This window comes from Streptomyces zhihengii (assembly GCF_016919245.1).
Classification (GTDB): Bacteria; Actinomycetota; Actinomycetes; order Streptomycetales; family Streptomycetaceae; genus Streptomyces; species Streptomyces zhihengii.
The window spans coordinates 1,806,494-1,863,636 of sequence record NZ_JAFEJA010000002.1 but is presented as its reverse complement, the minus strand read 5'-3'; the positions used below and the strand labels follow the sequence as shown (position 1 = coordinate 1,863,636).

At 69.0% G+C, this 57,143-nt stretch carries 53 protein-coding genes and 1 pseudogene (1 of these 54 cut by a window edge); 26 read left to right on the top strand and 28 right to left on the bottom strand.

The window, feature by feature from the left end:
• From JE024_RS35725 to JE024_RS35695, 7 genes are all read right to left on the bottom strand, one after another.
• On the bottom strand, positions 1-1,622 hold the 5' portion of the coding sequence (locus tag JE024_RS35725; protein WP_205378000.1) for a UvrD-helicase domain-containing protein. Its footprint begins 10,672 nt before the window's first position; 1,622 of the gene's 12,294 nt are visible here — the first part of the coding sequence; it begins with the start codon at positions 1,620-1,622; its stop codon lies off the left edge, out of view.
• A gap of 721 nt (positions 1,623-2,343) precedes the next feature.
• The gene (locus tag JE024_RS35720; protein WP_205377999.1) at positions 2,344-3,615 is read right to left on the bottom strand and encodes a helix-turn-helix domain-containing protein; all 1,272 of its coding nucleotides are present in this window, start codon (positions 3,613-3,615) and stop codon (positions 2,344-2,346) included.
• Positions 3,616-4,328: 713 nt separating this feature from the next.
• Positions 4,329-5,135 (bottom strand): helix-turn-helix domain-containing protein, encoded by an 807-nt coding sequence (locus tag JE024_RS35715; RefSeq protein ID WP_244883425.1) that lies wholly within the window; start codon positions 5,133-5,135, stop codon positions 4,329-4,331.
• Between the two features lie 625 nt (positions 5,136-5,760).
• A complete protein-coding gene (locus tag JE024_RS35710) occupies positions 5,761-6,555 on the bottom strand; it encodes a helix-turn-helix domain-containing protein (protein ID WP_205377998.1) in 795 nt (264 codons plus the stop codon).
• A 443-nt stretch (positions 6,556-6,998) separates the two neighbouring features.
• The gene (locus JE024_RS42420) at positions 6,999-7,295 is read right to left on the bottom strand and encodes a DUF4394 domain-containing protein (RefSeq protein ID WP_205378544.1); all 297 of its coding nucleotides are present in this window, start codon (positions 7,293-7,295) and stop codon (positions 6,999-7,001) included.
• A 47-nt stretch (positions 7,296-7,342) separates the two neighbouring features.
• Positions 7,343-8,203, bottom strand: coding sequence for an alpha/beta fold hydrolase (locus tag JE024_RS35700; protein ID WP_205377997.1), 861 nt, complete (start codon positions 8,201-8,203; stop codon positions 7,343-7,345).
• A gap of 1,300 nt (positions 8,204-9,503) precedes the next feature.
• On the bottom strand, positions 9,504-10,040 hold the full coding sequence (locus tag JE024_RS35695) for a cysteine hydrolase family protein (RefSeq protein WP_205377996.1): 537 nt from the start codon (positions 10,038-10,040) through the stop codon (positions 9,504-9,506).
• 544 nt (positions 10,041-10,584) lie between these two features.
• On the opposite strand from JE024_RS35695, the gene JE024_RS35690 reads away from it, so the two are divergent.
• From JE024_RS35690 to JE024_RS35680, 3 genes are all read left to right on the top strand, one after another.
• Positions 10,585-10,878 (top strand): hypothetical protein, encoded by a 294-nt coding sequence (locus tag JE024_RS35690; RefSeq protein ID WP_205377995.1) that lies wholly within the window; start codon positions 10,585-10,587, stop codon positions 10,876-10,878.
• A 183-nt stretch (positions 10,879-11,061) separates the two neighbouring features.
• A complete protein-coding gene (locus JE024_RS35685; RefSeq protein ID WP_205377994.1) occupies positions 11,062-11,289 on the top strand; it encodes a DUF5133 domain-containing protein in 228 nt (75 codons plus the stop codon).
• A gap of 184 nt (positions 11,290-11,473) precedes the next feature.
• On the top strand, positions 11,474-12,583 hold the full coding sequence (locus JE024_RS35680; RefSeq protein WP_205377993.1) for a glutamate--cysteine ligase: 1,110 nt from the start codon (positions 11,474-11,476) through the stop codon (positions 12,581-12,583).
• 295 nt (positions 12,584-12,878) lie between these two features.
• Here JE024_RS35680 and JE024_RS35675 read toward each other — a convergent pair whose 3' ends face one another.
• The gene (locus tag JE024_RS35675) at positions 12,879-15,254 is read right to left on the bottom strand and encodes a molybdopterin oxidoreductase family protein (RefSeq protein WP_205377992.1); all 2,376 of its coding nucleotides are present in this window, start codon (positions 15,252-15,254) and stop codon (positions 12,879-12,881) included.
• A gap of 45 nt (positions 15,255-15,299) precedes the next feature.
• Positions 15,300-16,688, bottom strand: a complete 1,389-nt coding sequence (locus tag JE024_RS35670) for a cytochrome P450 (RefSeq protein WP_307840742.1) — start codon at positions 16,686-16,688, stop codon at positions 15,300-15,302.
• 208 nt (positions 16,689-16,896) lie between these two features.
• Here JE024_RS35670 and JE024_RS35665 point away from each other — a divergent pair, with 208 nt between their 5' ends.
• Positions 16,897-17,778 carry an SDR family oxidoreductase gene (locus JE024_RS35665; protein WP_205377991.1) on the top strand — a complete coding sequence of 294 codons (882 nt, stop codon included), beginning with the start codon at positions 16,897-16,899 and terminating at the stop codon, positions 17,776-17,778.
• 200 nt (positions 17,779-17,978) lie between these two features.
• On the top strand, positions 17,979-19,163 hold the full coding sequence (locus JE024_RS35660; RefSeq protein ID WP_205377990.1) for a zinc-dependent alcohol dehydrogenase: 1,185 nt from the start codon (positions 17,979-17,981) through the stop codon (positions 19,161-19,163).
• Between the two features lie 32 nt (positions 19,164-19,195).
• On the opposite strand, the gene JE024_RS35655 is transcribed toward JE024_RS35660, so the two are convergent.
• Entirely contained in the window at positions 19,196-19,399 is a 204-nt protein-coding gene (locus JE024_RS35655; RefSeq protein WP_205377989.1) for a hypothetical protein, read from the bottom strand.
• Positions 19,400-19,464: 65 nt separating this feature from the next.
• On the bottom strand, positions 19,465-19,791 hold the full coding sequence (locus tag JE024_RS35650) for a plasmid stabilization protein (protein WP_205377988.1): 327 nt from the start codon (positions 19,789-19,791) through the stop codon (positions 19,465-19,467).
• A 657-nt stretch (positions 19,792-20,448) separates the two neighbouring features.
• On the opposite strand from JE024_RS35650, the gene JE024_RS35645 reads away from it, so the two are divergent.
• A complete protein-coding gene (locus JE024_RS35645) occupies positions 20,449-21,426 on the top strand; it encodes a threonine ammonia-lyase (RefSeq protein ID WP_205377987.1) in 978 nt (325 codons plus the stop codon).
• A gap of 351 nt (positions 21,427-21,777) precedes the next feature.
• Positions 21,778-22,382, top strand: a pseudogene (locus tag JE024_RS35640) (RNA-guided endonuclease InsQ/TnpB family protein); the annotation flags it as partial.
• Here the strand turns inward: JE024_RS35640 and JE024_RS35635 are convergent.
• The 5 genes from JE024_RS35635 to JE024_RS35615 all read right to left on the bottom strand — a co-directional run bounded on the left by JE024_RS35635 (position 22,359) and on the right by JE024_RS35615 (position 26,387).
• Positions 22,359-23,549: a PP2C family protein-serine/threonine phosphatase gene (locus JE024_RS35635; RefSeq protein ID WP_205377986.1), complete on the bottom strand. Its 1,191-nt coding sequence runs from the start codon at positions 23,547-23,549 to the stop codon at positions 22,359-22,361. The pseudogene JE024_RS35640 and the gene JE024_RS35635 overlap by 24 nt on opposite strands.
• A 638-nt stretch (positions 23,550-24,187) precedes the next feature.
• The gene (locus JE024_RS35630) at positions 24,188-24,424 is read right to left on the bottom strand and encodes a DUF6480 family protein (RefSeq protein WP_205377985.1); all 237 of its coding nucleotides are present in this window, start codon (positions 24,422-24,424) and stop codon (positions 24,188-24,190) included.
• Between the two features lie 202 nt (positions 24,425-24,626).
• Entirely contained in the window at positions 24,627-25,043 is a 417-nt protein-coding gene (locus tag JE024_RS35625; protein WP_205377984.1) for a hypothetical protein, read from the bottom strand.
• 94 nt (positions 25,044-25,137) lie between these two features.
• Entirely contained in the window at positions 25,138-25,362 is a 225-nt protein-coding gene (locus JE024_RS35620; protein WP_205377983.1) for a hypothetical protein, read from the bottom strand.
• Positions 25,359-26,387: a helix-turn-helix domain-containing protein gene (locus JE024_RS35615; RefSeq protein ID WP_205377982.1), complete on the bottom strand. Its 1,029-nt coding sequence runs from the start codon at positions 26,385-26,387 to the stop codon at positions 25,359-25,361. The genes JE024_RS35620 and JE024_RS35615 overlap by 4 nt, the downstream gene beginning before the upstream one ends.
• 302 nt (positions 26,388-26,689) lie before the next feature.
• On the opposite strand from JE024_RS35615, the gene JE024_RS35610 reads away from it, so the two are divergent.
• The gene (locus tag JE024_RS35610) at positions 26,690-26,917 is read left to right on the top strand and encodes a DUF5133 domain-containing protein (protein ID WP_205377981.1); all 228 of its coding nucleotides are present in this window, start codon (positions 26,690-26,692) and stop codon (positions 26,915-26,917) included.
• Between the two features lie 86 nt (positions 26,918-27,003).
• Entirely contained in the window at positions 27,004-27,276 is a 273-nt protein-coding gene (locus JE024_RS35605) for a hypothetical protein (RefSeq protein WP_205377980.1), read from the top strand.
• A 189-nt stretch (positions 27,277-27,465) separates the two neighbouring features.
• Here the strand turns inward: JE024_RS35605 and JE024_RS35600 are convergent, their stop codons facing one another.
• On the bottom strand, positions 27,466-27,861 hold the full coding sequence (locus JE024_RS35600; RefSeq protein WP_205377979.1) for a hypothetical protein: 396 nt from the start codon (positions 27,859-27,861) through the stop codon (positions 27,466-27,468).
• 282 nt (positions 27,862-28,143) lie between these two features.
• Positions 28,144-30,423, bottom strand: coding sequence for a catalase (locus JE024_RS35595; protein WP_205377978.1), 2,280 nt, complete (start codon positions 30,421-30,423; stop codon positions 28,144-28,146).
• A gap of 561 nt (positions 30,424-30,984) precedes the next feature.
• On the opposite strand from JE024_RS35595, the gene JE024_RS35590 reads away from it, so the two are divergent.
• From JE024_RS35590 to JE024_RS35565, 6 genes are all read left to right on the top strand, one after another.
• A complete protein-coding gene (locus JE024_RS35590; RefSeq protein ID WP_372449902.1) occupies positions 30,985-31,899 on the top strand; it encodes a glycosyltransferase family protein in 915 nt (304 codons plus the stop codon).
• 5 nt (positions 31,900-31,904) lie between these two features.
• Positions 31,905-32,963, top strand: coding sequence for a glycosyltransferase (locus JE024_RS35585; protein WP_244883641.1), 1,059 nt, complete (start codon positions 31,905-31,907; stop codon positions 32,961-32,963).
• The gene (locus JE024_RS35580) at positions 32,960-33,958 is read left to right on the top strand and encodes a glycosyltransferase (protein ID WP_205377975.1); all 999 of its coding nucleotides are present in this window, start codon (positions 32,960-32,962) and stop codon (positions 33,956-33,958) included. The genes JE024_RS35585 and JE024_RS35580 overlap by 4 nt, the downstream gene beginning before the upstream one ends.
• Positions 33,955-34,782, top strand: coding sequence for a glycosyltransferase family 2 protein (locus JE024_RS35575; protein ID WP_205377974.1), 828 nt, complete (start codon positions 33,955-33,957; stop codon positions 34,780-34,782). The genes JE024_RS35580 and JE024_RS35575 overlap by 4 nt, the downstream gene beginning before the upstream one ends.
• A gap of 612 nt (positions 34,783-35,394) precedes the next feature.
• Positions 35,395-36,939 (top strand): FAD-dependent oxidoreductase, encoded by a 1,545-nt coding sequence (locus tag JE024_RS35570; RefSeq protein WP_205377973.1) that lies wholly within the window; start codon positions 35,395-35,397, stop codon positions 36,937-36,939.
• Between the two features lie 564 nt (positions 36,940-37,503).
• Positions 37,504-38,700, top strand: a complete 1,197-nt coding sequence (locus JE024_RS35565) for a PP2C family protein-serine/threonine phosphatase (RefSeq protein ID WP_205377972.1) — start codon at positions 37,504-37,506, stop codon at positions 38,698-38,700.
• Positions 38,701-38,918: 218 nt separating this feature from the next.
• On the opposite strand, the gene JE024_RS35560 is transcribed toward JE024_RS35565, so the two are convergent.
• A complete protein-coding gene (locus tag JE024_RS35560) occupies positions 38,919-39,548 on the bottom strand; it encodes a type III effector protein (RefSeq protein ID WP_205378542.1) in 630 nt (209 codons plus the stop codon).
• A gap of 126 nt (positions 39,549-39,674) precedes the next feature.
• Here JE024_RS35560 and JE024_RS35555 point away from each other — a divergent pair, with 126 nt between their 5' ends.
• The 4 genes from JE024_RS35555 to JE024_RS35540 all read left to right on the top strand — a co-directional run bounded on the left by JE024_RS35555 (position 39,675) and on the right by JE024_RS35540 (position 41,817).
• A complete protein-coding gene (locus JE024_RS35555) occupies positions 39,675-40,106 on the top strand; it encodes an Hsp20/alpha crystallin family protein (RefSeq protein ID WP_205377971.1) in 432 nt (143 codons plus the stop codon).
• A 106-nt stretch (positions 40,107-40,212) separates the two neighbouring features.
• The gene (locus tag JE024_RS35550) at positions 40,213-40,608 is read left to right on the top strand and encodes a DUF2267 domain-containing protein (RefSeq protein WP_205377970.1); all 396 of its coding nucleotides are present in this window, start codon (positions 40,213-40,215) and stop codon (positions 40,606-40,608) included.
• A gap of 61 nt (positions 40,609-40,669) precedes the next feature.
• Positions 40,670-41,113 carry a DUF2267 domain-containing protein gene (locus tag JE024_RS35545; RefSeq protein ID WP_205377969.1) on the top strand — a complete coding sequence of 148 codons (444 nt, stop codon included), beginning with the start codon at positions 40,670-40,672 and terminating at the stop codon, positions 41,111-41,113.
• Positions 41,114-41,595: 482 nt separating this feature from the next.
• Positions 41,596-41,817, top strand: a complete 222-nt coding sequence (locus JE024_RS35540; RefSeq protein ID WP_205377968.1) for a hypothetical protein — start codon at positions 41,596-41,598, stop codon at positions 41,815-41,817.
• On the opposite strand, the gene JE024_RS35535 is transcribed toward JE024_RS35540, so the two are convergent.
• From JE024_RS35535 to JE024_RS35525, 3 genes are all read right to left on the bottom strand, one after another.
• A complete protein-coding gene (locus JE024_RS35535; protein ID WP_205377967.1) occupies positions 41,805-42,239 on the bottom strand; it encodes an STAS domain-containing protein in 435 nt (144 codons plus the stop codon). The two genes, JE024_RS35540 and JE024_RS35535, sit on opposite strands and share 13 nt — an antisense overlap.
• A 103-nt stretch (positions 42,240-42,342) precedes the next feature.
• A complete protein-coding gene (locus JE024_RS35530; RefSeq protein WP_205377966.1) occupies positions 42,343-42,495 on the bottom strand; it encodes a hypothetical protein in 153 nt (50 codons plus the stop codon).
• Between the two features lie 946 nt (positions 42,496-43,441).
• A complete protein-coding gene (locus JE024_RS35525; protein WP_205377965.1) occupies positions 43,442-44,764 on the bottom strand; it encodes an APC family permease in 1,323 nt (440 codons plus the stop codon).
• 433 nt (positions 44,765-45,197) lie between these two features.
• On the opposite strand from JE024_RS35525, the gene JE024_RS35520 reads away from it, so the two are divergent.
• Positions 45,198-45,563, top strand: coding sequence for a hypothetical protein (locus JE024_RS35520; RefSeq protein ID WP_205377964.1), 366 nt, complete (start codon positions 45,198-45,200; stop codon positions 45,561-45,563).
• A gap of 232 nt (positions 45,564-45,795) precedes the next feature.
• On the opposite strand, the gene JE024_RS35515 is transcribed toward JE024_RS35520, so the two are convergent.
• Positions 45,796-46,596: a bestrophin-like domain gene (locus JE024_RS35515; protein ID WP_205377963.1), complete on the bottom strand. Its 801-nt coding sequence runs from the start codon at positions 46,594-46,596 to the stop codon at positions 45,796-45,798.
• 376 nt (positions 46,597-46,972) lie between these two features.
• On the bottom strand, positions 46,973-47,794 hold the full coding sequence (locus tag JE024_RS35510) for an SDR family NAD(P)-dependent oxidoreductase (RefSeq protein ID WP_244883422.1): 822 nt from the start codon (positions 47,792-47,794) through the stop codon (positions 46,973-46,975).
• A 114-nt stretch (positions 47,795-47,908) separates the two neighbouring features.
• Here JE024_RS35510 and JE024_RS35505 point away from each other — a divergent pair, with 114 nt between their 5' ends.
• On the top strand, positions 47,909-48,520 hold the full coding sequence (locus JE024_RS35505; protein WP_205377961.1) for a TetR/AcrR family transcriptional regulator: 612 nt from the start codon (positions 47,909-47,911) through the stop codon (positions 48,518-48,520).
• A gap of 608 nt (positions 48,521-49,128) precedes the next feature.
• Here JE024_RS35505 and JE024_RS35500 read toward each other — a convergent pair.
• Entirely contained in the window at positions 49,129-49,398 is a 270-nt protein-coding gene (locus tag JE024_RS35500) for a hypothetical protein (RefSeq protein WP_205377960.1), read from the bottom strand.
• A gap of 696 nt (positions 49,399-50,094) precedes the next feature.
• Here JE024_RS35500 and JE024_RS35495 point away from each other — a divergent pair.
• From JE024_RS35495 to JE024_RS35485, 3 genes are all read left to right on the top strand, one after another.
• Positions 50,095-51,048 carry an IS481 family transposase gene (locus JE024_RS35495; RefSeq protein WP_205377959.1) on the top strand — a complete coding sequence of 318 codons (954 nt, stop codon included), beginning with the start codon at positions 50,095-50,097 and terminating at the stop codon, positions 51,046-51,048.
• A 629-nt stretch (positions 51,049-51,677) separates the two neighbouring features.
• Positions 51,678-52,577, top strand: coding sequence for an SDR family NAD(P)-dependent oxidoreductase (locus JE024_RS35490; RefSeq protein ID WP_205377958.1), 900 nt, complete (start codon positions 51,678-51,680; stop codon positions 52,575-52,577).
• Positions 52,578-52,681: 104 nt separating this feature from the next.
• Complete coding sequence (locus tag JE024_RS35485) at positions 52,682-53,260, top strand: TetR/AcrR family transcriptional regulator (protein ID WP_205377957.1); 579 nt, start codon at positions 52,682-52,684, stop codon at positions 53,258-53,260.
• A gap of 33 nt (positions 53,261-53,293) precedes the next feature.
• On the opposite strand, the gene JE024_RS35480 is transcribed toward JE024_RS35485, so the two are convergent.
• A complete protein-coding gene (locus JE024_RS35480; RefSeq protein ID WP_205377956.1) occupies positions 53,294-53,497 on the bottom strand; it encodes a hypothetical protein in 204 nt (67 codons plus the stop codon).
• 109 nt (positions 53,498-53,606) lie between these two features.
• On the opposite strand from JE024_RS35480, the gene JE024_RS35475 reads away from it, so the two are divergent.
• Complete coding sequence (locus tag JE024_RS35475; RefSeq protein ID WP_244883639.1) at positions 53,607-54,023, top strand: ATP-binding protein; 417 nt, start codon at positions 53,607-53,609, stop codon at positions 54,021-54,023.
• Positions 54,024-54,028: 5 nt separating this feature from the next.
• Here JE024_RS35475 and JE024_RS35470 read toward each other — a convergent pair whose 3' ends face one another.
• Positions 54,029-55,276: a sensor histidine kinase gene (locus JE024_RS35470; protein ID WP_205377954.1), complete on the bottom strand. Its 1,248-nt coding sequence runs from the start codon at positions 55,274-55,276 to the stop codon at positions 54,029-54,031.
• Positions 55,277-55,279: 3 nt separating this feature from the next.
• On the bottom strand, positions 55,280-55,933 hold the full coding sequence (locus JE024_RS35465; protein ID WP_244883420.1) for a response regulator transcription factor: 654 nt from the start codon (positions 55,931-55,933) through the stop codon (positions 55,280-55,282).
• Positions 55,934-56,172: 239 nt separating this feature from the next.
• Here JE024_RS35465 and JE024_RS35460 point away from each other — a divergent pair, with 239 nt between their 5' ends.
• Positions 56,173-57,120 carry a helix-turn-helix transcriptional regulator gene (locus JE024_RS35460; RefSeq protein WP_205377953.1) on the top strand — a complete coding sequence of 316 codons (948 nt, stop codon included), beginning with the start codon at positions 56,173-56,175 and terminating at the stop codon, positions 57,118-57,120.
• The last annotated feature ends 23 nt before the right edge of the window (positions 57,121-57,143 follow it).

Sequence of the window (57,143 nt, the reverse complement as noted above, 5' to 3'; positions counted from 1 at the left end):
CCGAGGGCGAGGGTGAGGCCGCCCCGTTCCCATTCAGGCACCGCAGTGCCGGGCCGGCTGGCCAGAGCGTAGATCTCCGGCGAGGTGTAGGTGGCTGCCGCATCCCATGCGTCTGCGCCGGTGCGGCGCAGCAGCTGTGAGGCGGGCATCTGCAGGTCGATGGACAGGGCGAGCTCGCGGGCCTGCTGCTGCTCGCCGGTTTCGGTGCCTGGCGGCCAGGTTCGGTCTGCCAGGGCCACGGTCGTGGCGTGCATGCGGGCGGCGTGGTCGTATGCCGCGTCGGCCAACCGGAAAACGCTCGTGTGGTTGCGGGAGTCCTCTTCCAGGTCCAGAAGGAGCTCACTGGCGAGGTCGGCTACTTGCCGGGTCAGGTGCGCCGCTTCGGCGTGGATGCCGATCTGACCGGTGAGGGCGTCGGCCCACAGGGCGGCGGCAGCTCCGTCGGCGATCTCCTTGATCGTCCTCTCCACCTGGTACTGAGCACCGCTCCAGGTCCGGGTCCACTCCCCCAGCGCCGTGATGACTGCCAGGGCTCCTTCGCGGGCGGCTGCCTGGTCGGGATACGGGTCTTCGCTCTCGCCCATGCCCCGCGGATCGGACAGGCGCCAAGCGGTCAGTTCCGCGCCGGGAGTGGCGGCCGCGATCTGCAGCTCGGCTGCCGTCGGTTCCATGGGCTGGGCTGCGGCGAGACGAGCGGTGAGCTCGCTGCGCAGGTACGCGTGCAGCATGTCGCTGGGGGCGGAGTTCTCGTCGAAGTACTGCGCGAGCATGGTGGCGGGCCCGGTGTCCTGGGCGTCGTGCTCGGTCCAGGTGGCGATGAGATCGTTCGGGTTCTCACCGTGGCCGGCCCCGAGCCGCAGCCTCAGGTCGGTGTCGCGGTTGGCGGCATCGGCCAGCGCAGCCAACTCGTCCGGCCACGGGGCCCATGCGTCCGGCACCAGTGTTCCCGTTTCGGGCAGAGGGTCAGGGGCGCTGCCGGTGGTCGGTGGGGCGTCGAGCTGAGTGCTCTCCTCGGTGATCAGGGTGCGGAAGGCATCTTCGTCTCCCCGCCTGATGGCCTCGATGATCGGCTGGTTGTTGGCCGCCCACTCCCGGATGAACATCTCCATCTCGGCCCGAGACCAGGCTTCGACCCGGTGGGCGATGTCGTTCTCGGCGTCCCTCAGGGACAGGGTGGCGCGGGTTCGGCCGAGGAACTCCCGGGTCAGTTCAGCGAAGGCGTGCAGCGGCTCCTGCAGGGGCGTGCGGTCACGGCCCTTGAGAGTGCGCAGCAGTAGCTCCGCTTCCTCCAGCGATCCGGTCAGGGCTGCTTCAGCGTCGGGGAAGTCGTGGTCCTTGTGTGCGGCAATCGCGGCATACAGCATGTGACGCAGGCCCTCGAGAGCTGCAGGGACGCTGAAGGGGGCCCAGATGTGGTGGGACGCCGCAGTCAGGGTGATCTCCGCGGCTTCGACCACGTGAAGCGCACGAGTCCATTCCCGCTGGCTGAGGAACGGGGCCGGCGGGTGGAGGGCGGGCATCGGGTCGGGTGTGGTGGTTGTCCGGGCGGCGATGAGCTCCGGCCCACTCTGAGGCCGGTGCTCCCGCCAGTACTGCTCCGCGATCCGCCGGTACTGATTCACTCCACCACTCCCCACGTCCCATGGGCAGCGCAGCGCGATCAGACGTCGTACGGAATCCTTCCTGCGCTACCAGAGCCGATGGTTGAAGGTGAAGACAGCCCAGAACGCGCCGGAGCAGCCACGTGCCGCTGCACGGGAGGAACTAGCCGATGAGCTTCGTCGCCTTCCCTCACGGCGACTCCTCCGCCTCGTAGCCGGGGGCGTTCGCTCTGCCGGCTTGGCGCAGCGACGGACCAGCCCGGCCCGTAGAACATTTCTTGCTCCGACCTCGTCGGAGCAGCCGTGCCGTCTCAGCAATCGCCACACCGTCGCCACCGAAAGGCTTCTCCAGACGACGGCCGATTAGCGGCTGGACTCGGACCAGCGTCCAGCGTTCGTCCTCGTTAGCGTGCCGAGGGGCCTTTGCGGGGTTCCTCCTCGAGGGCGGCGAACTGGGCGTCGGTGACGGGCGGGGCGTTCGCTGGGGCGCCCAGAGCAAGCCATGCAATCCGCCCTCGCGTCAGGCACGGCGCCAGCGTTCCACCGACCGCACACGCATGCGCTGTTCCTTCGCGATGCCTGCGGTTTTCTCACCCGATGTGGACGGCATCTCGGCCTGAAGCCGGGTTCCGTCACGAACGCCCGACGGTCAGCTGTCAGACCCGCGCCCTCCGGATACGGCACCCCACCGGCGCACCGCAGGGATCGTGATCCGTTACCACCCGACGACAGAGCGAAATGTTCAGTAGCTGACGAAGGCTTCGATGTCGTGCCAGACCCAGCGACTGTCACGGGCCACGTACAGGTCCTCATGCGCCTCGCCGGTCGAGGGGTTGAGGGGGACCCCGTCGGCGTTGAGGTACTCCGGCCGCGCCTCAGCAGGATGAAGGTGTCCGACGCTCGCCGTGGCACGCCGCTCGGCGAGGCGCTGCCGCTCGCGAACCCAGCTCGCCCTGTGCGCATCGTGCATGCGGCGACGGCGCTCGGCTGTGCCGGCCGTGCCCAGTCTGTCCGCGGCCGCTGCCCATCTGCTCACGTGCTCCGGGCAAACGGGCGTGGGGGTACCGATGCCTCCGACCGCGTCCGGGGAGAGTCCGTAGATCTCACCTTCTCTCAGGACGAGTCCCAGTTCCGTAAGCCTCCGCAGCTGCCGATACGCCGTCGGTCGTGAAATGGACGCTGTCCCTTGGAGCTCCTGAACGGTCTGCCCTCCCCTTTCCGCCAATGCGGCGATGATGGCTAAGCCGCTTCCTCCCAGCCCGAAGTGGGCGAAGGCATCGAGGTGCATGAGCTGCGCTGCGGCCAGTGAGCTGATATCTGCTTCAGACATAGCGCGTATCAACGTTGAACCACTCATGGCCCCCCCAGCCTTCGGCCCTTGGGGGGTGGTCCGGGGATGAGACGAGTTGTGCAAGGGAGATATCAACATCCAGCGTGCTCCCTCGGTCGCGGAGCCGCGATCGATCCGGCGCAGCAGCCGCGCGGTGAGAAGCCGCTGATTGCTGCTTCGTGCGGTTGTCCGGCTGCATCCCATCCGCTCTGCAAGCTCGCGTTCAGAGACGGTATGGTCCCAGCCACCGGAGCGGGTGCAGATATCCATTCGGGCGATCAGGTTGCGAAGGTCTGTCTTGCCGGCGAGGCCCCTCCAAGGAGTGCGCTCAACTCGGCTGCGAAAGCTGGCGAGAGCGGCATGGAAGCTCTGGCGCGAGGAAATGCGATCGGTGCCCCGAACGTACTCACGGGCGCCGTCCCAGGCCCTTCGGACCCACTCAGCGGCCCTGTCGTAGCCACGGCGGTGCTGGATAGTCCGTGCGTGGTGTCCGGCCTTGTACGGGCCATCGACGAGGACCTGGACGAAGGAGGCGCGGTCCCAACCGACTCGGACAGCGTCGGCTGCCAGTGCCCGAGTCATGGCCCAAGCGTGGTCGGAGGCCGCAGTGTTCTTGCCGCCGCGCTGGTTGGTGCTTGAGGAGTAGACCGAGTCCTGGTCGCCATGGACCAGGAGCTTGTGCATGCGTAGAGAGAGGGGCGGGAGCGCAGCAAGCATCCCGGTGCGTTCCTGGGTAGAGGCCAGGGCATGGCCGGGGCGGCACCCTGATTCTGTGGCCGCCCCGTCGCTGCGGGCATCCGTACGCTTCCTCACGTGTACCGGCGGTTGTGACCCGAACTCAGTCACGGGGCTCTGCGGCATCGTGCTGGTAGTTGAGCTCATGCCGACCTCCTCACGACTCCTGCGGCCGCGCGGACCACCCTGTACGGCCAGTGGTGACCTGCTCGGTTGAGAGCGCTCGGGCCGGGTCCCACGCGTGGGCAATTAGGCAGGGGTAAGTGACAAGCGGCAGCGCGCTGCTGCATCATGAACGTGATCCGTTCCCCGTGTTGATTGAACGACGAAGCCCCTTGGCAAGGGCTCGTGCTCCGAGGTTGGAGTGATGTCGCCCGACCTGTTGTGCTGAGGGCCGGGGCTCGTTCGACTGGAAGATCGAGCGATGACGGGGCCTGCTGGTGCGGAGGTGGCACACCGCACCAGACCCATGGCCGTGGCGGGTGCGCCTGGGGCCGAGCAGGGGGTGGGTTACGTCATGGGCCCCCTGCTCCCGAGGAGAGCCTTGCCAAAGCTTCGGGACAGTTGACCCGTGGGGCGCATGGCTTCCGAGGCTCGACGGCTGCACGTGTGAGCACCAGCAGGCCGTCTGTTGCCTCCTGAGTCGAGGTGACCAAGCATCCTCATGCGACGCAAGCGGGTGCGGCGGCGTGCCGCGAGATGACGACTGATGATTCGGTGGCTACGCGGACGAGGTTGTGCATGAGCCGGCCGTAGGCCACGACGTGAGCACCGTGCGAAGGTTCCGGGGCCAGGACGCTGACCGAGGCGACAACGCCAGGCTCGGCGCCGGGAGTGGCAGGAGCGCCTGGCAGCCGCTTCAAGGGAACCGAAAGCAGGGACCAACCGGGGATCGACGAGGGCGAGTGTGCCAGCTGCATCGCCTTGATTCGACGCAGGTCCTCCCGCACGGGCGCCTCGCTGGCTACCAGGTTGGCCAGCATGACCAGCCCTGGGGCGTCCAGATCAAGAGGTGCCTGGCGTAGTGCGTCCACCGCGCCGGATGCCATCGCGAGCTCGCGGCGGAGGGGAAGGCTCGTCTCGCCAGCGGCTCCGATGCACAAGCGTTCGCCTGTGAGGGGTGAGTGCGTGTGGAGCAGCACCACCTGGTCCGTGCGGTGGTGCAGGGCGTCCAACAGACGCTGGGCGTCCAGCAAGGGCGTCGCGTTGCGGTGGAACAGCCCCGAAGTTCTGGAGATGGAGGTCGTCGCCTCGCAAAGCTCGTAGTAGCCCCGCGTCGTCCGAGTGGCAAGGCCGGCATGGACCAGCTGGTCGAGACGACGATGGACCGTCGCATCGCCCAGTCCGGCGCGGGCAGCGATGGTCCGGAACTTGTGGATGCCGGGACCCAGGTTCAGTAGCGCGTTGAGTACCGCGAATGTGCGGTCCCGGTTCGCGCGGGTGCCGGCCATGTCGATGCGAGTGTCCACTGGTCCTCTCAAGTGAAGCCAAATCGGCTGTGCTGCCGCGGCAGCTGATGCCGGCGACGTTTCGCATGATCTCTACCTGGCACATCAGGCGTTGGCCAGGAAGATTCCCTTCCTGTAAGAGGCTCCTCCTGTCACGGTTCGGAGGCGCGGGTGGGTGGCCTGAGCTTGAACGCGCAAAACTCCATCAAATGTCACTGCGTTCCGCAGCAGCATGGACGTCCTCTCGTCGCGCTTCTGGCGATTGTCGACAGATCGTCGTGAACGGCGGCGCCTGGACTCCCGCGCAGTGCAGCCACGGGACGGTGTAGAACAGATAGTCCCGGCAAACGGGTTGCTGACGGGAGCCGGCCGCAGCCAGCGGATTGCCACGCCCTGACCGGGCCGTCGCCCGAGGTCCTGCAGCCAACCAGGCGCCGACGGCCGCTAGTCGCTCCCGCACGCGCAGCTGCCGCCCTGGGGCGGTGCGGTCGGGAGCCGTCGGCAGAACCGGGAGCCACCCGCACCTACACGCCGTCAGGAACAAGATGACCAGGCCCCCAACCCTCTGACGATCAAGATCGTTGAGCACAAGCCCCACTCTCATCTCATCCTGAACGAGCGGACATAGTGAGGACCCGACAGGCGGTCAAGCACTCATCCGCATGGCGCCGCTGGCCAGTTCGCAGCGGGCGCTCAAACGCGCGGCGCAAGCCAAGGCCGCGGCGGCGTACTCACGCCGGTTTCGCTCCATCTGCGGGCGCAGGCCCATCACAACCAGGGAGCCGTAGACCGTTGACCCACGCCACAGCGGTACGCCGATCATCTTCCAGTCCGGCAGAGAGGACTGAGTCATGACGTAGCCCTCAGACCGGATCTCCCGCATCAGATGGCTCTGTGGAGCCCCGTCCAGGTGAGAGAGAATCGCAAGACCCGCCGCGTCAGCCGTGAGCGGGGCATGCCGCAGGGCTACCTTGGCATCGATATCGGCATGGTTGAAAGCGGCCTGAAAGTCGCTGCGGCGCCCGTAAGTGTGCTCGACCATGAGCCGCCCAGGAGTGTCGTCAATCATCACAGCGCTGAAGGCCATCGCCACCTGGGCCGTCTGGCGCTGCAATGCCGTGGTCTCGCGGTCCAGGGCGCTGTCGTGTGCAAGATTGAGGTGCACGCTAGCGTCGGGACGGTGGTGAGCGACGTCAGTCGCGACCCCGTACCGGCCGGGCGACCTGTAAATCAGGTGTTTCGCAGCGACGCCGGCGCGCAGGATGCGGTGCACGGTGCTCTTCGTAACGCCCGACTCGTCGATGATCCGCCGCAGCGGGTGCAGCCCGGGCCCCATGCTGTTCAGCGTCTGCAGGACGTGGAAAACTCTTCCGTGAGCCGTCATTCCTTCGTCCGCGCTATCCGCGACGTCGGCTGCGTCGTGAGAGCCGGAGTCGATCACTGACGTTCCTCCCCGTAGACGTGGCCGGGACTTTCCCGCCTCACGGGCCCCGACAGGCACATCTCTACCGGGGAAGCGCAAGATTGTGGAGGAACTCCCCATTCCTGGAAGCACCTCTTCCGCCCTCCACCGAGCACCTCGCTCATGGCCGGAGTCGGGGCCGCGTCAACTCAAAAGCGCAGGTCACGACGATCCGGAGCCCTAGACCGCTCCTCAGAAACCCCAGTCAACCAACAGCCGCAGCAGGAAGCGGCAACGAGCCCGTCCTAGATGCCGACAGTTCGAATGGTCGCTGACCTGCAAAAACGACAAGGCTCCTCATGACCTGGACCGCATCCGCCAGTGCCCACGACCAATGCAAGTTCCGTCCCGCTCCGTGGCACGGATCTGACGAAGGTCATCACATCCAGGGACCCGGAGGCCATACCGTTGACGCTCCAGACTCACACCGTGAAAGTGATCAGCAATGGTCTCACCGCCGACGGCCGCACTCTTGCCAAGCACGCTGACTGCTCAGTCCGCCTCGGGACCGGCCGAGTCCGGCCGCTTTCGCACCGCGCTCGGCGACGCCGACGGGCGGCCGTGTCGTCGATGGTGGGGCGCAGATTCCGCCCGGTGTCGCTGATGGCGCGCAGCCGGTTAGCGGCGGGGCTAAGGTCGACGCCGAAGTGGCGGCCAGCGAGAGCAATCGCGAGCTGGCAGACCTTGGCAGCCCGGGCGCAGCTGTCGAGGGTGCAGATGCCGCCTTCGTCGGCCCCTCGCCGTCAGCCGCAGCGGGCCGAGTCGGTCAGTGGTCGAAGAAGTCGCCCAGCGCGGCGCCGAGCGGGCCGGGGGCTTCCTCGGCCACGTGGTGGCCGGCGTCGATGCCGTGACCGTTGACGTCATCGGCCCAGTCGCGCCAAATGGCGCGCGGGTCGCCGTACAGGTCCTCCAGGTCGTCCCGAAGCGACCACAGCACTAGGACGGGGCAGGCGATCCGTGCGCCGCGACCCCGGTCCGCCTCCTCGTGGCGGCGGTCCACGGTGAGCCCGGCACGGTAGTCCTCCAGCATGGCGCGGACGACGTCCGGGTTCCTGGTGGCGGCCCGCCACTCGTCGTAGTTCTCCTGCCCCATGGTCTCGGGATCCCCGCGGTACCAGGCGTCGGGGTCGGCGTTGATGACGCGCTCGGGGATGTCGGGCTGGGCGAAGAAAAACCAGTGCCACCACGCGGTAGCGAACCGGGCGTCGGCGCGGGCCAGGTGCTCGCTCACGGGCAGGCCGTCCAGGAAAGCCACCCGGGTCACCGCCGAGGGATGGTCCAGCACCAGTCGGAGCGCCACGGCGGCCCCGCGATCGTGGCCGGCGAGCCCGAAGCGCTCGTGGCCGAGCGCACGCATGACCTCGACCATCTCCCCGGCCACGGCACGCTTGGAGTGCGGGACATGCTCGGGAGCCGGCGCCGGGCCCCGGGAGCGCCCGTAGCCGCGCAGGTCGGGACAGACGACGGTGAAACCCCGCCGCACCAGGAGGGGCGCGACCCGGTGCCAGGTCGCCGAGGTCCGAGGATGGCCGTGCAGCAACAGAACAGGCGGGCCCTCGCCCCCGTACCGGACGAAGACGGACGCCTCACCGGTACGCACCGTGCTGGTCGTGAATCCCTCGAACACGTCTTGCCCCTTCCCGCTCCGCGGCCCTTTTCCGCCGTGCTCCCCCGTGTGCCCGGCATCGACCCCGGCAGCGCGTGCGGTGAGGCTTCGGTTCAGCGGGTGTCCGGGCCGGCCTGCGCAGGAAGAGGTCGAGGACGACGCCGGCCAGGTGGCCGGCGGCGGCAGGGGCGTGTTCGTCCTTGCACGGGATGACCAAATTGGCGCGACCACCGCACCCGTGGCGGGTGAGTAGTCACGGCGGACGCCCCCTACCGGCGCTCGGTGAAGCCGGTTACGAACCTTTCGTCCCCGTGACTGGTGTGGACGAGCAGGTGCAGAAGATCGCTCAGCAGCGCGAGGAAGTGCCCTGCATGATCGGAGTCGGCTGGTCCTGGCGACGGAACAGTGAGCTGGGGTCGACGAAGATCAGCAGAAGGAGCGGGCATCCTCAGCCGGAAATGTGTTCCAGACAGACACGTGTCCCTCGGCACAGTTGTCGCCGCGACACGTACTGACTCACGAGCCCTGACCGCGGAGCACGATAGACACCTGAACGACCGGCAACCTCATACCGCAGAAGACACGTCCGTCAGCCGTCTTGAGCCGCTGAGGCAGGTGGTCCGATCAGGCCGACCGGTGTCATACGTGGGCAGGGGAATCAGGGTCGTCTGCGGCAGTCGGGAGCTCGTTGTGCCCTTCTGACCAGTGATTCACCCAACCACACAGAGAGCAGGCATATCGGCCGTTGACCCCGCGGATCGAGGTGCCGCAACGTCGGCACTCAGTCCGCGTGATCTCCGACGTGACGGGACCCGCTCCGCTCGGCGTCTCCATGTTTCTCACCCCATACTCCTTCAGGAGTGGCCGAAGACCACCCGCACAGCCGACTGCACACCCAGCGCCCATTCTGCTGCAAGGCACCTGCTCCGCACCGCTGACAGTTCACCTTCTTCTCCTCCCGGAGGCTGCAGCGGCACCTACCCACCGCCGGTCTGGTTCACCCGCCCGCGCGGCCCCGGTTCCAGCACTGGGCCGGAAGAGGGGCGCTGCGGGCTTGCAGTGCAGGCGTCCACCGCGAAACGACGGCGCCAGCATGACCGTGTCGAGGCGGTGGTGCTACACAGACCATCGCGGAGCAGCGGCTGAAGGGTACGGGGTGCTTGCAAGACGCCTCAGTGGCGGCGGGGCTTGAAGGTGCCGATGGAGGCGGTGCCTCGTTCTACTCCTGCATGGGCAGAGCATCGGCCTTGGGTCTCGCCGGAGCTGCGAGGATGGCCGGACGGGCTGGGCGCCATCGCTCACGGTGACCGTTCGGAGCGTCTCAGCACAGGAGCTCGTCCGCCGAGCGAATCGCCGCCCCCATGTTCCGCTCCATCATCCGCAGCGCCGCATCCGCCAGGTCCTCGTGGATGTGCGCCACCCCGTCGTGCGCAACCGTCACCCCCAGATGACGGATGTGGGCGTCCAGCGCCGAGTACAGCACGCACTGCTCGGTGACCTGGCCGCACAGGATCACCTGCTCGATGCCCAATGTGCTCAGCAGATAGGTGAGCGGCGTCTCGTAGAAGATCGAATGCCGAGCCTTGACCACGAACAGCGAATCGTCCGTCGGCCGCAGCGGCTCCACGAGATGCGCGTGGGGCCCGGAAAGCGCCGTGTCCACGATCTCTCCGTGATGCGAACGCCACTCCCCGAAGTTGTCATTGACGTAGATGACCGGGACACCGCGTTCCCGCGCCCGCGCCAGCAGCCGCACGATCGCAGGCACGACCTTCTCTGCTGACGAGAGCAGCAGGCCGGCGTCCGGATGGTCGTAGGTGTTGATCATGTCGATTACGATGACTGCGCATTTCACCACGGGTCCATGCTGTCACCGTGAGGGTGCTGCCACAGGCAGCCGCGCGCCGGGGGCGAAACGTAGCCGGGCGAGGATGCCGTCCGTCGGCAGCCAGGAGGCCAGTGCGTAGTTCCGCTCAGGCTCCCTGCCCGCCACGCGACATCGCCTGACGCGCGCCGCCGCTGGTATCGAGGAGGCCTGCCAGGCCTTTGCCACTCACTAGCGCCACCAAACCAAGCCCGACGCCCCGGTCCCCTTTCCGTTGCTCCTGGAGCAACGGAAAGCACAGCCCCAGTCGCTCAGTGCCTGCGGTGTCCGTCGGCGGCTCGTGACCAAGAGTGCATCGTGTCCCGTCGAAGGTGATGCCGACCGTCTCGCGCACCGGTCAGGTCCGGCACCCCCGGGGGATGGGGCGCCGGACCTCTAGAGTGCCGCCTTCCCTCTCGTGGTCGACCCATACCTCACTCACTGCAGGCTGGTGGGGCCTGGCGGCCGAACTGCTTTTAGGCTGGCTGCCGACCGCCTATCCCTCCGCCTGGACTCTGCGCGCGCTCAGGAGCAGGTGATGTCGGCCACGGCCCCCGGACGGGGGCGGATGCTCACGTACGACAAAGTGGCGGCGGTTTGCGTGGTCGGCGCCCACAAGGTCAGCGCCGACCCGTTCCAGGCCCTCGACGATCTAGGCTTCTCCCTCGCTCCGAACGCCGTCAGCCACTTGGGCCGCGAGGCGATGCACGAGACCGACTACCAGGACTACGCCGCCACCCCCGAGGCGAGCGCGGTCGCCACCGCGACACTGGCCACCAACACCGTCCACCTCGTCCGCCACCTCAAGACGAACTCCTACTCGGCTTCGTGAATACCGAGTGAGGACAGGCCGGCATGAGGCGGTGTTCGCTGCACAGTCTGTTGCGGATCTGCGGCGTCCGCGGAACGAATACTTCCTCGTCGCAGATGGGTCCGCAGGAGTGTCTCGCAGCCGCGGGGCAGGGTGACAGCACGACGCAATGCACGAGACGACGGTGTGAGGGAGTGGTGTCCGATGCTCATGGCGCATCCGGCAGTATTGGAGAATCTGGTCGAGCAGTACGACACACTGCGCATCCTGCACGCCGAGAACGGCGGCGAAGCGGTACAGCAGCGTATGCAGGATCTCGCCTACACCCTGTGCGTGTCCACGGGCACGCGCGATGTCGACTCAGCCCTCGTCGCGGCTCGCCACCAGTTGCCCGGAGCCCGTCCCATGGACGACTCCGTGCTCACCGTCTGACCCGCTCCTTGCCTACAGGCTGCCTTCGTCCGCGGGCCGGGACTGGGGGCGAAGGCAGTGGGTGGGCAGAGACCGTAAGTGCAAGCCCGAAGAACCAGTTCTGGCGGATGGACTGTCGGGTCGTCGCCAGCCGCGCCCGGGCAGGCTGGGTACCGCGGACACCGCAAAGGGAGATGCCGACGAGATGCGCAGTGTGGGTGTGGAAGAGGAACTGTTGCTCGTGGACACGCACAGCGGAGTACCCAGAGCAGTCTCCACGTCGATCTTGGCCGCCGCCGACCGTCGGGCGGGACGGGCGGACGGGACACCACCGGACCATCCGTTCGAGGCGGAGCTGCAGAGGGAGCAGCTGGAGTTCGCGACGGATCCGGCGACGGAGATGGGGCAGCTCCTGGAGGAGATCCGCCACTGCCGCGGCGAGGCGGCCCGGCACGCCGGTGAGGTGGATGCGGTGGTGGCCGCGCTGGCGACTTCCCCTCTGCCGGCGGAGCCCTCGCTCACCGCCGGCTCTCGCTATCGCTGGATGGGCGAGCAGTTCGGCATCACAGCTCAGGAGCAGCTCACCTGCGGCTGCCATGTCCATGTGTCGGTGGATTCGGACGAGGAGGGCGTCGCCGTCCTGGACCGGATGCGGCCCTGGCTGCCGGTGCTGACGGCGATAAGCGCCAACTCCCCCTTCTGGCAGGGGCAGGACACCGAGTACGCGAGTTATCGCAGCCGGGTGTGGAACCGGTGGCCGTCCGCTGGGCCGGTCGACGTCTTCGGCTCCGCCGACCGCTACCACGAGCAGGTGGACGCCATGGTGAAGACCGGCGTCCTGCGCGACGAGGGCATGATCTATTTCGACGCCCGGCTCTCCGCCACCTACCCCACCGTCGAGATCCGGGTCGCGGACGTGTGCCTGGACGCCACAACCCCGGTCCTGCTCGCCGCCCTCGCCCGCGCCCTCGTGGACACCTCCGCCCGGGCCTGGCAGGACGGGACGCCGCCGCCCAGGATCGGCACCGGGCTGCTGCGCCTCGCCTCCTGGCGGGCCGGCCGCTCGGGCCTCGACGGCCCCCTGCTCCACCCGGAGACTATGGGCGAGACCCCGGCCGAGGACGCAGTCCACGCCCTCTACCGGCACGTCCGCGAATCGCTGACCGACAACGGGGACGACGATCTGGTGCGCGAGGCCCTCCCCCGCCTGCTGCACGAGGGGAACGGCGCCCGCGTCCAGCGACGGCTGTATGACGAGACGAAGGACCTCGCGCAGGTCGTCAGGGGTTGCGCCCAACGCACCACCAGCAGCTGACGGGTCACCGGCCTGCCAGCAGAGCTTCCTTACCGAACGAGCTCGTCGGGGTCCGCTTCACCGTTAGAGATCGGTCCTATTCCCGTCACGGTGCGTGCGGGGCTGCAACGCCGCCTGCGAGCGCGTCCAAGGTGGGGCGGCGACGCCTGCGGTAGCCGAACTGCGGCACCCTCTGAGTGACCGGGAGGGACCGCGCGACATCGCGGGCTGCGTCCGTTGCACGGTGTGCGGCCGCCGGCCAGGAAACGTCATACGGTGCCCGCATGCTGACCCTCCGAACACGTAGGTTCAGTCTTCACGGTGCGCCTTGTGCGGGCGGGCTCGACGGGCTGCGTTCGACGAGAGACACGGTGGCAACCGTGGTCTTGAACAGCGGCTGCTTGGAGGCGGGGTCCCATCGTGTGGGTGTGGTCTCGTTGGCGGCTCGGCCGGGCCGGCCCGCCCGGGGCCCTGAGAGGCCGGGGGTGTCCCAGTAGCCGTAGTGGAAGGGCACGAAGAGCACACCTGGGCGCAGTGCAGTGATCCGCAGCCGCCCATGCAGCGCGCCGCGTGGTGTGCGGACTTCGACCAGGTCACCTTCTCCGAGTTCGAGGCGTGTGGCGTCCGTGTCTGCCATCTCGACCCACACGTCGGGGGCGGCGGAGTTGAGCTGCGGCGCCCGGCCGGTCTTGGTGCGGGTGTGGAAGTGGTAGATCGTGCGTCCGCTGGTGAGCTGGAAGGGGTACGCAGCGGTCGGGGTCTCATCCGGAGGGAGGTAGGGCGCGGGCCTGATGATCGCCCGGCCGTCGGTGGCGAGCGCGCGATAGGCGGCTTCGTCGTACGGCTCTCCGGTTGTCAGGTCTTTGCCGTAGGACTCGCACTGCCCCGGGGCCGACCAGGAGAAGCGGTCACCGTAGAGGCGCTCGGTGCCCTGGGGTGATTGTTCGTCGACCGGCCACTGGAGTCCGCTGCCTCCGCGCAGCGCGGTGTAGGTCAGGCCGGTGTAGTCGCAGGGCCTTCCTTTGCTGCATTTTTTCCATGCTTCGAACGCGCTCTCGGGGTCGCGCCACGTGATCAGTGGTTCGTCGTCCTTGTCGCGAAAGTTCATGCGCGCCGCGTAGTCGAGGAAGATGTCGAGGTCCGCTCGTGCTTGGCCGGGTGGTTCGACGGCCTTGTCGGACAGGTGCACTGTGCGGTCGGCGTTGGTGAAGGTGCCTGTCTTCTCTCCCCAGGTCGCCGCGGGCAGGACGAGGTCGGCCAGGTGGGCGGTCTCTGTGAGATAGAGGTCTTGGACCACGACGAAGAGGCGTTCCTGCGTGAGCAGGGAGCGGATGCGGGAGAGGTCGGGCAGGGAGACGGCGGGGTTGGTTCCGCTGATCCACAGCATGCGGATCGTTCCTTCTTCGGCCAGGCGGAACATTTTCATCGCGTGCGTGGGGGGCGCATCATGCGGAATGGCCGAGGGGGTGACATTCCAGACGGAGGCCAGATCGGCTACGTGGGCGGGGTTCTGCCAGTTCCGGAAGCCGGGCAGGTCTCCGTTAGCGCCGCATTCGCGGGTGTTCTGGGCGGTTGGCTGTCCATTCATCTGCAGGACACCGGCTCCCGGGCGCCCGATCATCCCTCGGATCAGGTGCAGGTTGTTCACCTGCACGGCGGCGGCGGTGGCCTGGTGCGACTGGTACACGCCTTGGAGCACGGTCGACATCAGCCGGTCCGTCGTGCCGATCAGTTCGGCTGCCTCCTCGATGCGCGCAGCGGGAACGTCACAGATGCCGGCGGCCCACCGCGGGGTGCAGGAACGGACCTGCGCGACAAGGTTCTCGAAGCCCACCGTGCGGGTGTCGATGAAGGGATGATCCACTCGGTCGGTGCGGATGATCTCGTGGAGCAGCGCGTTGAGCAGGGCCATGTTGGTGCCCAGGCGCGGGGCGAGGTGGACTCGGGCGCGCCGTGCGACGGGGGTGGGCCGGGGGTCGACGCAGATGAGTGAGGGTGGTTGGGCGCCGTCGAGCCGGTCGAGGATGCGCATCCACTGCACGGGCTGAGTTTCGGCGAGGTTGTGGCCGAAGAGTGCGATCACGTCCGCATGATCGAAGTCGGCGTAGGTTCCGGGTTGTCCGTCGCAGCCGAAGGACTCCTTGAGTGCCTCGGCGGCGGTGGCGGTGCACAGGCGGGTGTTGCCGTCCAGGTGATTGGTGCCCAGTCCGGCCCGTCCGATGACGGCGAGAGTGTAGTACTCCTCCAGGAACAGCTGGCCGCTGGTGTAGAGGCCGATCGCATCCGGTCCCCGGGTCTTCAGCAGGTCACGAGAGCGGGAGACCAGCGTGTCCATGGCGGTGTCCCAGTCGCAGGGGACGAGGTGTCCGTCGCGCCTGACGAGCGGACTGGTCAGGCGGTCGGGTGAGGCGTTGGCCTGCCAGCCATAGAGGTCCTTCGGGCCCAGGCGCCCCCTGTTTACCCGGTCGACGGCGCGACCGCGAACTCCTGCGATCTGGCCGTCGACGACGGCGATGTCCATGGCGTCGCCGTCGGAATGGAGGATGGAGGCGGCCTGCGACCACGTGTCCACTGTTTCGGGCCGCACGCCGTCCCGCAGGAAGGTGTCGATCCGTACCGGCCACTCACTGTCGCGTCCGTACGGCGTGCGGTCGCCCCACGGGTCGTCGATCCGGTCCACGCCTGTGCTCATATCGCTGCCCAGTCCTTTCGCCGCCGCATAGGTGGGAATCGTGTGTCACGGGAGACGGATCCGCATGCCGCTGCGCGGGAGGGTCGGCACCCGGGAGAGCGGGATGCGCAGGTCCTGGTGCGGCACCGTGTGGCCGAGGGAGGCCAGTTCGGTGGAGAGTGCGGCGAGCACCGTGACGGTGATGTCCTCGCCCGGGCAGCGGTGCCCGGTCGCAGGGTCGCCGCCGCCCTGGGGGATCAGGCGGTGTACGGCGCCCGGCTCTCGGAGGAACCTGTCGGGGTCGAAGCGGCGGGGGTGGTCCCACTGTGCGGGGTCGCGGTGGTGTCCGAAGATATCGAGCAGCACCATCGTGCCGGCCTTGATCCGCTGTCCGCGCCACGCCGCATCGCGCCAGGCGAGACCGCCGACGAACGGTGCGAACGGGTAGAAGCGCCGCACCTCGTGGGCGAACGCCCGGGCCCGGCTGCCGTCCTCGTCCGTCAGCAGCGCTATGCGCTGGTCCGGCCAGCGGTGCAGGGCGTGAGCGGCGAAGGCGACGAACCAGGCAATGGCCACGGTGGGCCGGACGACGTTGAGAATTTCCACGGCGACGGTGTGCGGGGCGAGAGGCAGCCCTGCCGCGTCACGGTGCCGAGCGAGAACCGCCACCGCCGAACCGTCGGCCAACCCCGGCCGGCCGGTCCTGGCGTGCTCCACCACCGGCAGCAGGGACGCCTCCTGCTCGCGTCGGGCACGGCGCGCACGGAAGTGCCGGGGCCCCGGGGTGGCGAAGCCGTCGACCATAGCGACGCAGTCGCGCGCCGTCCCTGCCGCCGATGCATCCGAGCACGGCAGACCTGCCCACTCGGACACCGCCGCGGCAAGGACCTCCGCCACACCATCGAACAGGACCACCTCCTCGCCACTGTGCCGCGCGGTCCACTCCCGCCATCCGGCCACGACACGCCCTTGCAGGTCAGCGACCCCCCTCTCGTCCATCAGCAGGCCGAGGAAGATGCCCTTGCGCACGCGATGGGATTCTCCGTCCAGCGTATGGACCGCTCCTCTACCGAAAAGCGTGTCGAGCACCGGACCGGGCAGCGCCTCGCGGCGCACGACATGATCCTCGTCGTAGACAAAGTCCACCGCTTCAGGTCCTCGCAGGAAGATCGCCGGCTGGCCCAGCACACGCGTGCGCAGCACGCCGCCACCGTGCACGTCGGACATCCGGTCGGGAAGCCAGGAGTAGCCCCGTACCGCCAGGGGCAGCGTGCTGTCAGGCAGGGAGCGCAGAAATCTCGCGACGGTCGACATGGCGCACGAGTACCCATGCCGTGCGGCCGCATGCGCCCCGACGCGGCAGGTGGGGCCGTTCGCGCGATCGACCGCCTGGCCGCGCAATCCGTGCGGCTGAGCTGCGTTCTTCTGGCCATCCGGGCACCCACCGATACCCATACGCACGCCCGTTCCAGCGAGCGGCAACGAGCGGCAGCGAGCCAGCGTGCGTGTGTGCCACAGTCCGCATGTGTGGGGCCACGTATCGCGGGACACCCGACGCTGTGCAGACATGTGACGACGCGGTTCGATCATCGTGAGTGGCGCACTCGCGCCTCCGTCACGTGCGGCGCAAGCTGAAGAGTGCACCCGAGGAAGGAAGGGCCTGATGGGTGAGACCCCGCAGAACCCGAGGACCAAGCACCCGCAGCCGGAATTCGCACAGCAGGACCAAGAGCCGCCGGGCTGGACCGGCCCAATGGACCCACGCCCTGACCACGGCGAGGACTCCTACCGAGGGAGCGGGCTGCTGCAGAACCGGGCAGCGGTGGTGACCGGCGGTGACTCCGGTATCGGGCGGGCAGTCGCTTTGGCCTACGCACGCGAGGGCGCGGACGTGCTGTTCACGTACCTGCCCGAAGAGGCGGAGGACGCCAAGGAGACGGCCCGCCTCATCGAGCGGGCGGGTCGCCGCGGCCTGGGCGTGCCGTGCGACATCCGGGAGGAAGAGCAGTGCCGTCGCCTCGTCGAGCGGGCCGTGGCGGAGTTCGGGCGTATCGATGTATTGGTGAACAACGCGGCGTATCAGATGTCGCAGCCTGAGGGCATCGCGGAGATCTCCACGGAGCAGTTCGACCGCGTGGTGCGCACGAACCTGTACGGCATGTTCTGGCTGTGCAAGATGGCAGTTCCTCACATTCCTTCGGGCGGATCGATCATCAACACCACGTCGGTGCAGGCTTACAAGCCGAGCCCTCACTTGCTCGACTACGCCATGACCAAGGGCGCCATCGTGACGTTCACCCAAGGGCTCGCGCAGATGCTGGTCGAGGACGGAATTCGAGTCAACGCCGTGGCTCCCGGCCCGGTGTGGACGCCGCTGATTCCGGCCACGCTGCCGGACACCAAAGAGTTCGGCAAGCAGGCGCCGATGGGTCGCCCTGCGCAGCCGGCGGAGATGGCGCCGGCGTATGTGTTCCTGGCTTCTGAGCACGCGAGCTTCATCACCGCGGAGATCATGAACGCCACCGGAGGTACTCCGCTTCCGTGATCTGGCGGGGAAGCAGGGGCGGGGGCGGCATGAGCACTGGAGTGAAGGGGAGAGCGGTGCGGTTGGGCCGGACGTTGAGCAACGGCCCGGGCGATCAAGGTCACCGTCCAGGCGGCCGAGGATGCAACATCGACGAACCCGACGAGCCGCACACCCGTGGACGGTGAACGACCCCGGCAACAGCAACAAGAGGAGATCCGATGCGTGCACTCACCTGGCACGGCAAGCGTGATGTCCGTGTGGAAACAGTCCCCGACCCTGTGCTCAAGGATCCGACCGATGTCATCGTGCGGGTAACGTCCACGGGTGTCTGCGGTTCCGATCTGCATCTGTACGAGGTCCTGGGGCCCTACCTCGAGCCCGGCGACATCCTCGGGCACGAACCTATGGGAATCGTCGAGGAGGTCGGCCGCGGAGTCACTGAGCTGTCGACGGGAGACCGAGTGGTGGTGCCCTTCAACGTCTCCTGCGGCCAATGCTTCATGTGTGATCGTGGCCTGCATTCGCAGTGTGAGACCACCCAGGTCAGGGAGCGCGGCACAGGTGCGGCGCTGTTCGGGTTCAGTAAGCTCTACGGCCAAGTGCCCGGAGGACAAGCAGAGTTCCTGCGGGTTCCGTTCGGCAACACCTTGCCCATCCAGGTGCCGGAAGGCCCTGCGGACGATCGTTTCGTTTTCCTCTCCGACGTCCTGCCGACCGCCTGGCAGGCTGTGGAGTACGCCGACATTCCGCCCGGCGGGACGGTGACCATCCTGGGGCTCGGACCCATTGGCGCAATGGCCGCGCGGATGGCGCTGCACCGGGGAGCCAGCCTCGTCGTGGGAGTGGACCTGGTGCCCGAGCGGCTGAGCCGCGCACAAACGGATGGCGTCAAGGCCATTGACCTGCGCCAGTACGGCAAGGACGTGGGCGACAGGATTCGCGACCTGACCGACGGGCGTGGCACGGACTCCGTCATTGATGCCGTGGGCATGGAGGCACATGGGGCGCCTCTGGCCAAGGCAGCTCAGTGGGGCGTGGGCCTCCTGCCCGGTGCCGTGGCCGAGAAAATAATGGACCGGGCCGGCATCGACCGGCTCAACGCCCTCTACGCGGCGATCGACATCGTTCAGCGCGGGGGCACCATCTCAGTAGTCGGCGTCTACGGCGGCGCCCTCGACCCGATGCCGCTGCTGACCATGTTCGACAAGCAGATTCAGCTGCGCATGGGACAAGCCAATGTGAAGCACTGGGTGGATGACCTCCTGCCGCTGCTCTCCGACTCGGACCCGCTAGGAGTCGACAGCTTCGCCACCCACCACATGACCTTGGAGGACGGGCCCAAGGCCTACCAAATGTTCCAGGACAAGGAAGATGGGATGATCAAGACGCTGCTTTCGCCCTGAGCCTACAGGCCGAGGATCTTACGGCGCCGCGGTCATTCGCTGCGGTGGTGGACGTCTTCCTGGGCGTCCTCGTTCGGGGACAGCGCATCGGACGCCTCGCCATCGTCACTGCTCCGCTCCCCGTCGCTGGTCACGCTCGTCTCGGCCTCCTCCGCCTCGTGCAGAATCTCTTCGCCAGCTGTGGACGGGCTCTCCTTGACCTGTTTGGCCTCGCGCTTGGGATGGTGAGTGCTCATAGGTCTCCTTGGTTATGCGGTACCCCTAAGGCACGCCTGGGTCTTGTAGACGTTGTAGCTCCCGGTCAGCGGCCGAGGGCCTTGGCCAGTTGCTGTTTGTTCATGGACAACCGGCCGTCGATGTTGCGCTTCTTGGCCTCCGCGTACAGCTGGTCCTTTGTCGGCCCCTGAGAGCCAGTGTGGGAGCGCTCGCCGCCACGCTGCGAGGCGGACTTCTTGTCCCGTGTGGAAGTCTTGCTGGCCGTTTTTGACTCGCCGGAGCGGGCTCGTTCCTTGTTCACGGTGCGCGCCGCGATCTCCTTCGCACGGCCCTTGGAGGTGCCGCGCTTCTCCGCGCTTTCCTTGATGTGTTCGTACTGACGCTCACGCTTCTTGCTGGAACCCTGCGGCATGACGTACTCCTTGCAGTCCGGGTGCGGTCCACCGGGCGGGGTGCCCGACGACCCTCCGCGTACCCTCCGGTGGGCCTCTCATCCAGGATCCGGAGTGGTCTCATCAGATGCGGAGTCCTGGTAGGTGTGCGAGCAGACTGCGACCAAACGGATGAGTAGGGCCCGGCCGGCCGCAGGGAGGTTGTAGGCATACAGTGCGGTGCGGGCGGCGTCGGTCCTGGCGCGCTATGCGCTCCGTCGCCGGGGCAGGAGTGCGCGGAGGCGGGGTAGAGGCCGGTCAGCGAGCATCTTCGGAGAGACAGTGCCCGCGATGGGAGGGGCGCGCAGAGCGCCTCTTCGGGCAGACGCTGGCAGCTTGCACGACGCGGTACGAATTCATCCTCAGCCCCCGGCCACGACAGTTCACCCGGGATGCCACGCTCCGCCGTCGAAGGGCAGGCCCGGTGAAGCGCGGCTCTCATGCAGGTGGACGCCGCTCATCCCGCTCGCCAGGCGATGCCTGGCGGCGGTCAGAGCAGAGTGGCCTGCTCACACTTCCGGAGCCGGCCAGCATTGCGCGGACCGGTCCCGTCGCGACAGCGCTGGAGGTCGCCGACTCGACACGGTCCCCTGGCGGCACGACGCGGTGGTCCGGCTCCGGCGCTACGCTGCTATGCCGTGACGCAGACTCGGCTCGACCTCGCCCGCATACGGCAAGCCCGCCATGTCGTCGATCCCGTCTTCCTCAACACGCCGCTCTACCGCTGCGAGGCGCTGGAACCGGTTCTGGGGTGCGCGGTGAGCATCAAGCTGGAGACGGCCAACCCGGTGCGCAGTTTCAAGGGTCGTGGCACCGAGCTGGTCGCGAGTCTGCTCGCCGGCAGCGCTGCGCCGGCGGCGGTGTGCGCGAGCGCAGGCAATCTCGGTCAGGCCCTGGCGTGGTCCGGGCGCACTCGGGGAATCGATATCACCGTCGTGGCGCCTCGTCGCGCTGCACGGGTCAAGCTCGACCGCATCCGCTCCCTGGGCGCCCGGTTAGAGCTGGTGGACGGTGACCACGAGGTGGCACGTGAGCGGGCGGCCGCCATCGCTCGGCACGAAGGTATCCGGCTGGTGGAGGACAGCCTCGATATCGAGACGTGCGAGGGCGCGGCAACCATTGGTCTGGAACTCGTCCGCAGCACGCCGACGTTCGACACGGTACTCATCGCGCTCGGTGGCGGGGCCCTGGCCACCGGTGTCGGGCATGTGGTGAGGGCGCTGGCGCCCGGGATGGAGGTGGTTTGCGTTCAGCCGCACGGCGCACCGGCCATGACATTGTCGTGGCACGCCCGCCGGGTGATCACCACCGACTCGGCGGACACCATCGCCGACGGCGTCGCCGGCCGGCGGCCCATCCCGGCGGTTCTGGACGACCTCCTCCTGGTTGCGGACGACGCCGTCCTCGTCCAGGAGGCGTCAATCACCGCCGGGATGCGTCTGCTTCTCGACCACGCGGGTCTCGTCGTCGAGCCGTCAGCCGCGCTCGGTATCGCCGCGATCCTGGAGGACCGGGACCGTTTCGCCGGTCGGCACATCGTCACCATCGTGTGCGGGAGCAATATCGACATGGACGCTTACAGGCGTTTGGTCGGCACGAGCGGTGTCCGGATCTGACCGCCTACCCGGCTTACCCGCTCCATTGACGAGACGTCCGGCACCGGCAGATTAGGCCTCGGCGCGAGTAGGTCCTGGCATCGGGTGCTTGGGTCTCGATGTCAGAGTGCACGTGCCCGCGCGGCCGACTCCAGCGCCGACGTCAGGAAGCGTGCACCGTTTCCAACTCGCCGACCTCGAATTCCTCCGCGGTCGTCATGAGTTCGCCCATCACCGGCCAGAAATAGGCCCACCCAAGTTCCGCCGCCTTCTCCTCCACATCCAACAGGACGCGTCGCCGGTCGACCGTGTCCCGGGTGCGCCGGACGAGTCCGAGCGCTCAAGCCGGTCCACCAGGGAGTGGCCCCGGGTGAGTTGCACGGCTTCATCGGCGTCGACCTCGGCATCGGGAACATCGCCACCACATCCACCGGCTTCTCGCTGCCGGCCGGAAACTGAACCGGTACCGCAAGCGGCAGCTCGACCTGCGCAAGAAGCTGCAAGGCAAAGGGACCAAGTCCGCCAAGCGCCTGCTCAAGAAGCGTTCCCGCAAGGAATCCCGCCGCACGCGGGACATCAACCACTGCATCTCCAAGACGATCGTGACCGAGGCCAAGCGCACCGGACGCGGCATAGCCCTCGAAGACCTCACGGGCATCCGCGCACGGGTACGGCATCGCAAACCCCAGCGGGTCACGCTGCACTCCTGGGCCTTCGCCCAGCTCGGGCAGTTCCTCGTCTACAAGGCGCAGCGCGACGGCGTCCCACTGGTCCACGTCGACGCTGCCTACACCTCGCAGACGTGCTGCGAGTGCGGCCACACGGACAAGAAGAACCGTGTGGACCAAGGTCGTTTCAACTGCCGGGGCTGCGGCGTCGTTGCGCACGCGGACCGGAACGCTTCCCACAACATCGCCCAGCGCGGCGTAACCGTGTGGGACGAGGGGCGGCAGTCACCCGTGGTGCCACTCGATTAGCATGATCATGGCGTCATCGGTGAGTTGTCCTTCGTGGTGTTCGAGGATGGCGTGGATGAGGCGGCGCAGGGATTCGTGGGCGGGTTCGCCGGCGGCGGTGGCGCGGATGAGGAATTCGGTGAAGGTGTCGAGTCCGAAGCGGGTACCGGCCGGTGTCCGTGCCTCGGTGATGCCGTCGGTGTAGAGCAGGACCTGGTCGCCAGGCTTCAGTTGTTCGCGGTGGACGGTCGGTGGCTGGTCGTTCAGCCGGTTCCAGCCCAGCGGCAGTTCCGGTTCGCGTTCCAAGGCGCCAGGGACGACACGTTGCGCACGGATCAGCAGCGGGGGCAGGTGTCCCTGATTCGTCCAGGTCAGCAGACCGGTACGGGTGTCGATGTGCAGAAAGATCCCGGTGCAATATCGCTCGGGGAAGGCGTCGGCGATGGCGCGGTCGACGGGGCAGGTGAGTTCGTCGAGGTCTGCGCCGTCGCGCCGAGCGTTGCGGCAGCCGGCGAGTGCCACTGCGGAGGTAAGGCCGGCGCGCAAGTCGTGGCCCATGGCGTCCAGGATCGCGGCGTGAAAGGTCTCGTCGATCAAGGTGTGATCGAACGCGTCGCCGCCGATGCGGTAGGCGGGTTCCATCATTGCCGAGGACGTGACGTCCGGAGTCTTGAGCGTACGGGGCGGCAGGAACGCCCAGACCATCTCGGCGGGCAGATCCATCGGTCGGGTGCGCTGGAGACGGACGAACGTGTCGCTGTGCGCGCCCTTCGACAGGACGATGAGCGTGAGGAGAAGGGCCAGGGCCCGGCAGAAGCGCAGCCGGGGCGCATCCACGCTGGCACAGCGCACCCCGAGTACCCCGACGCGTTCAATGCCGTCCTGCATGGGCACCCAGACATCCATGCCGCCGGACTCGGCCTCCACGACCCGCGGCGAACTCGTGCGGTAGGCCCACCCGGGCATGCTGTGATCGATCGGGAACACCGGCTGCTCTGCCGTGGTGGCGTCCGGCAGCGGTATCAGTACCTCCTGCTGCACATCGGCCAGGTACAGCGTCACATTCTCGATCCCCAGCCTTGCTGCCACTTCGCCCACCAGCTCGGGCAGCCCGCTGGGTGAGGCTGTCTCGGCCTGGCGCAGGATTGTTTCCAACGCCCGGTGCTCCTCGACACGCATGGTGTCCATCGGGCTCCTCCAGCCCGCCCAGGGACGGCAAACGATCGCGAATCGCCAGCTCGCGGGGCGGCGCCCTGGGGGCGGAGAGCGGAGCGGACGGTCGGGGCGTTCCGCGCCCCGCCCCTGCGGTGCGCCGTTGCAACGCAAGCGGATCGGCACGCCAAACGGTGTACCCATATGCAGGCACCGAAAACCGCCTCGGGCACTCGGCTCTTCGCCACTCCAGGGCGGGCTTTGCTCTGCCGCTTGGCCTTGCGCACGGCAGTCGGGTGAAGCACCGTGCCCCTGACGCGGTGCGGGCGTTTATCAAAATGGCACTGCTTTCGCCCTACGGCATTGCCCGGGCCCCGCTTCTTGCTGCCACGCGGGCGGGGCCCGCAACTCGGCTCCCCCGGCATGCCACACATCGTCGGCGGTCACTTTCGGAGGTGCTGCTCGACGGACAGGCAAGAGCGGCAACTCGCTCGAAGCCTCGTCCCAGCAGGGCAGGGTGTGGACTCAGCCGACAGGACCTTTGGCGCCTTGGACTGAAAACCGGGCTGTGCTGTCGAGCCTAGAGCTCGCACCGACACGTAGCGACACAAGCCCAGGCTGGAGCGCGACGCGAACGTGGGTATCGCGAGTTGCGGCTCTATGCTCGCTGCTGATCAACGGGTGCCGAGTGCAATGGCGTAGGCGAGGAAGAACAGGGCGCAGACGACAACGAGCGCCCAGATGATGATCAAGGGTCCTTTGCCCCAGCCCCGCCGGGGCGGCCGGCGCGGACCGGTGGACGTACTCATACCGGCCTCCGCAGGCGGCGTCTCGCCGGGCGGCACACCACCCCCATTGTCGAGTCCGGAAGTTGTCCTGGGGTCCGGGTCGGGATTACTGGGTGTATTCACGCGCCGCTCCTTCCGCTCGTTGACGTGATGGTGGCGGGCCCACGCCCGACGTCGGCGGCAACGCGAAGTCGATAGGAAGAAGCGCTGCCTGTCGCAGTTGCAGCGGGGCGAAGCGATCCGGTCGACTCCTGCGCGATTCCGCAAGGCTTCCTGGTCTCACCCCGCCAGACGATGGGAGCACCCGACACGGCGCCCTATTCCTTTACGTCGGTTGGGAGAGACGCAGCGGCTCGGCAGAGGCGGCTCCGGCCCGGTCCGAGCACGCCTGGCTTGTGGCCGCGAGCGCGACGTCCATCCGGGGGTGGATGACCATGCGGTGCCGTGCGGCAGCCTCTCCTGCTTGCAGGAGCCGTCTGACCGGCGCGCTGTGTGTCACCACGGAGAGCAGCTCGTTCCGATCGCGGCCGCGTCGGTGGGCGCGTCGCACCGCGGTGGCTGTTGAGGCGCTGCATGCGGCGTCCGCGATCACGACAACAACTGGTGCGGGGTGATGAGCGCGCATCAGTTCGGCGAGTCGCCGTGCCAGGTCTGCCCGTTCGTCGTGGGCCGGGTCGTCATGGATCGTGATCACCAGGATGCCGTGCTGGTATCGCTGCGACAGCATCGCCGTGTTCACCACTGTGCTCTACCTCCCGGGTCGTTCCAACTTCTCTCCCTGCGTCTTTCCATCAACGCGGCCGGTACCGTCGCATCGGCCGATGGTTCGTCGTGCGTCAGGAGCGGTTCGTTCCGCGGACAGGCGGAGCGGGAGTCGTGGGCTCTTCATGGTCGGCCGGACCGGCGTTCGTCTCGTCGTTGTCGAGCGCTTCCCTCATCGCGGTTCCTGCGGCGTCGGCCGTGCTCGCCCCGATGCGGCGCAGGTGCGCCCTGCGTTGCGCGGCCCGCAGAGTGTTGGCGTGCGCGTCCTTCGGGGGACGGCCTTCGTCAGGTTGGGTCATGGCGGTCCACTCCCGGGGATACCCGCCCGTGCTGTGAGCGGGGGCGGCTGCTCGGTTTGGAGTGATTCTGCGGTCTGATCAGGGCCGGCGCGCAGGGTGGCCGAGGGCGAGACGCCGTAGGCGGCGCGGTAGGCGGCGGCGAACCGTCCCTGATGGTTGAAGCCCCACCGGGCAGCGATGGTGATCACGCTCGCGCCGTGCGGGGTTGCGGCGACGAGGTCGGTGTGGGCGTGGAAAAGCCGCACGCGCCGCAGGTAGCCGAGTGGGGTGGTGTCGGCATGGCGGCTGAACGCGTACTGGACAGCGCGGGGGGTGACGAAGACGGCGGCCGCGATGTCGGCGAGACCGATGTCGCGGTGGGCGTTGTCCTCGATGAACGCCGTCGCCCGGCGCAGCGTCTCAGGTCCTGCATCGTGGTTGCCGGGCCAGCCCAGTCCGTCGTCCATTGTCGTGTTAGGCAGGGCGGATAGGGTGACGGCTGCTAGATGCCGCACGGCGGTCTCCACCACCAGGTTGTTCCCGTCGGGACCGGCCAAGACGTGATCACGCAGGAAGGAGACCGTCACCCCCAGGCTCCGGTTGGCTGCCGCGTCGACGGGCTGCTGGCCGGTGAAGCGCACCGGGCCGCCGCTGGGTACTGCGCCCTCCGCGACCTGGTCGAGCAGACCGGGGTCGAACAGGGTGACCGTGCACCGTGCGGCACACAGCTCACCGGTGCAGGGGCGGTCGGGCTGGGCGAGCAGGAATGTCTCCCCCGGCCCGTGAACAACTCGGCGCCCTGTGGTGGTGTCGGCGACCGCACCGTGGTGGACGGTGATCAGGCAAACCCTTCCGAGGGCGGCCGCGTCGTAGGACAGAGTGGAGTCGACATCGAGACGGTCCATGCTCAGGCCGTCCGACGAAATCCGCTCCACCTGTACCCCCACCGCATGCCCATGGTTCCCGAGCCGTATGGGTGCATAGGCCCAGGACAGGAACTCCTGCACCTCCGCCAGTCTGTGGCTGCGGAACTCCAGCGATCTCATGATCACATCCCGTCCCCGGCGAGCCCCGGCACACTCGCGACGCTACGCCTGCTGCCCAGAAAGCGAAACCCGCGCCACGCAGAGATTTGCCGTTCGCCCCGCCATGGCTTCCGCGTGTTCGGCTGATCAAGGGTCGTCCGTGCCCGGTCGTCTTCGCTCCACGGTCCGGGGCGGGGTCGCAGCGTCCCCATAGCGAACACTTGATCGTCGTGGACCGGTGCGCAGGCGTACTGCCCGGCCAAGGGGCATGGTGACAGCACCACAACAATGGACGAACGCAGTGTGCGAGGGAGTGGTGTCCAATGCTTATGGCGCATCCGGCGGTACTGGCGAATCTCATGGAGCAGTACGACACGCTGCGCATCCTGCATGCAGAGAACGGCGACAAGGAAGTACAGCAGCGCATGCAGGACATCGCCTACACCTTGTGCGTCTCCACCGGCACGCGTGACATCGACTCCGCGCTTGTCGCCGCCCGTCACCAGCTGCCTGGAGCCCGCCCCCTGGACGACTCCGTCCTCAGCACCTAGTTCGACCGAGCGCCGCCGCCGTCCGCAGGTCTGAAATGCGGACGGCGGCGGTCTGTCCGCACTCTGATTCGCGCCTGCCCACATGGATGACGTCACCTTTCCGTCGCCGTTCCTATCAGGCCACCCTGATGTCGGTGCTCTCCTGGCTGCGTCTCACGAAGGACCGTCAAGTCCTTGCCGCCGCCAACTGGCGAGAGGGCCGTTTCGTGGCCGGGGACTTCCATGCGGCACCGCAGCCCGGAGCCCTGCAGCCGTCGGCGCTGCGTCGGGCCGTCGCCCTCATCGACGACAACGCCGGGCGTCCGATCCCCCTGGCGGACATCGCCGCCGCCGCGGGCACCACCACAAGGGCCACGTAGTACGCCCTCCGTCGTCACTTCAACACGCCTCCGATCGGCTACCTGCGCACCGGGTACGCCTGAAGCGCGCCCGTGCCGAGTTGCTCACAGTCCAGCCCGGGGATGGCACGCGGGTGCGGGGGGCGCACGCTCCTGGGAGTTCGCCACGCCCGGGGGGCGGTTCTCAGTCCACTGCCGGCAGCCGTAGGGTCACTCCCCCGGTTGACGTAGGCCGCTGACGGCGCCGTGGCATCTCGGCGGCGACAGGCGGGCCTGCGCGCGGATGCCCATGACGGTGCCTTCTGCCGTGATGGGCACGGCGATCGCGGTGGGCAAGATCATCAACACACACGCCCAGACGGCCGCTTCCCCCTGCATCGCCAGCAGCACGCACGAGTCGGCCCGAAGGCCGTGTGCACCGCCGGAGGGCGCTGTGAGGAGGACGAGAGCGGTGACGAGGGCCCTGGCCACCCCGCCGAAACAGCGGCGACCTGGCCCGGCACCCAGGACATCGCCGAGGATGGAGAAATACAGCAGCCGGGAGTAGCTCTCGGCGGAGCGCCCGGGCGCCGTCCCAGGGCCGGCAGCGGCATCGAGTGTTCGCATGCGCCGTCGCCCACCAGCACCCCCGTCAGGCTCTCTACCCCGCTCTTGGCGACCGGTCGGCGGAAAGTGGCCCCGTCCAGTGGCGACGGCGAGGGGATGCGGTCGTGGTCGTTGCCTCGGCGCAGCTGTACGACTGCCGGGGTGGCCAGTTCCACGGACGACATCGGTTGCGCCCACGGGGCGGGGTTCGACACTGTCACCGCCCTACAGGGTCGCCGAGCGCGGTCGCTCCCCCCACCGCGGCCGGTGCACGGGGCACGGGCCGCGGCACGGGCCGGAGCGTCAGACCCCGCTCGGGAAACGTTCCCAGACCCGGTGGGCCGCGAGCAGTTCCATCACGGGCCGCACGCCCTGGGAGTCGTCCGCGACGACGACACCGGAGTCGTCGGCGGAGACGCCGACCGCTTCGAAGAGTGCCCGGGCACCGCCCCAGCCGGCGAGGGCCTTACCGTGCCGGTACGCCTCGATGAGCAGTGCCAGGACACGTGGGTCGGTGGTCACCGGCCTGGGGTGGCCCGCCTTCGCGTCGCGGGCACCATAGGCGTCCGCTCCTGCGGCGGGCGAGCCTGCGAAGACCAGGGCGTCGAATTCGACGGACCGGGCGGTCGCGAAGGTGCGCTGGACGGTGACGGGCGAATCGCCGCCGCCGAGTACCCCGCCTGTCGGAGCGACGACGAGCGGCACCATTCCGGCGTCGAGGACGGCCTCACGGAGGTCGGCCACGCCGGCCAGGTCGCCGGCCCCGTCGGTGACGATGCCGATGACGCGCCCGTCGAGCGGCCAGGTACGGCCGACCTGGGAGAGCGCGGGGCTGGGGCTGACGTCGGCCAGGGGTTCGGAGGGGTCGGGGACCGGCAGGCCGAGCCCGGCCGCGACCTGTGCGCACAGCTCGCCGTCGACGTTGGCGAGCACGGCCAGTGTTCGTTCCTTAACGGCCTGCTCGTAGCACTTGCCCAGTTCGAAGGTGTAGGCGGCGATGATGTGCTCGCGTTCCACGGGGCTCATGCTGAGCCAGAACAGCCTCGCCTGGGAGTAGTGGTCGGAGTAGGACGCCGGGGCTTCGCGGACCTTGCGCCCGGCCGGTACCTCGACGGGCACCTCGATGAACGCGCCCGCGTCGGCGCCCGCGAAGAACGGGCAGCCGCCGTCGAGGCTGTTGGGCTTGTACGGGGCGGCCCCGCGGTGCACAGCGGTCTGATGCATGCCGTCACGCTGCATGTCGTTGACGGGCGCGTGGGTCCGGTTGATCGGCAGCTGCGGGAAGTTGGGGCCGCCGAGCCGGCTGATCTGCGTGTCGAGGTAGGAGAAGTTCCGTCCGGCGAGCAGCGGGTCGTCGGTGGCGTCGATGCCGGGTACCAGGTGGCCGGTGTGGAAGGCGACCTGCTCCACCTCGGCGAAGAAGTTCGACGGGTTCTTGTTCAGCGTCAGCAGCCCCAGGGGCTGCACGGGTGCGAGTTCCTCCGGGACGATCTTCGTGGAGTCGAGGAGGTCGATTCCCTCGAACATCTGGTCGTCGGTGTCGGGGAAGGTCTGGATGCCCAGCTCCCACTGGGGGAACGCCCCCGCCTCGATGGCGTCGAAGAGGTCGCGCCGGTGGAAGTCCGGGTCCACGCCGGCGATGATCTGCGCCTCCTCCCACACCAGGGAGTGCACGCCGAGTTTGGGCTTCCAGTGGAACTTCACCAGCGTCGTCACGCCTTCGGCGTTGACGAGGCGGAAGGTGTGGACGCCGAAACCCTCCATCATCCGGTAGGAGCGGGGAATCCCGCGGTCCGACATGTTCCACAGGGTGTGATGGGTCGCCTCGGTGTGCAGGGAGACGAAGTCCCAGAACGTGTCGTGGGCGCTCTGGGCCTGCGGGATCTCCCGGTCCGGATGCGGCTTGCCCGCGTGGATGACATCGGGGAACTTGATGGCGTCCTGGATGAAGAACACCGGGATGTTGTTCCCGACCAGGTCGAAGACACCCTCCTCGGTGTAGAACTTGGTCGCGAAGCCGCGGGTGTCGCGCACGGTGTCGGCGGATCCGCGTGAGCCCAGCACGGTGGAGAAGCGTACGAACACCGGCGTCTCGACATCCGGGCCGAGGAACGCCGCCTTGGTGACCCCCTGCGCGGTGCCGTACGACCGGAAGACTCCGTGCGCCGCGGAGCCGCGGGCGTGGACCACGCGCTCGGGGATCCGCTCGTGGTCGAAGTGCATAAGCTTTTCGCGCAGATGATGGTCCTGAAGCAAAACGGGCCCCCGGGGACCGGCCTTCAGGGAGTGGTCCGAATCATGCACCCGGGTGCCCTGCGCGGTGGTGAGGTACGCGCCGCTCTGCGCGACCCTGGCCTGTTCCGCGCCGGTGGGCTGCCCGGTCGGGCTGACGGTCTCGGGGCCGCTCTGGTCCGCCTTCGGCGGCAGCGGTCCGACCGGCTTCGTGGGCTCGGCCACCGGCGGGGAGACCGGGCCCGGCTTACCCGGGACTCCTTCCTCAGGGCCCTCGGCAACCGCGGGACCGTCGTGCACGGCGCCGGCGATCGCGTCGGCGACCGCCCTCACCGGGTTCTTCTCGGACATGGCTCTCTCCAGACACAGGGTGACGGTGCCCTACACCTGTGTCCTCGGCTTGGCCGTTCGAACCTGGGAATAGTCTGTCCGGCCCCTTCCACGGGCCGCGCGGCCTTGGACGCTGCATCCGAGTGGCGGCCCTGGGTTCGTTTCTGGGCTGTCATCCGCTGCGCGGGTGACATGCGCACTGGCAGACGATGATCGCCACAGGCCCGGCGGAGCAAGGGTGGTGCCGCCGGGGGCTGGGTCGCGTCCTTGGTAACGCCGGAGCCGCGTCGACCGGCGAACGAACACTTTCGTCGACATCGGTGAGCGTCCCCGGGTCCCGTGTCGGCGCTGATCAACTGGGCACCCCGTCCTACGTGCAGTGAGGAGACAACGATGGGTGGTCGGCAGACGGTACGCGCGGTGGCCGGGGACCTGCACACCGTACGGGTGGCGTCCGTGCCCGCAGGTCATGTCTATGTACGGCATTGCTCCGACCTCCAGGGCGCCGACGGTGTCGTCCGTCTTCGGGATCCCCGACCGAACGGAGCTCCCAGCACGTCTCAGCGGTGGTGGCCCCCGGTGATGCTGGCTCCCCGGTGGATCGCTTCCCACCACGAGGACTTCGACATCTTCCATCTGCACTTCGGCTTCGACGCGCAGGGGCCGGAGCGCCTGCGGGAGTTGGTGTGCGCGCTGCGCCGTCACGGCAAGCCGTTCGTCTACACCGTGCACGACCTGCGCAACCCTCATCAGCGCGATCCCGCCCCTCATGAGGCGGCGCTGGACGTGCTGATCCCGGCGGCGGACGCTCTGGTGACCCTGACCCCGGGGGCGGCGGCCGTCATCGGCCGGCGCTGGGGGCGTGAAGCCCAGGTTCTGCCGCACCCCCATGTGGTCGATTTCGCGCGGCTGGCAGAGCCCCGGCCCGTGCGGGATCGCTTCACGGTGGGCATCCACGCCAAGAGTCTGCGCCCCAACATGGCCGTCCTGCCGGTGGCGCGGGCCGTCGCGGGCGCCGTCGCGGAGCTGCCCGACGCAGAACTGCTGGTCGACGTGCACCGCGACGTCGCCGAACCGGGCGGCGCCGCGTACTCCCCGACGCTGATGGAAGGGCTGGCCGGACTGGCGCGGCGCACTCCGCTCCGCGTCCGGGTGCACGACTACTTCAGCGACGCCGAACTCTACGACTACCTGTCACGTCTCGACCTTTCGGTGCTGCCCTATGCCTTCGGGACCCATTCGGGCTGGCTGGAGGCCTGCTACGACCTGGGGACGGCGGTGGCGGCGCCGAGCTGCGGCTTCTATGCCGAGCAGCGTCCGTGTCTGACCTACGGCCACACCCAGGACGACGGTGTCGACGTGCCGTCGCTGCGGGCGGCGGTGGTCGCCGCGTACCGGGACCGGTGTGCGCCCCGTGCGACCGTCGAGGCCCGCCGCAGGGAACGCGCTGATCTCGCCGCGGCCCATGACGTGCTGTATCGCGGAACGTTGGCGTGACGCGTATGCGGGTTGCGCTGATCGCCTCCAGCCGGCACCCGGTGCGCGAGCCGTTCGCCGGCGGACTGGAGGCCCACACCTGGTCCCTCGCCCGGGTGCTTACCCGTCGCGGCCACAAGGTCACCCTCTTCGCCGCTCCGGGATCCGACCCCGAGCTGGACGTTCTGGAGCTCCCGGTGCGCCGTGCCGTGCTGAGCGAGGCTGCGCGCGCCGACGTGAGCATGCCCGATCCAGCACGGATGGACGAGCACCACGCCTACCTGCGGCTGATGCTCGACCTGGCACGCGACGGCGATCTGAGGTTCGACGTGGTGCACAACAACAGCCTGCACTACCTGCCGGTGGCGATGGCGTCGGCGCTGCCGCTGCCCGTGGTGACCACGTTGCACACTCCACCCACCCCTTGGCTGGAGTCCGCCGTGCAGGCACAGGACGACTGCCCGGTGGTGTTCACCGCGGTGAGCGACTTCACCGCCGGCGCGTGGCTGGCGACGGTGCCGGCCGCCCGTGTCGTGCGCAATGGCATCGACACCCGCCTGTGGCCCGTGGGGCAGGGCGGCGGAGGGCTCGTGTGGTCGGGTCGGCTGGTACCCGAGAAGGGGCCCCACCTGGCGATCGAGGCGGCACGGCGGGCAGGCCTCCCCCTGGTCCTCGCCGGCCCGGTCGGCGACCGGGCCTACTTCGAGGAGCAGGTCGCCCCCGGTCTGGGCGGCGACATCGTCCATGCCGGGCACCTGGCCCAGGCGGACCTCGCGGAACTGCTGGGCCGCGCCGACGCCGCGCTGGTCACGCCGATGTGGGACGAACCCTACGGCCTGGTCGTCGCAGAAGCGCTGGCCTGCGGAACCCCCGTGTGCGGCTTCCGGCGCGGGGCACTACCGGAGATCGTCACCCCCGCGTGCGGCGTCCTGGGGCCTCCCGGGGATGCCGCCGCGCTGGCACGGCTTCTGCCCCGGGCCATGGCGCTCAGCCGGCACGCGGCGCGGGAGCGCGCGGTGACGTTTTGCTGCGTGGAACGGGCGGCCGACGCCTACACCGCGCTGTACGAGGAGGTGGCGGCGTGATCGGGTACTACGTGCATCACCAGGGGCGAGGGCACCTGCAGCGTGCCCAGTGCATCGCCGCGCACGCCGGTGAGGCCGTCACGGTCCTGTCGTCCCTGGAGAGACCGCCGTCGTGGCCCGGACACTGGGTGGACCTGCCCCATGACGCCGCCGGAACCGCCCGCGAGCCGACGGCCCGGGGAAGGCTCCACTGGGCGCCGCTGCACCATCCCGGTCTGCGGGGCCGGATGGCGCGGATCGCCGGATGGATCGACCGCGCGTCGCCGGCACTCTTCGTCAGCGACGTGTCGGTCGAGGCCGCCGTCCTCGCCCGGCTCATGGGCGTGCCGCTGGCGGTCGCTGCCATGCGCGGCAACCGCGGGGACCCGGCGCATGAACTGGCCTACGACATGGCGGACGCGCTGCTCGCACCCTGGCCCGCGCAGGTTCCCGAGCCCGGCTGGCCGCCTCACTGGACGTCCAAGACGGTCCACACCGGGGCATTCTCCCGCTACGACGGGCGGCGACGCCAGCCGCGCCCGGCCGACGGCCGGGACGTGCTCGTCATGCTGGGCGGCGGCGGGGACGAGGTGTCGGCGCAGGACCTGGCGGCGGCTCAAGCCGCGACACCGGGCTGGCGCTGGACGGTCCTGGGCGGAACGTCCGGGACCTGGACCGACGACCCGTGGGAGATGCTGTGCCGCGCGCGGGTGGTGGTGACGCACGCGGGCCAGAACGCCCTCGCCGAGTGCGCGGCCGCCCGCGTGCCCACCGTGGTCGTCCCCCAGAGGCGCCCGCACGGCGAGCAGCAGGCGACGGCGCATGCCCTGGACGGCGCGGACCTGGCAACCGTGCGCCACCGCTGGCCGGCACCGCCGGAATGGCCGGCTCTGCTGGAGCAGACCGCGCGACGGGACGGCGAACGGTGGGCCCAGTGGTCGGCCGGAGACGGTGCCGCGCGCGCGGCACGTGCTCTGGAACGTCTGGCGTCGCGGCACTCGGAGCAGACGCCGTGAACATCGCCGTGATCACCCCCGTCGCGGGCCGCCATTCCCACCTGCGCCTCCAGCACGCAGGGCTGCGGCACGGAGGCCGACGCCCCGACCACTACGTCGTGGTCGCGATGGGCGACGAAGAGGTGCGCACGGTGACGGCGGACGGGGAGCCCCCGGCCGAGGTGATCGACGTGCCGGTACGCGACGGCCGCCTGCCGCTCGCGGCCGCGCGGAACGCGGGGGCCCACCGCGCCCTCACAGCCGGCGCGGACCTCCTCGTCTTCCTCGACGTCGACTGCGTGCCCTCCCCCACCCTGCTCACCCGGTACGCGGACGCGGCCGCGCCCGGCGTGCTGCTGTGCGGGCCGGTGGCATACCTTCCGCCGACTCCCGACCGCGGGTACCGTCTCGGGGAACTCCCGGCCCTGGCCTCCCCTCACCCCGCACGACCCGCGCCACCCGCCGGCGTCGTGGTCAGGGGCGGCGACCCCCGGCTGTTCTGGTCGCTCTCTTTCGCCCTCACCGCCCACACCTGGCGGCAGGTGGGCGGATTCTGCGAGCAGTACACGGGCTATGGCGGGGAGGACACCGATTTCGCGGCTACGGCGACCCGAAGTGGGGTCGACCTGTGGTGGGTCGGCGGCGCGGAGGCGTACCACCAGCACCACCCCGTGCACACGCCCCCCGTCCACCACCTCGACGACATCCTGCGCAACGGCGCTCTCTACAAGAAGCGTTGGGGCTCATGGCCGATGCTCGGCTGGCTGCGCGAGTTCGCCCGCATGGGCCTCGTCGTCCACCACCCCGCCACCGACACGTGGAGACGGACCGGCCCTGGGCAGTGACACGGCGGGCCGTTCCAGATGTGGCCCCGGCCCGGACCCGACACTGTGAGCGTGACCCGGATGACGCGGGACTCGTTACTCGAACGACGCGCCCAGCCGTCGTTTAACCGAGCAGGTCGCAAGAATGTTTGGGCACCTGTGAGCGGGTACCCCCCGTTGGTGCCGTCTTGCTGTGGTGGGTCGTGACGGCACACCGGATGGATGAGGGGCGGGGCGGCGAAACGGCTGCCCCGCCCCTACCTGTCGGCGAAACAAAAGCCACTGATGACAAGGACAGGCCGTTCGGGGGAACGGCAGTCTGTGCGAGCCTCGTAAGCACGTGGCTACCACATACGACCTCTTGCGCCGCCTCTCCGCCCGCGGCACCTCACGGCCGGGGAAAGCAGACAAAGCGCCTAACCTGCCGGAGCGCCTGGCACCACCGCGTGGGTTCGGTTGCAAGGCTCAGTTCGCCTCCGGGACGCCTGAGACGGTCCCGACGGTCGACCGTGTTCGATCCCTCGATCCTCGGCACAAGTCTTTGCGTCACTCGGCCGCTCCGGAGGCAGCGTGTGGAACGCCCGCGCCCGGGCACTCGCCGAGCACACCGTCTCGGGACGCGCGGAGGCCCTCATGACCGTTCCCTCGCTCCCCGGCCAGGCTGGCTCCTACTGGATGCTCAGCACGCCGGAGACCTCCTTCCCGCCACTGCGCGGCACCACCACGGCAGACGTGGCCGTCGTGGGCGCAGGTATCGCCGGCCTGAGCACCGCCTGGGAGCTATCCAGGGCCGGACGAAGCGTCGTGGTGCTGGAGGCGGACCGCGTGGCCGCGGGCGTCACCGGGCACACCACCGCGAAGGTCTCCGCACTGCACTCCCTCGTGTACCAGAACCTCGCCCGTAAGCAGGGCAGGGACGCGGCACGGCTCTACGCGGCAGCTCAGCACGACGCGGTGGAACGGCTCGCCTCCGTGGTGGAGGAACTGGCCATCGACTGCGACCTGGAGCGGGCCGCCGCCTACACCTACGGCACGGACCCCGCGTCGCGCCCGGATATCGAGGCCGAGGCCCGCGCCGCTGCCGACGCAGGCCTCCCGGCGGGGTACGTGACGACGACGGAGCTGCCGTTCGCGAAGGCCGGCGCCGTCCGGCTCTCCGACCAGCTCCAGTTCCACCCGCGCAAATACCTGCTCGCCCTGGTCAGAGAACTCACCGCGCGAGGGGTACGCGTCTTCGAGAACAGCCGAGTGACAAAGCTGTCCGAGGGCACGCCGTGCCGGGTGACCACCGAGGACGGGTCGCAGGTGGTGGCACGTGACGTGGTCGTCGCAACGCACTACCCCGTCTTCGATCGGGCTCTGCTCTTCGCCCGGATGTCCCCGCGACGCGAACTCGTCGTCGCCGCGCCGATCGCCGAGCACCAGGCACCGCGGGGCATGTACATCACTGAGGACGAGGGCAAGCGCTCGGTGCGCTCCGCTCCGCTCGATCCGGGACGTCGGCTGCTCGTCGTGACGGGAGAGAGCTTCACTCCCGGGACCGGGGACCCGCACGCGTCGTTCCGGGAGCTGGACTCATGGATGCGCGAGCGATTTCCCGTGGAGGCCACCGCCTACCGGTGGGCAGCACAGGACAACGACCCGAGCGACACGGTGCCGTTGATCGGAGCGTTCCATCCCGGCGCCCGGCATACCTGGGTGGCCACCGGCTTCGGCGGCTGGGGCATGACCGGCGGGGTCCTCGCAGGGCGGCTGCTCGCGGCCCTGGTAACCGGGGTGGGCGAGGCACTGCCCTGGGCGGGGTTGCACGATCCGCGCCGACTGGCGAGCACGCTCAAGCAGGCACCCACCCTCCTGCGCCAACAGGCCGAGGTCGCCCAGCACTTCATCGGCGATCGGCTGAAGGCCGGGCCCGCGAACAGTGTGGAGGACATTCCCCCTGGCAGGGGCACAGTGGTTCGCGTCGAGGGCCGTCCCTGTGCTGTCTACCGCGCACCCGACGGCTCTCTGAACGCGGTATCGGCGCGGTGTACCCACCTGGGCTGCCTGGTCGCCTTCAACGAAGCCGAAGTCGCCTGGGAGTGTCCGTGCCACGGATCCCGTTTCGGCGTGGACGGCAAGGTGCTGCACGGCCCCGCTGTGCACCCCTTGGAGAAACGAGATCCGTTCGTCGAATGAAGAGGCCAGTCCTCGAGTCGACCGGTAACGGAGCTCAGGACAGGGCGAAGCCTCGTGTCGCTGTTCGACCCGCGCAGCCTGCAGCGCCTCGCGTCGGCTCGTCCGGGGAGGTCCGCCGCAACGCGACTCCCGGCCGGTCAGAGCGGCCGTCGCGCGGGTGGGCGGTGCCCGGCCCCGGCTCACGGGAGCGCCGGAGAGACGACTGACCCAGCCCGGTGAGCGTGACCAGACGCTGCCCGGCGGCCGCCTTCCGCCCCCAAAGCGTTCGGCAAGGAACCCTGCGAGCCGAGAGGCAGGCAGCAGCGCGCTCGGCACTCTCGACGATCGAGGCCTGATCAGCCGGGGCGGACCGGTGGCGGACAGGCTGAAAGGCGGCCGGCCGGCGGTGACCGCTGTCGCAACGAGGACCGGTCGGCGTGCACGGCCTCCCCTGCGGTCCCCAGCCGCCGGTGGATCCGCCGCGGCGCGCGGGGGCGCCGCCGCGCTCCCACGGGCGGCGTGCGCGATGGTGAAAGAAGCGGACGGTGCATCCCGCACCGGTCCGCGGAAGGGTGGAGGGTGATCATGGCGCATGGGCGGATGGTGCTGGCCGATGTCCTCGCCGCGGCGGAGGACCACGCCCCGGCCGGTTCGCTCGACGTCGTGGCACGCAACCTGCGCGAGCGGTTCGGCGCGCGGTACGTGTCCTTCCTGTTCGTCGACGTGATCGGCCGGCAGGTGGTGCGGGTCAGTGAGGACGCGGAATCGCCGCAGGGTCGCCGGGCCGAGCAGATCCCGCTCGCGGGAAGCGCCTACGACGAGGTCCTGCGCACCCAGAAACTCATCCACGTCCCCGGCGGCGGCTCGCAGCGGCGGCTGCTGGCACCGGTCACCAACCGCGGCGACACCCTCGGCGTGCTGGAGGTCCTCCTGCCCGGCATCGGCGACGAGGTCTTCAAGGAGGTCCAGGAGGCCGCGCACGCGCTGGCCTACATCATCGTCACCGACCGGCGCTTCACCGACCTCTACCACTGGGGCCAGCGCACCACCGAACTCAGCCTCGGCGCCGAGATCCAGCACCAGCTCCTGCCCTCGGCGCCCTCCTGCGAAGCCGCCGAGTTCACCCTCGCCGCCGCCCTCGTACCCGCGGACAGCATCGCCGGCGACACCTACGACTACACCCTCGACCTCGACACCCTGCACCTGTCGATCACCGACGCCATGGGCCACGACATCGAGGCCTCCCTCATGGCCACCCTCGCCGTCAACGCCTCCCGCCGAGCCCGCCGAGCCGGAGTCGAACTGGCCGAGCAGGCCCGCCGCACCCACCAGGCCCTCCTCGACCACGGCCACGACACCTTCGCCACCGGCCAGCTGCTCCGCATCGCCCTCGACGGCAGCGGCACCCGCATCATCAACGCCGGCCACCCGCCCCCGTTCCTCCTGCGCGACGGCCACGTCCACCAACCCGACCTCTCCGTCAACCTCCCCTTCGGCGTCACCTCCCCCATCCCCTACCGCGTCCAACACCTCGACCTGCGCCCCGGCGACCGCCTCATCCTCTACACCGACGGCATGCAAGAACGCGGCGCAGAAACCGTCGACCTGCCCGGCCTGCTGCGCGACACCACCGGCGAACACCCCCGCGAAGTCGTCCGCACCCTCACCGCCGCCGTGACCGACGCCAGCAACGGCCACCTCCAGGACGACGCCACCCTCCTGTGCCTCGACTGGCACGGCCCCCCGGCAGAACGCCACACACACGCGGGCGCCAACACCTGACGCCCCGCTCCGTGCCGCTACGGCGGCACGTTAGGGGCATCCCATTTGCCCTGGCCGCCCCAGCTCGATCGCGGCCGCGCAGTCTGCCTGGCTGGGTGAGGCAGCGCAGATCCTGAGCAACCGATGTCCCAGCGGGCCCGGACGCCAGGTGCGGCGGGGTCGGCAACCTGCAGACCTTTGGTCCGGCGTCGTCGGCGGGCGGATGGCATTGGCCCGTATTACGGGGCGGTGAGGGTGTCGAGCCGGGCGACGAGGTCGGGGTGTGCGGCGGCCAGATGGGGGCGGGTGGCGGTCAGCGGGGCGATGAGGTCGGCGGGGTCGTCGTGGGCGAGGGCCTCGTCGAGTTCACTGAGCGCGCGGCGGGCCGCGGCGGGTAGGTCGGCGAGTGCGGTGATTTGACCGGCGAGACGTCTCAAGTCGGCGGCGTTGCGGCGGGCCCGGGCGGCGGTGCTTCGGTCGGCGGCACGGGCCTGGCGGGTGGCTGTCACGCGCTGTTCGCCGGTGACCCCGGCAGGGCCGGGGCGGCCGCGCAGGTAGCGGCGCTCGGCGGCCTGGCGGCTGGAGACGCCGAGGGGCTGGGCAAGGTCGGCCCAGCTGGCGCCTGCGTCGCGCGCGGTTTCGATCAGGCCGGTTTCCCATCCGGCGAGCTGCTCGCGGAGCTGGCGCAGCAGCATCAGTGAGGCCAGGGCCTGCTCCGGGCGCGGCCCTGCATCGGACGCGTGCGGAGCTTTCTGCCGGGCTTCGCGCATGGCGTCCTCTATGGCGTCGAGGGCCGCTGAGGCAGCGAGGAAGGACGCCGGGCTGTGGGCGTCGTTGCCGGTCGTGGGCGGTTGGTCGGCCGGGGTCACGAGCACCTCCCTGGTTGTCATCGCATTGATGACAGCTTGTTTGTCATCCATTGGATGACATGTTACAACAGTGTCAGTGAGGCGCATTGGCAGTTACTGCCTGAACCTTCTGGAGGTGTTTTCACGATGTTGATGCGCACTGACCCCTTCCGTGAGCTGGACCGGCTGACGCAGCAGCTGCTGGTACCGGGGACCTGGTCGAAGCCGTCGGCTATGCCGATGGACGCCTACCGCGAGGGCGACCAGTACGTGGTGGCCTTCGATCTTCCCGGCGTCACAGCGGACGCGATCGACATCGACGTCGAACGGAACATGCTCACCGTCAAGGCCGAGCGCCGGCCGGTGGCCAAGGCCGATGACGTGCAGATGGAACTGTCGGAGCGGCCCCTGGGTGCCTTCTCCCGCCAGATCGTGCTCGCCGACACCCTCGACACCGAGCACATCAAGGCCGACTACGACGCGGGTGTGCTCACCCTCCGCATCCCGATCGCCGAGCGTGCCAAGCCTCGCAAGATCTCCATCGGCGTCGGTTCCGGACACAAGGAGATTTCCGGCTAGAGCCGGCCGGACCGGTGCGGAGGACGCGGGTACCTGACCTTCCCCTCGCCCCGTCCTCCGCACCCCCGCGGGGCAGTTCGAAGAACAAGAAGAGGTGGCTGTCGAGATGACTCTGCGACACGAAGCGTTTCTCGACCACGTCAAGGAACGCGGAGAGTACGGCACTGCGGAGGAAGCCGAACGCGCGGCCCGTGTGGTTCTCGCCCTGCTCGGCGCACACCTGGTCGGCGAGGTCCGCGCCCAGCTCGCGGCACGCCTGCCGGAGGGATACGCCCTGATCCTGCTCAACCCGCTCCAAAGCGCCGAGCCGCTGCCGCCGGAGCGATTCGTGCGGGCGACCGCCGCCTGGATCGAGGGCGCCACCGAGCAGACCGCGGCCTGGGACGTCAGCGCCGTGCTGTCCACAGTCGCCGACGCCACCGGCGACGAACTACTGGGCCAGATCCTGCTCCAGCTCCCCGCCGGCTACGACCTCCTCTTCGGCCGCCCCCAACCCACCTGACCACCGGGTGCCGCACACCGGCACCCACAAGACCCTGGCTTGACGAAAGGCATCCACCGCAGTGATCACCGACGTGCGCGCACCGCTCGAACACCAGCAGCCGTACTCGACGGCGTACGAGCAGATGCTGGAGAAGGTCCGCTACGAAGGCGCCTACCCCACCCGCGAGCGAGCCGACCAAGCTGTCCGTCTGGTCCTGGCAGGACTGGGACGCCAGCTGACCGGCGACGAACGCGTCGACCTGGCCGCCTGCCTGCCCCTGGAAGCCGCACGCGTCCTAACCGTCCAAACCCCCGACCCCCAGCCGCTGGGAGGCTGGGCATTCGTCAAGGACCTCGCCACCCGCAACGGTGCATCCCTGGCCACAACCCGGTGGGACACCGGCTCCGTCTTCGCGGCCGTCACCGCCCATGCCGGACCCGACCTCATCACCCGCATCCTGCACCAACTCCCCACCGGCTACGCACTGCTGTTCGGCCGCGCCGAACTCACCCCGGCCGCATAACCGGTCCAGGTGCCCTCCCGTCCGCACCATGACAGAGTCAAACGATGGCGCCCGGCTCCCGCACGCCGCAGCAAGCGGGGCGCGGAGCCCGGCGCCACATCGGCGCTCCGGACAGGACCTGAGCCCCGATGGAGACGCAGGCGCCGGACGCCCAACCGGCCCCGCCAGTACGCGCGGCGGCCAGCTCCGAAGCCGCCGGACAGGTGCTAAAGCCCGCCGTCTCAGGCCGAGGCAGACGTGGCCAATGGGCCGGCGGCGCCTGCCATGGTCGGATCGTCCCAGCTCGACTCGAAACTACGCCCCGCTCCTGTTGGCCAGGATGGTGGAGCACCATCGAATGCTGCCGTTGTCAGCTACCGGAGCCTTACAGGGCTGCAGGAGTTGGCTCGACCTGCGGTCTGCCTGTCACTTCCGGCGTGGTATCGCTCGGCAGTCAAGGGGGCGGCGCCAATGGGGAGCGGGGCTTGTTTGCTGGAAGACCGGTGCAGACGCTGTCGTTTCACAGTCAGGGCCTTCAGGAGACGCAGGCGTTTCTATCGTCGGCCTACGCGCCGATGAAGATCGGCGGCTGGCCGAGCGAGACGGGAGCCTCGATCTCGAGGCGACAGGTCGACGGGCTGATGATCGACAAGCTCGATTTCGACTACACCATGGCCACCGAGATGAGACGTACCGGTGCGAGGTGGGTGGGTCACTGCTGCTGAGTGCCATCCGGTGGCAGTCCTCCGGCCATGCGCGGGGGCGTCTCGGCCCACGCCGTCGCGAGGTCGGGGTGTACGGGGATGATGTCGTCATCGCCGCACAGAGCGAGAAGCCGCAGGACCTGCTCCGGCGGGGCGACCAGCGCGAGGCCCCTGGCTTCCTGGGCGCGGCGGCGCAGACGCAGCAGCGTGTTGAATCCGGACGAGTCGCAGAACGAGAGCTGCGAAAGGTCGAGGATGAGAGCTACGTCGGGTGACGACAACGCGGCAGTCCCTCGTCGATAGAGGCTGGGGGCGGTACTCATGTCCAGTTCCCCGGTGACGTGGAGCACCGCGTGGTCGACTTCGCACTGGGGCGGGGCGGGTCCCGGAGCAGCCTGGTTCTGGTGCCTATGGTCGGGCAGGCTCCCGTGAGCCGATTTCATGATCGCCTTCCTTTGTTTGGCCGTCGAGCGACGTGGTGCTGAGCCTGGTGCCCCGGGGTCGGAATACGCGGACGGCACGGCCGGCCCGCTGAGGCGCCCAGGTTCAGTGGCCGGTCCGGCTCTTTTTCAGCTCCGCTTTGCCTTCTCCTGCAAGGCGACGGCCGGCTTCTCGCAGCCGCACATCGCCGAGCGCCTTACCGTCCGCTTCCTGCTTCTTTCCACGTATGAGCTTGGCCGCCCCGCGAATGGTGCTCATGACTGCCCCTTCTGATCATTGTTGCTCTGCTGGCCGGTGCGCAGATCGCGCGTCTGCAGGACATACCCACCCACATACAGGGCAAAACGAGTGAAAGTTGTGCCATGTCAGGCGCAACGAGGCCAGGTCGCCACCACACTGCCGTGCCACGTCCATTGAGCTTCAGGCGGTGCCCCCTCACCTCCGCCGGGCTGGGCGCAGCGATCGCCGACTCCGGCCCGAACACGCATGGCTCCTGGCGGCAAGCGTGGCATCCATCCGTGGGTGAGTGACCAGACCGTGCCCAGCTACCCAGCTAGAATCTTTCCCTTCTGCAGCAGGGAGCCGCACGGCGGCGCTGCGTGTCATCACCGACATCAGCACGTCCAGATCGCTGCACCGCCGATGGGCACACCGCACCGCCAGCGCGGTCGTCGCACGGTGCGGCGTCCTCGACATCGGCGGGGCCGGGTGAGCGGGCACGCATCACGTCTTCGAGCTATCGGTCCAGACCGGCCTGCTGGTCGTGGGCCGAGCCGCTATAGATCGTGATCACCACGATGCCGTGCTCGTCGCCCTGCGACGGAAGTACTGCGTCCACGTTGCTCACCCTCCCCGGTCGTCGGCTATTGCCGGTACGTGTTTCCCATAGCGAGCTCCCCACCGCCGGTCGGGACGATCGGTTCGCTGCACGTCGGGATAACTTCGTTCCACGGACACGCAGCATCTGAGGCCTCACCTGCCCTGCGCTGTCGTTGCCGGATGCCCGACAGGCGGCGGCCGGCTTCTGTGCCAGGGCAAGCAGTTCTAAAGCCGAGCCAAGAATCGTCAGCACTGCGGCGAACAGCGAGCTCGCGGAGTGCATCGTCACCAGGACGAACGCGCCCACGACGCCCGGACAGAATGCGCGCCGACCCTTCTCAGCGCCATCCGTTCTCCGACACGTCTGAAGGAGACCGCTGGCTGATCATGAGGAGCGGCGCAGCCGGGTGGCAACGAGGCCAAGAATGACGGCGGCGCCCAGGATCACTGAACCGCGCGCCCAGACGGCCGCTTCCACCTGCGTCGCCAGCAGCACGCAGGAAGCGGCCCCGAGGGCCGGGAGCACCGTCGGCGCGCGGAAATGACCTTCGCATCCCGGCTCCTTCCGCAGGCCCAGCACCGCAAGGTTGACCAGCAGGAAGACGACGAGCAGGAGGAGTACGAGCGTGGCGGCGAGGGTGGCCACGCTGCCGGTCAGGGCGAGCAGCAGCGCCGGGAGGGTGGTGGCGGCGATCGCCGCCCACGGGGTGCGCCGCCGGGGCAGCACGCGTGTCAGGGCTTTTGGGAGAAGCCCGTCGCGCGCCATCCCGTACGCGAGGCGGGACGACATGATGCCGGTCAGGAGAGCCCCGTTGGCCACCGCCACCAATGCGACGGCGCTGAACAGGAGCGGGGGCACACCGCCTGCGGCACGCACCACCTCGAGCAGCGGGCCGCTGGACTCCGTCAGTCGCGCGGTGGGCACGGTCGCGGAGGCGGCGAGGCCTACCAGGACGTAAACCAGCCCGGCCGTGGCGAGTGCCGCGAACAGCGCGCGGGGATAGGAGCGCCGGGGGTCGCGGGTCTCCTCGGCAACGTTGACAGAGGTCTCGAATCCGACGAAGGAGTAGAAGGCGAGGACGGATCCGGCCAGCACCGCCGCCGCGGCACCCTTCTCAGGCGTGCCCAGTTGCAGCAGGCGCCCGGTGTCCGCGTCGCCGCGCAGCATCATCCAGGCCCCAAGGACGACGACGACCGCCAGTCCGCCGACCTCGACAACGGTGGCGACGGCGTTCGCCGCCATGGATTCCTTGATGCCCCGGGCGTTGACCAGCGCGAGGATCACCAGGAACAGGACGGCGACCAGGACGACGGGGAGGGACACGAATGCGGACAGGTAGTCGCCGGCGAAGCCGCGCGCGAGCGCGGCGACCGAGACGATGCCGGCGGTCAGCATGCAGAAGCCGGCCACAAAGCCCGCCCCCGGTCCAAAGGCACGGCCCGCGTAATGGGCCGCGCCGCCGGCGCGCGGGTACTTCGTCGCCAGTTCCGCGTAGGAGGACGCAGTGAGCAGGGCCAGTACGAGAGCGGTGACGAGAGGCACCCAGACCGCGCCGCCGGAAACAGCGGCCACCTGGCCGATCAATACATACACCCCGGCACCGAGCACGTCACCGAGGATGAAGAAGTACAGCAGCCGGGTGGACAACACACGACGGAGTGCCGGGGCGTCGCCCCCGGACCTTGACGGGGCATCGAGTGGTCGCATAAGACGCCCGTTCCCGCCCGCGGCAGTGTTACGCGCACCGTCGCACGCGTCCGCCGACCGCCGTCTCCCGGCGCGTCGCGGCACGCCAACGGGGCGGGTACCGAGCATCCTCGGCCGCAGTCTCGGGGAACCGGCCGCGGAAAGCCTGGGGCCGCCGGTCCCTGTGCCGATGCTCTCCCATTCGCCGCGGTTGCGGTAGCCCGGCTCCGTGACCGCGCCGCGTAACTTCGGTGAGGAAGTCAGGCGGAACACACCGTAGTCGCCGTAATGGACAGGCAGTTGGTGTGCCGGCTGATGAGGCCGAGGAGGGAGGCACCGAACGGCGCCCGCATCACGCTCGGACCTCGCGGCGCCCTCACCCTGGACTCGCTAAACGTCCGCCGGCTCAATGAATCACCCGTTCGACGAGGCCGCTCTGTGGGACAGTCGGTTCATGACCGGATTAGCGGATCCTCTCCGCTTCCTCAGCATGCTTGTCGCGTGGGTCGCCACGCCCTGGGCACTCGCCCCGCACTCCCTGCTCCTTGCCGTCGGGTCGGTAATTGTGCTGGTCACCGCACTGGCAGTCTTCGTCACCCCTGGAGACAACGGGATGGAGAGGGAAAAGATCCTCGTCCCGGTCCCGGGAGCGGTGACCATCTGCGTGGTGCTGATCCATTTCGTCGCGGCGATCGTTTCCTCCTGGGCGGCGTGGCCGACGTGGGCAGCGGTCGTTGTGACGGCCCTGGCCGCGACAAGTCTGGTCGCCGAGCAGCCCCGCTGGCGCAGCCTGCTCGCCGGGCAGAGCTCCTACGACTAGACCTGGCGAAGCAAGCCGAGGGGGCAACGGACTGGCCTCGGCTCAGAGCCGGACACTGAGGGCGGCACGGAGGCTGAGGGCGATCGAGCGAAGAGCGTGGCCAGCCAGGCCGCAAGCTGACCCTCGTCGTTGCGCGGCCGCCGTCGGGGGGTGAGATTCCGGTGCGCAGATCCCGATGGCCTTGCGGCCCGCGGGGCTCGCCGGCAGGCCGGCCCGTCTCGTCCGGGTGTCCTCAGGCGGTGCGGCGGTTGCCGTCGTCGTCGCAGGGCAGGTCGGAGGCGGGGTGGTTGGCGGTGAAGTCGCGCTGGGCCTGGCGTTCGGTCTCGGTGATCGCGGTGGCCGTGATGTCGATGATGCCGCCGAAGGGGCGGTCGACGTCGCGAATGATGACCAGGGCCGTGGTGAGCAGGGCGGTGATGACGACGAGGGTGACGATCTGACCGCGGTTGTTCCTGCGGGGCAGGCAGATCCCCAGCGCGGTGACGGTGATGACGAGGGTGGCTAGGAGGAACCAGAAGATGGTGGGCGGGATGCTGGAGGTCGCCTGGGTGAGGCGTTCCTCGCGTTCGTCGGAGCGCTTGTTGTCCGCGGCGACCAGCATGCCGAAGACCGGCTCGCCGGCGAGGGATTCGAAGGTCTCGCGGAAGCCGGTGGACCACACGCTCGGGGCGGGTGAGCCGTTGCCGTCGGCCATCGCCTCCCATTCCTGGACGCGTACGGCGCGGGCGTAGCAGACGGCGCCGGCCTGAATGCGGGCCCGTTGCGCGGCCGGAGCATATTCCGCGGTCTCCACCAACTGGTCCAGGGCGCGGGCCTCGCCGCGGGCGGCGACCTCGGCCTTGCCGTAGGAGCCGTTCGCGGTGACCAGGACGAACGACAGCAGCAGGACGGTCATCGTAAGCAGCGGGCCGACGAGGTCCTTGACCGCCATGCCCTCGTCGTCGTCGGCAGTGACCAACCGGGGGCGCAGCCAGCGGTTCGCGGCGAGACCGGCGAGGAGAGCCAGGGCGGCGACGACGATGACGAGGATCACAGAGGGACACCTTCAGGAGGGAGTCGGAGCCCGGCGGCCGGCCGGAGCGTCACGATCCTTTCGGTGCTGGTGGGACGGGTGGAAGAGGGGAAACGTTCGCTCGCCCCCGCCCGGGGGACCTGGGTTCGCCCAGGCGGACGAAGCAGCCCTATGACCTGGCCGGTCCTGGAGTTGCACGTCAGCAGTGAGGGGCGACCGACAGGGCGACTGGGCCGGGTCGCGGTCGGTGTTCGCTTGTTCGGGCGGTCACGGCGAGGGAGGGAACCGCTACCCCTGGCCGTCCGTAGGGCGCGGGCGTGCCCCGGGGCGCCAGGTGCGGCACCCGTGCGCCTCGTTGGCCGCGGGCGGGCCGGGGCCGGCCCGGTGCGGGGGCCGATCAGCCGGGGGCGAGGCGGCTGAGGTGCTCCCAGGAGCGGTACAGCTCCGTTTGTGCGCGGTCCATTTCCAGGACGTGGTCGAAGGACTGGCTGCCGACGATCAGCCGTCGGGGCGGGTCCGGTAGGGCGGCCAGTGCCATGACGACCGGGGCGGCGGTCTCCGGCTCGGGGCCGGTCGTGTCGCCCCACATCTCCTCCATCTCCGTGCGCAGGGCCTGGTAGTGCGGCAGGGGTTCGGTGGCGGTGGTGCCGGTGGTGAACAGGCCGGTGTTGTAGCCGCCCATCTGCACGTTGGTGACCTTGATGCCGAAGCGTTCGACCTCCATGGCGAGGGCCTCGCTGACGGAGTCCAGTGCGGCCTTGCCCGCGCCGTAGTAGCCGACGGTGGCCATGCCACCGCCGCTGCCCATCGAGGTGACCTGGAGAAGACGTCCGCCGCCCCGGGCGCGCAGATGGGGAAGGACCGCCTGGGCGACCCAGACGGCGCCGAAGAAGTTGACGTCGAGGTGCGCGCGGATCTGCTCCTCCGTGGCTTCCTCCACCATGCCGTAGAGCATGCCGCCGGCGTTGTTCACGACGATGTCCAGTCCCCCGAACGCGGCCGCCGCCCGCTCCACCCCGTCGAACACGCCTTGGCGGTCGGCGACATCCATGGAGAGCGGTAGCAGGTGGCCGGGGTACTTGGCGGCAAGTTCCTCCAGCGGTTCGACATTACGGGCGGCGGCCACCACCCGCTCGCCGCCCGCCAGGGCGGCCTCGGTGAAGGCCTTGCCCAGCCCGCGGGAGGCCCCGGTGATGAGCCAGACTTTCGATTCCGTCACGGATTCCCACCTCGAGTAAAGTAAACGGCCCGTCTCGTATCGATCAGCGTAGGACATCGGTCGGGTGCATGCAATACGGACCGTCTTGTTTTATTTGTGGAGTAGGCTGCCCCCATGTCCAACGAGAAGGGACCGGACCACTCCCGGCGCAAGGAGCGGTCCCGGCAGGCGATCCTCGCCGCGACCCGCGAACTGGTCGCGGAAGAGCCGTACGAGAAGGTCACCGTCGAGGCCATCGCCGCTCGGGCTGGCGTCGGCAAGCAGACGATCTACCGAAGATGGCCCTCAAAGAGCGCGGTCATCTTCGCCGCCCTACTGGCCCTGAGCGAAAATGCCGACCGACAGAACGACGAGCAGCCGGTCACACTGCCGGACACCGGCGACCTCGAGACGGACCTCAAACTCGTCATGCGGGCCACGGCGGAGGAGTTCGCCGATCCCGCCTTCGACCGGCTCATCCGCGCCCTCAACACCGAGATCGTCAACGACGCGGCGCTGGCGGCCGAGTACCAGGAGAAACTGGCCCGGCCACTGGACGAAGCGAAGAAGGCACGCCTGCGCAGCGCCCAGGAAGCCGGCCAGCTCAACCCCGACGCCGATCTCGACCTGGTCCTGGAGGTGCTCTACGCTCCCCTGTTCCAGCGGTGGCTGCACCGCAGCGCCCCGCTGACCGCCGCGTACGCCGATTCCCTCGTCGAATCGACCCTCCGAGCCTTCGCCCCCTGAACAGGAGCAGAGGGGACTTCCTCCCGCCGCACAGGAGGACCGGCTTGCCCGGCAGAGAGAAGTCGCCCTCCAGCCACGGGGTCGCCGGAGCCGCCAGTCGACTCACCGCAGACGCAGGTGATCTAACGCCACTCCTCACACCGGGCACACCTCGTCTTCCTGGCGCCGCGAACAAGTACCGGGTCTCGACGAAAGTTGGGACCCACGGCGGGTGGCTGTTCTGAGCGGATGCGCCAGTCGCACGACTCGTCGCCGAAAGGCAGCGGCGCGAACCGCGCTGGTACGCCGGAGTCTGAGCTGGAAAATGCGGCGACGCCGGGCTGGCGGAAGCACTCGGCTCACGGAAATGCCCCGGCCCTCAGCACAGCCCAGCATACGGAGCATGAGCATCGATGGTCGTCAGCAGGGCCGAGGCGGAGGTGCTCCGGTCGTGGAGGTGGCCGTACGCCACGGCGGTTGCGAGGACGCAAGGCTCGAGGCGCGCCCTCATATCGGCCAGGTCCCACTGAGCGTTGACGGCAGCTACCCGCGTGGCCTGCCCCATCGCCATTCGACCTGCACACTATGAGGTGGGCACGATGCCTTGACTCACCGGCGGGTCGGCAAGCTCAGACGGACAGCAGGAACCCTCCGATCTGATATTCCAGCCCTGGACGGAACTCCAGGTGCGGGATTGCGCTCCGCATCGCCGAGTACAGCGCGGGCGGTACCTCGTAGACTGCGGTCTCAAGGAAGTCGTCGTCCCTGGCGGGGAACAGGTCCCTGATCCCCAGGATCTCAACTCGGTTGAGGTCAGTGACATGTGCGGCTTGCTCGTCGCTATCCCAGCCGATGAGCTCCCACCCTAGGTTTTCGGTATCGGTGTGCTTCTCGTTCACCCGCCTACGATAAGCGCGGGCTGTCCACGACGTTCTTCCACCGTTGGTGATCGCGGCAGACGGCCCACATGGTCATCGCTACGGCCATGGCCAGGACGAGGTCGGTGAGCAGCGAATTTACCTTGGTTCCAATTCCCAGCGCCCCGGCGGCGACCGCTTCGAAAGAATCGACTCACCCCGCTCATGCCCCGACCGCCAGGAGTACGGAAGACCCGGCCCAAGCGGGGAGGTTGGGACACCGCAAAGCCGCGGCCACAGCCACGACGCCCCCAGGCCGAAGGGGTGAGCCTTCCCCACATGGGCGCATCACCAATGCAAGCGCCATGCGGCACCCTCAACTCTCCTACCCCTGCCCTGTACCGGCTCGTGTGCGTGTTGACACGAGAGGCCGGCGGTCACCCCTGAGGGCCATCGACGCCATCGGCGCGGCCGTCCTTCGCCTCTCAGCAAGGGAGTGTCGGGCGACCGCGTCACGAGGGGCTGAGGTCGGCCCTGGCGATGTGTCGCCGCCGGGTGGCCTGGGTCCTGACCCCTTCGATGGAGGTGACGTGGGCCTTCTGTCGGCTGGGCGCTAGGTGTTCTGTCCAGGGAGGTTGTGGACGGGTGATGCAGGTCTCGGCTGAGGCGGGTTGAACGGGTGAGGGCCTTCCGGGTTCGGTGTGGATTGCGACGTCTGCACCGACCAGAAAGGCCCTCGTGCCCCACCGTAATGCACCCCTGACCGAGACCGGACGCCTTCGCCTGGCCCGCTGCGTGGTCGAGGACGGCTGGCCTCTTCGCCGGGCCGCGGAACGCTTCCAGGTCTCACCGACCACCGCCCAGCGGTGGGCCGAGCGCTACCGGACGCTCGGCGACGCCGGCATGACCGACCGTTCGTCCCGCCCCCGCCACAGCCCGCGCCGGACACCGACCCGCACCGAACGCCGGATCATCAAAGTCCGCCTCCTTCGCCGCTGGGGACCGGCCCGCATCGCCCACCTGCTGGACCTCGTGCCCTCGACCGTGCACCGGGTCCTGACCCGGTTCGGGCTGGCCCGGCTGACTCATCTGGACCGCGCCACCGGCCGCGTCATACGCCGCTACGAACGCGAACGGCCCGGCGAACTCGTCCACGTGGACATCAAGAAGCTCGGCAACATCCCCGACGGCGGCGGCCACAAGGTCCTCGGCCGCCAGGCCGGCCGCAGAACCCGCAAGAACGCCGGCTACAGCTACCTCCACACCGCCGTCGACGACCACTCCCGCCTCGCCTACAGCGAGATCCACCCCGACGAGCGCAAAGAGACCGCGACCGCCTTCTGGACACGAGCCGAGAAGTTCTTCGCCGGTGCAGGGATCACCGTCGAACGTGTCCTGACGGACAACGGCTCCTGCTATCGCTCCCGTGACTGGCGCGACGCACTCGCGGCGGCCGGGATCACCCACAAGCGAACCCGGCCCTACCGACCCCAGACCAACGGCAAAGTCGAACGCTTCAACCGCACCCTGCTGGACGAGTGGGCCTACGCCCGCCCCTACCGGTCAGAGCAGGCACGACGCGACGCGTTCCCGGACTGGCTGCACTTCTACAATCACCACCGCGGACACACCGCACTCGCAGGCAACCCACCCGCCAGCCGCGTCCCCAACCTCACAGGGCAATACAGCTAGGCCGTGGAAGGCCTCCGTTGCTCGGGGCGTCGGCGAGCGCGGTTGCGAGGTCGTCCGGCGGCTGGACGGTACGGGGCGCGGTGTCCAGGGTGAACTCGACGTCGATGGCGTCGCGGCTATTGCTCCCGGATGCTTCGCGCTTGTCGGAGCTGAACGGGATGAGGCCCCCTCAGGGTGATGGAGGAGTGATAGTGGAAGCTGCTGACCGTGACGCCGACCGGCGCGCGCTCCCCACGCCCAGGGCTTCGACCACCTGCGGCGGCACCTCGATGCCGTGTTGTCCCTGCCCTGGAACGCCGTACAAAGGCGCAGCGGCCCTCACTCGTCGCCTGTCGCCGCGCCGCTTTGAGCGGCCGTTTCAAGAGGGTGACCGGCCCAGCGCTGGAACTCATCGCAGAGCACTGCTGCCGCAACACCGGTCAGCGCCGCCCCTTCGACGTGCTCTTGCAAGGTTGCGCACGGGCAGAGCGGGGTCGCAGCTGCTGTCGATAGCAACCGCCGGGCCCGCGACGCGTCCGGCGGGCAAGCAGTGTGGGCAATCTCCCCCCTCCCAATAAAACGGATACGTCATCCACCTTTGCTACAGTTCCACCAGGCGGATAACTTATCCGATTACTGTGGAGGGGTGTATGCCGAAGACAGCTGTGGTCACGGCCGGCACAGGGGGCATCGGTTTGGAGACGGCGCTGGGCCTGGCTGCGGCAGGGTTCGCTGTCACTGTGGTGGGGCGCGACCCCGGCCGGGGCGCCGAGGCGGTGCAGCGGATCAGCGCGACCGGGCCGGCCGTTTTGGCCCGGTTCCTGCCCGCGGACCTCGCTTCGCTCGACCAGGTCGCGACGCTGGCCGAGCGCATCGCTGCGGACCATGCCGCATCGGGGGATCAGTTGACGGTGCTGGTCAACAATGTGGGCGCAATGTTCGCCAACCGGCAACAGGTTGACGGTGTCGAGGCGTCGTTCGTCGTGAACCACCTCTCGCCGTACCTGCTGACAGAGTTGCTGCTGCCCACGCTCGTCGCCGGGGGGCCGAGCCGGATCGTGAACGTGACCTCCGCCGCGGTCGGCGTCGCCAAACGCAGCTTCCACGCCGTGGAGCCGCCGGGCGGCTACTACGGCTTCCACTGGTACGGGCGCGCCAAGTTGGCCAACCTCGCCTACACACTCGACCTGGCCAGGCGGCTGGACGGCACGGGCGTCGGCGTCTTCGCCGCCGATCCGGGAGGCGCCGCGACCGACATGACGAACGGCACTCTGGCCGACCCCCGGATCGTCTCCCCGCCATTGCGGGTGCTGTGGCCGCTGGTGCGCCGCCGGTTCATCCGTTCCACATCCGGTCCGGCATCCGTAGCAGCACGGCCCTCGATCACCGCCGCCACCGACAAAGCACTGACCGACCGGACCGGCCTCCTCATCGGACCCCGGGCGCGCCCCACCAACCCGTTGCGTGCAGCGACTGACCCGCGCCTCGTCGAGGCCGTACGCCAGCTCAGCGAAACTCACGCACCGGCTGCACGCACGGCGGACCGCTGAGCAGCCGGCGGGGGGCGAGTCGAACGACCCGCCCCCCGCCGGGCTCCGTACGCCCCGCATATGATCGGCCGACCCCCGCCTACGACAAGCAACCTGGAATCTGGATGCCGACCACACCGCTGCGCAAGGACGCCGCCCGCAACTGGGAACGGATCGTCGCCGTCGCCCGCGACCTGGTCGACCAGGGCACCACACTGCAGCTCAACGATGTCGCACGCCGCGCAGGCGTCGGTGTCGCCACGGTCTACCGGCACTTCGCCACGCCCGAGGCACTGCTGGAGGCCGTCGCCGCCCCGTGCCTGGAAACCCTTGTCGCGCACGGCGAGCAGGCCATGGCGGACAGCGATCCCTGGCGTGCGCTGAGGAAGTTCCTCTCCCGCGTCGTCGAAGCACAGCTCACCGACGCCGCCCTACCTCCGGTCGCCGCCGCGCCCGTCGACGCCCTGCCGCGCACCACGGATCTCAAACAGACACTCGCGGCGGTGGGCGCTACGCTCCTGGACCGGGCCCGCGATGCCGGAGCCGTCCGCGCAGATCTGGCTGCCGCCGACCTCGTCCCGCTCATGTGCGGCATCGCCCACGCCGTGAATGTCCACGGCGGCTCAACCGCCGACCGTATCGTCACCGCTCACCGCTACCTCGCCACCTTGCTCGACGGCCTGCGTCTCGCACCCTCAGGATGAGCAACTCCTCATCGTCGTGTGGAGGGCCAGGCGTCAGTCGATTTGCGTCAACTCGGCCGTCGACGGCATCCCGTCGGTGGAGACGTGGACAACCCGAAACGGCGCCGCGGCAATGTGGCACACCGCAGACGGCTCGTTGAAGCCTTGCTCGTCGGACACCTCGCCGTCACTGCGGCTGCCTCGGGGGTTGAGGGTCAAGGCGCACTCGTCGCGGCCTCCGGACATGACTTTCGTCATCGTCATAGGTGACACAGGTGCTGCCACACGAGGACGTCCGAGAGCATGTCGGCGGCCGTTTCCCTCGGAGGATGGAAGCAGAGCCGCAGACGATCGCGAGGTGGAAACGATGATGAACGGTGTACGCGACGCGGTGTTCCTGCCACGTCATCCGCGGGCTGCGGCCGAGGCAAGACGGGTGCTGGCGCGAGTCGCGCCCGACGGCCGGGGCGACAGCGGGACTGCACGTCTGCTGCTGTCGGAAGTCGTCTCGAACGCCGTTCGCTACGCGCGGGGCGAAGAGATCCAGGTCGTGATCTCTTTCGACGGGACGACCGGCGCCATCACCGGGGCCGTCTTCGACGGAGAACCCGTGCTCGGCGCCGGGACTTGCCCCCGGCGACGGCGTGAGCGGGAGCAATTGGCGGAGTCGGGGCGCGGCTTCGACCTATTGGACATGCTGGCGGAGACGTGGGGCGTTGCGACGGTGGGCGGAGCCGGGAAGTGGGTGTGGTTTTGCGTCCCCTCCGGGGAGGAGGAGGCATGACGGGGTCACGGAGGGGTGCGCGAGGTGGCGGGTGGCAGTGGCAGTCGCATCCGGAGGCGGAACTGGTCGGCTTCTGGTGCGGCTGCGAATTCTCCTCCCAGGAGAGTCGCGCGTTCGCGCAGGCCGATCAGTCCGTTGCCGCCACTGGGCAGGTCGAGGCTGCGCGGTTTCGTTGCGGGTCCGTTGAGGACGGAGAGCTCCACGTCGCGCGCCGTGGTCGCCACGGTGATGCGGACGGGCGCACCTGGTGCGTGTTTGGCGGCGTTCGTCAGCGCTTCCTGCACGGTGCGGTGGAGAGTGTGCTGGACCACCGTCGGCAGAGTGTGCAGCGAGCGGTCGGCGTTCAGCACGATGTCCGCCCCTGCGGTTCGGGCGGAGGCCACAAGGTCCGTGAGGCTGGGCGCCGCACGGGGCCCGGTGCGGGGTTCGTGGCGTCGGGTGCGGCCGGGTGTGAGTACGCCGAGAACTTCGCGGAGTTCTTCGAGGGCTTTGCGGCCCTCACTGCGGATCTGTTCGGACCGCTCGGCTACCTGATGGGGGTTGGCCGGGGTGGATACGCGCAGGGATCCGGCGACGAGCACCATGTGGCCGACCCTGTGCGCGACGACATCGTGCATGTCCCGGGCGATCCTGGTGCGCTCCTCCTCGCGGGCGCGGGCGATGAGAAGAGTGTTCTCGCGTTCGGCTCGCTGGAGTTCGGTGTGTGCGGCGTCCGCCAGATCCCGCCGCAGTGCCACCGCGTAGCCGGCTGCGAGCGGGCCGATTGCCAGGGCGAGGGTGTAGCCGGCTTCTCTAGTGTCCCAGGCATGCCCCCCGAGGAGTCCCGCTGCATCAGCGACACAGCCGATGGCGGCGTAGGCGAAAAGGATGCGCGGCCTGCGGTGATGGGCAGCGCCGACGGTGAAGAGCGCGACGGCAAGGGCAAAGGGGGTAAAGGCCAGCACATGGCAGGCGATCACAGCGCCGGCGACGGCGTCGGGATACCGACGGCGCCATGCGAGCAGCAGGCCCGCCGTGGCGGACACAGCTGCCACCCAGGTGATCGAGGCCCCTGTGAGCAGCCCGTTCGAGCGCTTGACCCAGCTGTCCCCGACACCGACGAAGATGGCGAGCAGGGTGATGACAGCGTCGATCCTGCCCGGCGTCCACGCTGATTCCCACGGTCGCGGGCGGGACTGGCCCCGTCTGGTACCGGGCCCTTGGCTGCGGGCTGGCGCTCCGATGTCGGCGGAGTCATTGTCGGCGGCGGGCAAGGCTCAGCCCTCGAGTCCGGCCCGGTAGGCGAAGCGGGCCGCACGGACACGGTTCTCTGCGCCGATCTTGCGGAGCAGTCGACTGACCTGGTTCTTGACGGTCCCCTCGCTGGCGTGGGTCAGCTCGCCGATCTCGGCGTTGGCCAGTCCTCGGCCGATGAGAGCAAGCAGCCGGCGGTCCTTGTCGCTGAGGCTGTCCAGAATCCGCTGCTCCTGGTCCGTCAATAGAGTGTCTCGCTCGGCAAATCGTTCCAGGAGGGGTCCTGCCACGACAGGGTCGAGGACGCCGTGGCCCCGCGCCACGTGCCGCACGGCCCGCAACAGTTCCTCCGGGGGACTGTCCTTGAGCAGGAACCCGTGGGCGCCCGCCCGCAGCGCCTCGTCCACGTAGGCGTCCCCGCCGAACGACGTCAGGATCAAGATCGCTGGCGGTACGGGCAGGGCGCGCAGTTCACGGGTCGCGGTCAGACCGTCCATGCCGGGCATGCGAATATCCATCAGGGCGACATCCGGACTGGTCCGCCGCGCCATGTCGACCGCGCTGCGCCCGTCCCACGCCTGGCCGACGACGTGCACGTCGGCGGCCGACGCGAGGATGTCGCCGAGACCGCGACGGACGATCTCGCTGTCGTCGGCGATGATGACGCTGACCACCATGGGCCCGGTTCCTTTCCTGTGCCGGCTCCGTCGTGCCTTCCCTCATTAAAGGATCTCCGTCACGCGTTCGCGTGGCTGACGCGCGCCCGCCCATGTTGTTGACGTCTTGCGCTTGTGGGTCGCCCGGGCATGGCTGCCCTCGATGCGAAGGCTGTGACCTGGCGTGGTGTCGCTGGGTGGACAGGAGCGCGTAGCGTCAGGGGCGAGCGGGGGGCTGCGACCAGTCGGGAGGACTGGGCATGCAGACGTTGTCGTTTCGCAGTCAGAGCCTGGAGGAGACGCAGGAGTTTCTGTCGTCGGCGTACACGCCGATGAAGATCGGTGGTCGGCCGCAGGAGACGGGGGCGTCGATCTCGCGGCGGCAGGTCGACTCGCTGATGATCGACAAGCTTGATTTCGACTACACCATGGCTTACGACGCCGGCGCTTTGGAGAAAGTCTGTCTGATCACGGTGCACCGGGGTTCGATGGTGGACCTCACCGACGGCCGGGACGACGTGTGCGGCCCCGGTGAGACGTATCTGATCGCCCCACCCGATCTGCCCTACGTGGGCGAGGTGCGGGGGGCGCGGTACACGATCGCGATGTTCGACCCCGCGCTGCTCGACGCTGTGGCCGTGGCCGGGACCGGCAACGGTGGGCCGGTGCGGTTCACTGGCCTGTTCCCCTCCGACGCGGACGGTCACCGGCGCCTGGGCTCCACGATCGCGTTCCTGCGCGACAACGTCCTCGCCGACCCGAACGTCAGCCCGCTGGTCGCCGAGACCGCCGCACGCCACCTGGCCGCGGTCACCCTGGCCACGCTGCCCACTACCGCCGCGGCGGACGAACCCGGGCTCGCCGACAGCCGCGACGCCCACACCGAGACCCTGCGCCGCGCCATGGCGTACATCGAGGACAACGCCCACGAGCCCATCAGCATCGCCGACATCGCCACCGCCGCGTTCGTCACGCCACGGGCCGTGCAGTACGCCTTCCACCGGCACGCGGGTACCACGCCGCTCGCGCATCTGCGCCGCGTCCGTCTGGCCCGGGCCCACGGCGATCTGCGCGACGCCGCCCCGCACAGCACCAGCGTGAGCGAGGTCGCCGCCCGCTGGGGCTTCGCCCACGCCGGCCGCTTCGCCGCCGGCTACCGCGGTATCTATGGTGTATCCCCCAGCACCACTCTGGACGCCCCTTACTAGGTGGCGCTGTCCCGTGAACCGGC

Coding starts and splice junctions, on each gene's coding strand:
- JE024_RS35570 (WP_205377973.1), top strand. CDS start 35,395: ATGACCGTTCCCTCGCTCCCCGGCCAGGCTGGCTCCTACTGGATGCTC.
- JE024_RS35460 (WP_205377953.1), top strand. CDS start 56,173: ATGCAGACGTTGTCGTTTCGCAGTCAGAGCCTGGAGGAGACGCAGGAG.
- JE024_RS35555 (WP_205377971.1), top strand. CDS start 39,675: ATGTTGATGCGCACTGACCCCTTCCGTGAGCTGGACCGGCTGACGCAG.
- JE024_RS35530 (WP_205377966.1), bottom strand. CDS start 42,495: ATGAGCACCATTCGCGGGGCGGCCAAGCTCATACGTGGAAAGAAGCAG.
- JE024_RS35605 (WP_205377980.1), top strand. CDS start 27,004: ATGACGTCACCTTTCCGTCGCCGTTCCTATCAGGCCACCCTGATGTCG.
- JE024_RS35520 (WP_205377964.1), top strand. CDS start 45,198: ATGACCGGATTAGCGGATCCTCTCCGCTTCCTCAGCATGCTTGTCGCG.
- JE024_RS35665 (WP_205377991.1), top strand. CDS start 16,897: ATGGGTGAGACCCCGCAGAACCCGAGGACCAAGCACCCGCAGCCGGAA.
- JE024_RS35655 (WP_205377989.1), bottom strand. CDS start 19,399: ATGAGCACTCACCATCCCAAGCGCGAGGCCAAACAGGTCAAGGAGAGC.
- JE024_RS35670 (WP_307840742.1), bottom strand. CDS start 16,688: ATGGGTATCGGTGGGTGCCCGGATGGCCAGAAGAACGCAGCTCAGCCG.
- JE024_RS35485 (WP_205377957.1), top strand. CDS start 52,682: ATGCCGACCACACCGCTGCGCAAGGACGCCGCCCGCAACTGGGAACGG.
- JE024_RS35565 (WP_205377972.1), top strand. CDS start 37,504: ATGGCGCATGGGCGGATGGTGCTGGCCGATGTCCTCGCCGCGGCGGAG.
- JE024_RS35680 (WP_205377993.1), top strand. CDS start 11,474: ATGCGCAGTGTGGGTGTGGAAGAGGAACTGTTGCTCGTGGACACGCAC.
- JE024_RS35650 (WP_205377988.1), bottom strand. CDS start 19,791: ATGCCGCAGGGTTCCAGCAAGAAGCGTGAGCGTCAGTACGAACACATC.
- JE024_RS35535 (WP_205377967.1), bottom strand. CDS start 42,239: ATGAAATCGGCTCACGGGAGCCTGCCCGACCATAGGCACCAGAACCAG.
- JE024_RS35505 (WP_205377961.1), top strand. CDS start 47,909: ATGTCCAACGAGAAGGGACCGGACCACTCCCGGCGCAAGGAGCGGTCC.
- JE024_RS35615 (WP_205377982.1), bottom strand. CDS start 26,387: ATGAGATCGCTGGAGTTCCGCAGCCACAGACTGGCGGAGGTGCAGGAG.
- JE024_RS35685 (WP_205377994.1), top strand. CDS start 11,062: ATGCTCATGGCGCATCCGGCAGTATTGGAGAATCTGGTCGAGCAGTAC.
- JE024_RS35585 (WP_244883641.1), top strand. CDS start 31,905: ATGCGGGTTGCGCTGATCGCCTCCAGCCGGCACCCGGTGCGCGAGCCG.
- JE024_RS35590 (WP_372449902.1), top strand. CDS start 30,985: ATGCTGGCTCCCCGGTGGATCGCTTCCCACCACGAGGACTTCGACATC.
- JE024_RS35475 (WP_244883639.1), top strand. CDS start 53,607: ATGATGAACGGTGTACGCGACGCGGTGTTCCTGCCACGTCATCCGCGG.
- JE024_RS35690 (WP_205377995.1), top strand. CDS start 10,585: ATGTCGGCCACGGCCCCCGGACGGGGGCGGATGCTCACGTACGACAAA.
- JE024_RS35550 (WP_205377970.1), top strand. CDS start 40,213: ATGACTCTGCGACACGAAGCGTTTCTCGACCACGTCAAGGAACGCGGA.
- JE024_RS35525 (WP_205377965.1), bottom strand. CDS start 44,764: ATGCGACCACTCGATGCCCCGTCAAGGTCCGGGGGCGACGCCCCGGCA.
- JE024_RS35480 (WP_205377956.1), bottom strand. CDS start 53,497: ATGACGAAAGTCATGTCCGGAGGCCGCGACGAGTGCGCCTTGACCCTC.
- JE024_RS35620 (WP_205377983.1), bottom strand. CDS start 25,362: ATGACCCAACCTGACGAAGGCCGTCCCCCGAAGGACGCGCACGCCAAC.
- JE024_RS35720 (WP_205377999.1), bottom strand. CDS start 3,615: ATGCACAAGCTCCTGGTCCATGGCGACCAGGACTCGGTCTACTCCTCA.
- JE024_RS35490 (WP_205377958.1), top strand. CDS start 51,678: ATGCCGAAGACAGCTGTGGTCACGGCCGGCACAGGGGGCATCGGTTTG.
- JE024_RS35675 (WP_205377992.1), bottom strand. CDS start 15,254: ATGAGCACAGGCGTGGACCGGATCGACGACCCGTGGGGCGACCGCACG.
- JE024_RS35660 (WP_205377990.1), top strand. CDS start 17,979: ATGCGTGCACTCACCTGGCACGGCAAGCGTGATGTCCGTGTGGAAACA.
- JE024_RS35635 (WP_205377986.1), bottom strand. CDS start 23,549: ATGGACACCATGCGTGTCGAGGAGCACCGGGCGTTGGAAACAATCCTG.
- JE024_RS35595 (WP_205377978.1), bottom strand. CDS start 30,423: ATGTCCGAGAAGAACCCGGTGAGGGCGGTCGCCGACGCGATCGCCGGC.
- JE024_RS35610 (WP_205377981.1), top strand. CDS start 26,690: ATGCTTATGGCGCATCCGGCGGTACTGGCGAATCTCATGGAGCAGTAC.
- JE024_RS35465 (WP_244883420.1), bottom strand. CDS start 55,933: ATGGTGGTCAGCGTCATCATCGCCGACGACAGCGAGATCGTCCGTCGC.
- JE024_RS35600 (WP_205377979.1), bottom strand. CDS start 27,861: ATGCGAACACTCGATGCCGCTGCCGGCCCTGGGACGGCGCCCGGGCGC.